Origin of the sequence: Cellulosimicrobium sp. SH8, assembly GCF_025818875.1 — a bacterium.
Lineage (GTDB): Bacteria > Actinomycetota > Actinomycetes > Actinomycetales > Cellulomonadaceae > Cellulosimicrobium > Cellulosimicrobium cellulans_D.
Genome location: NZ_JAMXMH010000017.1, coordinates 1 through 45,365, shown reverse-complemented (window position 1 = coordinate 45,365; position 45,365 = coordinate 1). Strand labels below are relative to the sequence as shown.

Sequence of the window (45,365 nt, the reverse complement as noted above, 5' to 3'; positions counted from 1 at the left end):
CTTCTTAGGCACAACGACATCCTTCCAGCAGGACCTCGTCCCGCAGATGGAGTGTCAACCGTTCCTGCAGCAGTCCCGCAGCCGCGATCTCGGACGCGGCCTGGGGCGAGCTCGCCCGCCAGCTGGCCTACAAGCAGGCATGGCACGGCGGGCACGTCCTGGTCGCGGACCGGTGGTTCGCGTCCTCGAAGACCTGCTCAGCCTGCGGCGACGTCAAGCAGGCCCTCACCCTCGGGATGCGGGTCTTCCACTGCGACGCGTGCGGGCACACCCTCGACCGCGACCTGAACGCCGCAGTCAACCTCGCCACCTGGGGCACCAAGCACCACTCCCAGGTCCTGGACCCCGAAGCACGAGGCCAGGTCACCAACGCCCACCGACGGGACGGCTCTGGCCGACGCACACGCGCCGACGAAACCAGCCCGGATGACGTGGGAACCCTCACCGCGACCGCGGCATAGGGACGTCCGAGAAGGACGCTGCCGAACCTCCTCCGGGGGTTGTTCGACAGGCTTTAGCGACCAGGGCAGAGCGGGAGCAGACCGTGAGCAGACCGCGAGCACCGCACCCGGCGTGCGAGCCACGACGCCTCGTGCCACGGTGAGTGCAGGCATACGGGGCAGTTGCGCCGTATGGCTCTTTCGTCCTCCAGAGAACGGAGACAGGGATGAGCTTCATCGGGTGGATCCTCATCGGCCTCATCATGGGCGCGATCGCACGCGCCATCCTGCCGGGCAAGGCAGCGGGGGGCTGGATCGTCACGCTGGTCGTCGGTGTGCTGGGAGCCCTCCTCGGCGGGTGGATCGGCGGCGCGCTGTTCGGCGCCGACGCGAACGACGCGTTCTTCTCGCTCACCACGTGGTTCTGGGCCTTCGTCGGCTCGCTGCTCGTGCTGCTCATCTGGGGCGCGATCGCGGGACGTTCGACGCGCAAGTAGCGCGCCGGAGGACCGCGCACGACGACATCGACGACCGCCGCGACCGGCGGCGCACCCGGCCCGGGCTCCTGCGGGAGCCCGGGCCGTCGTCGTGCCGGCCGCTGTCGGACGGGTCGTCTCGCGGCTCGGCGGTGGGTTCGACGACGCGTTCGACGACGGGTTCGACGACGGACGCCGCGCGACGCGTCGCGCGGGACTCGCCCAAAAGGCGTGGACACCCCAGAGGTGCGCGGTCACGCTGGACGGCATGAGCAGCGTCGCCCGCACCGCCCTCGAGGTGCCCCTCCCGCCGGGGTTCGCGCTCGTCGAGGCCCCGCACCCCGCGTCGCTCGACGACGCCGACGCGTGGGCGTACCGAGCCGTGGCGGACATCGGGCGCGAGCTCGAGCTGGAGGTCCACGGCTACGACGACCTCGCGCTGCGACCGCGCGACGTGCTCTCGGGGATGGACCACCAGGAGTACGCGGCCAAGCGCCGCTTCGTCGTCGTGCGTTCCGCGGCCGCCCGGGCCCTGGTCGCCGACGGCGTCCCGCCCGCGGTGCCCGACGTCGTCGCGCACCTCTTCGTGTCACGCCCGACCACGAGCAACGAGCACCTGGGCGAGGCGTACCCGTTCGTCCGCCCGGGCGAGCGCGGACGCGGCATCGGGACGGCGCTGCTCTCGCTGGGCGAGCACCTCAACCTCGACGCGGGGCGCACCGTGCTCTTCTCCGACACGGCTCACGGCGAGGAGCCCCCGCCGGGTGCGGGCGCGATCGAGGCCACGACGGGCGCGGGCCGCGTCCCGGCCGCCGCGCCCGGTCCGCGCTTCCTGCGTGCCCGCGGGTACGTCCTGGAGCAGGTCGAGCGGCACTCGGTGCTCGACCTGCCGGTGGCCTCGGAGGCCCTCGACGCGCTCCGCAGCGCGGCGCGGGAGCACGCCGGTCCCGACTACCGGGTGCACACCTGGACGGACGAGGTCCCGGACGCCTGGCTCGACCAGGTGGCCGTGCTGTTCACCCGCATGAGCACCGACGCGCCGACAGGAGGCGTCGAGTACGGCGAGGACCCGTGGGACGCCCGTCGTGTGCGCACGTGGGTCGGTGAGCAGGCCGAGAAGCGGAACGGGTTCCTCGTGAGCGCCGCCGAGCACGCGCCGACCGGGGCGCTCGCCGCGTTCACCGTCTTCGCGTACCCGCGCGACCGCGACGACTTCGCGTTCCAGGAGGACACGCTCGTGCTCCGCGAGCACCGCGGGCGCCGCCTCGGGATGCTCGTCAAGGTCGCCAACCTCGACGCGCTCGCCCGCGAGCGCCCCACGACCCGGCGTGTCCACACCTGGAACGCGCAGGAGAACGACCACATGCTCGCGATCAACGTCGCCCTCGGGTTCCGGCCCGCGGGCGTGTGGGCCGCATGGCAGCGCAGGACGACCCCGAAGGACGGCGAGTGACCGCACCGCAGGCAGGACCGACGACCCACCCCACCCTCCTGACGTCGGCCGGCGCGCGCGTGCGCGTCGAGCCCGTCGCCGTCCCGGCCCGCCTCGACGCACTGGACGCGTGGGGCGTGCACGGCACGGTCCGGGTGGGCGACGCGATCGACCGCGCGATCTACGGCCACACCGACCTGGCGCTGGACGCGGCGACCGTGGCGGGCACGATGGCGAGCGGCGGGTACCGCCGCGTGCTGCGCTGGGTCGCGGTGCTCGACGACGCCCCGCACGGCACGACGCCGCGGCCCGAGGACGTCGTCGGGCGGTCGATGGTGGCCCTCCCGCGGCAGGGCAACACGCACGTGGCGGTCGTGTACGTGGGCGTGGACCCCGACCACCGGCGTCGTGGCGTGGGCTCGGCGCTGTGGGACGCGGCGCTGGAGGTCGCGCGGGCGGAGGGACGGCGGGTCGTCATGTCCGACTCGTCGTTCGCGCCCGAGCCGCCGCCCGGCCCGGACGCGCTCGAGGCGCCGACGGGCAGCGGCCGGGTCCCGGCGCGCGACGACGCGACCGTCTTCGCGCTGCGGCGCGGGTTCACGCTCGAGCAGGTCCTGCGCCACTCCGTGCTCGACCTCCCGGTCGCGCCCGACGTGCTCGACCCGCTGCGGGCGACGGCGACGGAGCGTGCCGACGGCTACCGCGTGCACGTGTGGACGGACGAGGTCCCCGAGGAGTGGATCGACCAGTTCGCCGAGCTCGAGACGCGCATGAGCACCGACGCGCCGAGCGGCGGCCTCGACCTCGCCGAGGACCCGTGGGACGCCGAGCGCGTCCGGACGACGTCCCGGGAGATCCACGACCGCGGCCAGGGCTACGTCGTCGCGGCCGCCGAGCATGCGGCGTCGGGCACGCTCGCGGCGTTCTCGATGGTCGCGTACCCGCACGACCGCCCGGAGGTCGTGTTCCAGGAGGACACGCTCGTGCTGCGCGAGCACCGCGGCCGCAGCCTCGGGATGCTGGTCAAGGTCGCCGTGCTCGACGAGCTCGCTCGCGCACGCCCGTCCTCGCGCCGGGTGCACACGTGGAACGCGCAGGAGAACGCGCACATGCTCGCGATCAACGTCGCGCTCGGGTTCGCGCCCGCGAGCGTCGACGCCGAGTGGCAGCTCGTGCTCGACGCGGCACCCGGCACAGAGCCCGGGCAGCAGCCCGGCGCGACCTGCTGACCCCGGAGGCCGCCGCGACGTCGACCGCTCAGCGGATGCCGTCGAGGAAGCGGATCACCCGCTCGGTGACGAGCGCGGCGGCCTCCGGCTCGTACGACGGCAGGCTCGGGTCGGTGAACAGGTGCCGGTCGCCGGGGTAGACGAACAGCTCGGCGTCGGGCGTGGAGTCCACGAGCTCGCGCGCGGCGTCGAGGTCGCCCTCGCCCGCGAACGACGGGTCGCCGTCCATGCCGTGCACCTGCACGGGCACGGCGTCGGGCCACGCCGCGCCGAACTCCGACACCGGCACGCACGCCTCGAGCAGCACGGCGCCCTTCGCACCGGCGCGCGTCTGCGCGAGCATCTGCGCGGGGAGCACCCCGAGCGAGATCCCCGCGTAGACGACGCCCGCGTCGTAGCCGTCGGCGACGGCCCGCCCGCGCTCCAGGACGGTGCCGAACCCGAGCTCCTGGACGTGCGCCATGCCCTCGTCGAGGGTCGCGAACGTGCGCCCCTCGAACAGGTCCGGCGTGTGCACGACGTTCCCCGCCCCGCGCAGCGACTCCGCGATCGTCCGTACGCCCTCGGTCAGCCCCTGCACGTGGTGGAACAGCACGACCTCGGCCATGGTCCCCTCCTCCGGTGTCCGTCGGTGGCCCGGCGGCGCCGTCGCCGCACGGTGCGCGCCCCACGGCGCACGCCCACCATCGTCGCGCGGACCACCCACGCCCGCCCGCGCCGGGTCCAGGGACCGACGGCGGCCGTTCGTGAGGCCACCGGACCATGGACCGCGGGACGGTCGGGGTGGGCGCTCGCCGACGTCGGTCAGTAGTTTGGTGGCATGACCTCGCAGCCCGTGCCGCCGCCGATCGACCCCACCACCACGCCGTCCTGGACCGCGCTCACCGTCCACCGCGACACCGTCGAGCCGGACCTGCGGACCTGGTTCGCGGCCGACCCGGACCGCGCCCGCCGCCTCACGCACCAGGCCGCCGACCTCACGGTCGACCTGTCGAAGAACCTCGTCACGGACGAGACGCTCGAGCTGCTCGTGCGTCTCGCCGAGGAGGTCCGCCTCGACGACCGCCTCGAGGCCATGTTCACGGGCGAGCACATCAACGTCACCGAGGACCGCGCCGTCCTGCACACCGCCCTGCGCCGCCCGACCCCGCTGGGCTCCGACGAGCACCTCGTCGTCGACGGGCAGGACGTCGACGCGGACGTGCACGGCGAGCTCGCGAAGGTCTACGCGTTCGCCGACAAGGTCCGCTCGGGCGAGTGGACGGGCGTCACGGGCGAGCGCGTGCGCACGGTCGTGAACATCGGCATCGGCGGCTCCGACCTCGGGCCGGTCATGGCCTACGAGGCGCTGCTGCCGTACAAGCACGAGGAGATCGAGGTCCGGTTCGTCTCGAACATCGACCCGACGGACGTCGCGGAGAAGACCGCGGGCCTCGACCCGCGCACGACGCTGTTCATCGTCGCGTCGAAGACGTTCGGCACGCTCGAGACGCTGACGAACGCGCGCCTCGCGCGGGACTGGCTGTGGACGGAGCTCGCCGCGGTGGGCGCGCTCGACGACACCGACGAGTCCCGGCAGGCCGCCGTCGCGCAGCACTTCGTCGCGGTCTCGACCGCGCTCGACAAGGTCGCGGCGTTCGGCATCGACCCGGCGAACGCGTTCGGGTTCTGGGACTGGGTCGGCGGGCGCTACTCCGTCGACTCCGCGATCGGCACGTCGCTCGCGATCGCGATCGGGCCGGACCGCTTCGCCGAGCTGCTCGCGGGCTTCCACGCGATCGACGAGCACGTGCGCCGCACGCCGTTCGAGCGCAACGTCCCGGTCCTCATGGGGCTGCTCAACGTCTGGTACGTGAACTTCCTCGACGCCCACACGCACGCCGTGCTCCCGTACGCGCAGTACCTGCACCGCTTCCCGGCCTACCTCCAGCAGCTCACCATGGAGTCCAACGGCAAGCGCGTGCGCTGGGACGGCTCCCCCGTGACGACCGAGACGGGCGAGATCTTCTGGGGCGAGCCCGGTACCAACGGCCAGCACGCGTTCTACCAGCTCATCCACCAGGGCACGCGCCTCATCCCGGCGGACTTCATCGCCGTCGCGAACCCGGCGCACCCGCTCACGGACGACATCGGCGACGGCGGCGCGGTCCAGCCGGGCGCGGACGTCCACGGGCTGTTCCTCGCGAACTTCTTCGCCCAGACCAAGGCGCTCGCGTTCGGCAAGACGGCGGACGAGGTCCGTGCCGAGGGGACGGCGGAGGAGCTCGTGTCCGCGCGGACGTTCCCGGGCAACCGCCCGACGACGTCGATCCTCGCCCCCGCGCTCACGCCGTCGGTGCTGGGCCAGCTCATCGCGCTCTACGAGCACATCACGTTCGTGCAGGGCGTCGTGTGGGGCATCGACAGCTTCGACCAGTGGGGCGTCGAGCTCGGCAAGAAGCTCGCGCTCGAGATCGCGCCGGCCGTCGCGGGCGACGAGGACGCCCTCGCCGCCCAGGACCCGTCGACGGCGGCCCTCATCGACCGCTACCTCGACCTGCGCAACTGACCCACCCTTCCGCGCCGAACACGACCTTGGTGTCGTTATCCGTCGGATAACGACACCAAGGTCGTTCTCGCGGGCGCGCAGGGTCGTTCTCGGGCGGCCGCCTCGTAGGTCGCGCCCTCCACCTCATGCCCTGGTCGTGTCGCGACCTCTCGGCACCTTGCACCTCGGCCCCGTTCGCCTTCCCCGGTGCCGGGCTGCGTGCGCGCGCGCCCTGCGTACACTGACGGCGCGACAGCCGCGAGCCCGTTCGGCGTCGTTCAACCCCGGAAGGACACCGATGGCCGACGCCGCCACACCCGACACCCTTGCCCACCTCCTGACGGAGCACGCCGACGACGTGCGCAGCGCCTGGCTCGAGGCCGCCGCGCACGAGCTGCACGGCCGCACCTCGCGCGGCGAGCTCGAGCGGGAGCAGGGCGAGATCCTCGACACGCTCCTCGACGGGCTGCGCTCGGGCGGCGTCTCCCTGTCCGACCCCGCGTTCGACCAGCTCCGCGGCATCCTGGCCGACGTCTCCTCCGCGCGCGCCCGCCTCGGGTTCACCCCGCGCGAGACGGCGATCGGCGTGTTCGCGCTCAAGGAGGGCCTGTACCGGCTCTCCGCGGTGACGGACGCCGACACCGACGTCACCCCGCTCCTGCGCCTGGTCGACCAGCTCGGTCTCTTCACGTTCGAGACCTTCGCCGCGGCGCGCGAGGCGATCATCGCCGAGCAGGCCGAGCAGCTCCTCGAGCTCTCGACCCCCGTCGTGAAGCTCTGGGAGGGCATCGTCGCGGTGCCGCTGGTCGGCACGCTCGACTCGGCGCGCACCCAGGTCGTCATGGAGAAGCTGCTCAACACGCTCGTCGACACGGGCAGCGAGCACGCGATCATCGACATCACGGGCGTCCCCGCGGTCGACACCCAGGTCGCGCAGCACCTGCTCAAGACGGTCGTCGCGGCGCGCCTCATGGGCGCCGAGTGCACGATCAGCGGCATCCGTCCGCAGATCGCCCAGACGATCGTCGCGCTCGGCATCGAGTTCGGCGACATCCGCACGCGCGCGACCCTCGCGGACGCGCTCGTCGACGCGCTGCGCGCGGGCCGCGACACCCGGCGGACCGGGCTCCCGGCATGACCGACGCCGTCCCCATCCTCAAGATCGGCTCCACGCTCCTCGTCTCGATCCAGGTCGACCTCCAGGACGACACCGCCCTGCGGCTCCAGGAGGACCTCGCCCAGCGGATCACGGACACCGGGGCGCGCGGCGTGATCATCGACATCTCCGGACTGGAGATCGTCGACTCCTTCATCGGCCGCATGCTCGCGTCGGTCGCGGGGATCTCCCACGTGCTCGACGCGACGACCGTCGTCGTCGGGATGCGCCCCGCCGTCGCGATCACGATGGTCGAGCTCGGGCTGTCGCTCGGCGACGTCCGCACGGCACTCGACGTCGAGCGCGGCCTCGCGCTCCTCGCGCCCGAGGAGCGGTCCGCCGAGGACGTGCTCCTCGCGGCCGCCGAGCGCGAGGAGAGATGACGACGACGACCCCGCCGACGTCGACGGCCGAGCGCGCGCCCGTGCGCACGGACTCCGACGTCGTCCGGGTCCGCCAGCTCGTCCGGACGCTCGCGCAGCAGGCGCGTCTGTCGCTCGTCGACCAGACCAAGCTCGTCACCGCGGCCAGCGAGCTCGCTCGCAACACGCTCGTCTACGGCGGGGGCGGCGAGGCCGAGGTCCAGCTCGTCACCGAGGGTCCGCGGACCGGCGTGCGCGCCGTCTTCTCGGACGAGGGGCCGGGCATCCCGGACCTCGACCTCGCGCTCACGGACGGCTGGACCAGCGGGAGCGGGCTCGGCCTGGGTCTGTCGGGCTCGCGTCGGCTCGTCCAGCACTTCGCGATCGACACGGCACCGGGTGCGGGCACCCGCGTCGAGATCGCCACCTGGTCCCGATGAGCCCGACCCCCGCCCGTCCCGACGAACGCCGCAGCATCGTCGAGGACGGCACCTGGTACACCGTGGACCACCCGTCGGCGGTCGGGAGCGTGCGCCGCGGCGCGAGCACCGTGGCCCGGAGCCTGGGCCTCGACGACGACCGCGCGGCCGAGATCGGGCTCGTGGTCTCGGAGCTCGCGACCAACCAGTGCCGGCACGCCGGGTCCGGCTCGATGCTGGTCCGCGTGCGACGCACCGGCGACGACACCGCGCTCGAGGTGCTCGCGGTGGACTCCGGCCCGGGCATGCGGGACATCGGCGCGGCCATGCGCGACGGCGTCTCGAGCCGCGGCACGCTCGGCATCGGCCTGGGCACGCTCCCGCGGCTCGCGTCGTCGTGGGACGCGTGGACGTCGCCGGGCAGCGGGACGGTCATCGCGGCGACGTTCGCCGCGCACGGGGCGGTGGTCGGGCTCGCCGAGCCCACGGGCATCACGCGGCCGATGACGGGCCAGTCGGTGTGCGGGGACGCGCTCGCGGTACGCCACGACGACGGCGTCCCGAGCCTCCTCGTCGCCGACGGCCTGGGGCACGGGCCGCTCGCCGCCGCGGCGTCGGGCGCCGCCGTGCGCGCGTTCCTCGACGCGCCGGCCGGGTCGGCCGTCGCCCTCCTCGAGCGCGTGCACGCGGCGCTCGGCGGCACGCGCGGCGCCGCGGTCTCGGTCGCCCAGCTCGCAGGGGGCGGCGTGCTGCGGTACGCGGGCCTGGGCAACATCGCCGGGACCGTCCACGGCACCCGGACGCGCGGGCTCGTCAGCTATCCCGGCATCGCCGGCACCCGGGGGCGCCCGCTGCGCGAGACCACCTACCCGGTCGAGGCCGGGGACGTCGTCGTGCTGCACAGCGACGGGCTGACCGACCGGTGGTCCCTCGCCGACTACCCGGGTCTCGCGACCCGCTCGCCGCTCGTCGTCGCCGGCGTCGTCCTGCGCGACCACGCGGTGCGCCGGGACGACTCGTGCGTGGCGGTGCTCCCGATCGGCCGGGAGGCGGCATGAGCACGACGCTGCTCGTCACCCAGCTCCGCTCCGACTCCGACGTCATCGCGCTGCGCCGGGCAGGCCGCGAGATCTGCCACCGGCTCGGGCTCGACACCCAGGACCAGGTGCGCGTTGCCACCGCGCTGTCGGAGATCGGCCGGTCCGCCGTCGCCTCCGGCACCGCCGACGTCGTCGTCGGGGTACTGCCCGGGCTCCCCCAGGCGACCCTGCGCGCCGAGATCGTCGCGGGCACGCCGTTCCTCGTCGAGGGCGACTCGAGCGACGGCGGCATCCCCGCGGCGCGCCGGCTGGTCCGCGGCCTCGAGGTCGACCCGACCGGGACCCGCGTCCTGCTCACCAAGGCGCTCCCCGCGACCGCGCGCACCGACGAGGTGACGCTCGCGGCCGTGCGGCGGTCCACCGCGGCCGCGCACGTGGCCGACGCGGTCGACGAGCTGCGCGTCCAGAACGCGGAGCTGGTCAGGACCCTCGACGAGCTCACCCGCCAGCAGGAGGAGCAGCGGCGCCTCAACGTGGAGCTGGAGGAGACGAACCGGGGCGTCCTCGCGATGTACGACCAGCTCTCCTCGGAGCTCGAGGAGACCAACACCGGCGTCGTCGCGCTCTACGCCGAGCTCGACGAGCGGGGTCGCGAGCTCGCTGCCGCGAACGAGGCGAAGACGCGCTTCCTGCGCAACGTGAGCCACGAGCTCCGCTCGCCCGTGAACTCGATCCTCGGGCTGACCTCGCTGCTCGTCGACTCCCACCTCGACGGCGAGCAGACCCAGCAGGTGGGGTTCCTCCGGGAGAGCGCCGCGACGCTCCTCACCCTCGTCGACGAGCTGCTCGACCTCGCGCGCGCCGAGGCCGGGCACGAGGACGTCGCGCCCGGTCCGGTGGACGTGGCGGAGCTGCTCGACGAGCTGCGCGGGACGACCCTCCCCGTGGTGCGCCCCGGCGTCGCGCTGCGGACGGTCGTGGAACCCGGGCTCGTGCTCGTCACCGACCGCCGGCTCCTGTCCCGCGTGCTGCGCAACCTCCTCACGAACGCGGTGAAGTTCACGGACCACGGCGAGGTCGTGCTCCGGGCGGAGGCCGACGGGGCGGTCGTGCGGTTCGACGTCCACGACACCGGACTCGGCATCCCGGCGGACCAGCTCGACGCCGTGTTCGAGGAGTTCGTCCAGGTCCCCAACCGTCTCCAGCCGACCGTGCGGGGCACGGGCCTCGGGCTGCCCTACGCGCGCCGGACCTCCGAGGCGCTCGGGGGGACGCTCGTCGCGACGTCGCGCCCCGGGGAGGGGAGCGTGTTCACGCTCCGGCTCCCGTCGCTGCCCGTCGGCGAGCCGGACGGCGAGGCGGTCCCGACGGACCCGCGGCCCGAGCCCGACGACGCGGGCGGCGGCAGCCTCGGTCACGTGCTCGTCGTCGACGACGACCGGGCCTACGCCTCGGTCGTCTCCTCGATGCTCCGCGACGACGCGGCGCGGGTCAGCGTCGCGCACGACGCGTCCCACGCCCTGGCCCTCCTGCACGACGGCGCGGCCGACGTCGCGCTCCTGGACGTGTGCCTCCCGGGGACGGACGGGCTGGCCCTCCGGTCGACGATCCAGGGCCTCTACCCCGCGACGGCGACGGTGCTCATGTCGAGCGCGCCGGCCCCGGCGGGGATCGGCGACGCGCCGTTCCTCGCGAAGTCGGGCATCGACCGCGACCGCCTCGTCGCGACCCTGCGCCGGGAGGTGAGCGCCCGATGAGCGCCGAACGCACCGTGCTCGTGGTCGACGACACGCCCGCGCACCGCTACGTCATGGCGAGCTGGCTCCGCCGCGCCGGGTTCGACGTCGTCGAGGCCGGGACCGGGAGCGAGGCGCTGGCCCGGGCGTCGGCGCACGTCGACGCCGTCGTCCTCGACGTCAACCTCCCGGACATCCCGGGACGCGAGGTGTGCAGCCGGCTCAAGGCCGACCCGGCGACGGCCCACGTTCCCGTCCTGCACGTGTCCGCGACCGACGTCGACGCCGCGGCGCGCACCGCCGGCCTCGAGGGCGGGGCGGACGCCTACCTGCCGGAGCCGCTCGACCGCGACGAGTTCCTGGCGACCATCAGCGCCCTGTGTCGGCGCGTGGACGCACAGCGCGGCGCGGGCCGCACGGCGCGGCGGCTCGAGGCGCTCACGGACGCGCTCGTCCCGCTCCACGAGGCCCGGTCGCCGGAGGCCGTCGCCGACCACGCGGCGCGCGGCGCGTGCGCGGTCCTCGGGCGCGCGGTCGTCTCGATGGTCGTCGCCGAGGCCGGTGTCGTGCTGCGCTCCGTGTGCTCGACGGAGGGCGCCGCGCTCGTCCGTGGCCGGGGGCCGACGGCGGTCCTGCCGCCGACGGGCGCGACGTCCGCCGTGTTCGGCCCCGACGACGTACCCGCGCCGTGGCGTCCGCTCCTCGCCGAGGCCGGGGTGGGGCCGTCGGCGTGGTTCACCTTCTGGCTCGTCGACGGTACGGGCGCGCTCGTCGGCGGGCTCGGCATCGAGGTCGGTGACGAGCCGCTGTCCGACGAGGAGCACGAGGCCGCCGGTCGCTTCGCGGAGGCGGCGACGGTCGCGCTCGCGAACCTGCGGACGTTCACCGAGGAGCACCGCATCGCCCTCGCGCTCCAGAGCGCGTTCCTGCCGGCGAGCCTCCGCGTGCGGGGCGGCGTGGAGGTGGCGGCACGGTACGAGGCGTCGGACGCGCGCCTCGACGTCGGCGGCGACTTCTACGACGCCTTCGACCTCCCGGACGGGCGCGTCGCGGTGGTCATCGGCGACGTGCAGGGTCACTCCCTGCGCGCCGCGACCGTGATGGCCGAGGTGCGCATGACGCTCCGCGCCTACCTGCGCGAGGGGCACGGGGCCGCGGCGGCGCTCGACCTGCTCAACGCGGCGCTGCGCGACGACCACCCCGAGTTCGCCACGGTGTGCGTGTGCGTGCTCGACCCGGTCTCCGGCACGCTGGAGCTCACCGACGCCGGACACCTGCCCGCGTTCCTCGTCCGTACCGACGGCACCGTCGACCGGGCGAAGTCCGGCTCGCGGCTCCTCGGGGTGGCCAGCCCCGACGACCGCCCGGCCCACCACGACGTCCTGCGGCCGGGCGATCTCCTGGTGCTCGTGACCGACGGGCTCGTCGAGCGGCGCGGCGGGTCGCTCGTCGACGCCCTCGACCGGTTGGCGCGGGTCGCCTCCGAGAACGCGGGCGTCGGCCCCGCCGTCCTGTGCGACCGCCTCGTCGCCGCGTTCGACGACCCCGGCCGCGAGGACGACGTCGCCGTGGTGGCGGTCGCGCGTCAGGCGTCGCCGGACGGCACCTTGTCCGCGACGTCGTCGTAGGTGACCTCCGCCGGAGGCTCGGCGGGCGCGTAGACCAGGCGCACGACGCCCGTCGGGAACGTCTCGGACCGCAGGAGCGTGAGCGGGTAGTACGGCTCGCCCTCGTCGAAGAGCCGCTCGCCCCTGCGCGCCGCGACGGGGTGGACGAGCAGCCGCAGCTCGTCGAGCAGGCCGGCGGCGAGGAGCTGGCGCACCACCGAGATCGAGCCGGCGACGAGCACCTTGCCCAGCCCGGGATCCTCCTTGAGCGCACGGACGGCGTCGACGAGGTCGCCGTCGAGCCGCTCGACGCGCCGCCACCCGAGGTCCTGGTCGCCGCGCGTCGCGACGATCTTGCGCATGTCGCCGAGCCGCGCGGCGAACGACGCGTCCTCGCCCCCGGCGGTCTCCCGCTCGGGCCACGCGCCCGCGAAGCTGTCGTAGGTGACCCGCCCGAGGAGCAGCGCGTCGACGTCCTGGTAGTCCTCGTCGACGGCGGCCGCCATGTTGTCGTCGAAGTACGGGAAGTGCCACGCCGGGTCGACCTCGGCGACGCCGTCGAGCGAGAGGAACAGGGTGGACACGAGCGTCGCGGTCATGGGGTGGCCTTCCGGTCGAGGACGAGACGACGGGGCAGACCCTCGCGCCCGCGCGAACTCATCGTCCCGCCGAGCACGACCTCGCGCGCGGTCGAGCACGACGTTGCTGCCGTGATCCGGCGGATACCGACAGCAACGTCGTGCTCGACTGATCCCGGGGGCCGGGGGGTCAGCGGCGGAGGGCCAGCGTGAGGGTCAGGCCGACCGCGAGGTGCTCGACGGCGAGGAGCGCCACCGCGGCAGGCGTCACCGCGCCGAGCGGGCCGAGCAGCGAGACGAGCAGCACGACGGCGCACGTCACGAGCCACGCGAGCTCGCCCCGGCGGGGCCGACGGGACGCCAGCCGGCCGAGCAGGGCGCGCACGCCCCAGGCCGCGTACCCGACGACGAGCGCCGTGACGACCGCGGCCTCGACCCCGACGGTCTGGGTGCCGGTCGCGGTGCGCACCTCCGGGTCGACGCCGAGCGCCGTCCCGACGAGCAGCACCGCCGCGGCCACGACCGCGGCGACGAGCGGGACGGACCAGCGGGGGACGCGGCGCCGGGCCGGTGCGGCTCCCGCGACCTGCCGTCCGACGGCCGCGGCGGCCGGGCCGGGGTGGCGCGGGACGTTCGAGGTGCCGTTCGAGGTGGTCGGCGTCGTGGACATGACACTCCTCCTTCGTCACGCGACGGTGCCGCGTGGCTCTCGCGACCGGGGCCGCGGCCGGCGGGGTGCCGACGTCCCTACGCTCGCCGGGGCACGGCGTCGGCCGCACCGGCCGGACGTCGACGGCCGTCCCGACCCCCGTCGGTCCCCGACCCTCCCGCCGGACCGCGACCCCCGACCTTGGTCGGTGGTCGCCCGCCGCGCCGCCCCCTAGCGTCCGGAGCATGACCACACCGACCGACTGCCCCCCGCTCGCCCGGCGCCCCGTCCTCGCGACGGCCGCCGCCCGCCGGGACGGGAACCGCCCGCTCGTCCCCTGGTGGACGTTCGCCGTCGCGTGGCTCGCCGTCGCCGCGCTCACCGTGCTCGCGACCGCCGGGATCGTCGGTCAGGACGCGCCCGGCGCGGGCACCTGGCTCGACGTCCTCGTCGCGGTCCTCGCCCTCGCGGCGCTGCCGCTCCTGTGGTCGCGGGCTCCGCGCAACGCCCCCGTGCTCGGCGCCCTGATCCTCGCGTCGCTCGCCGCGTACTCGGGTGCGGCGACCCCCGCCTCGACGGTCGCGACCCTGCAGGTCGCGCGCTGGTACCCGGCGCGCACGGCGGTCCCGGTCGCCGTCGCCGGGTTCCTGGGCCACGCCGTGCAGGCGCTGTGGCGGCCGCAGGCGCTGCCGCTCGGCTGGTGGCTCCTGTGCGACCTCGCGGTGCACGCCGCCCTGCTCGGCTGGGGCCTGTACTGGCAGGCGCGGGCCCAGCTGATGTGGTCGCTGCGCGACCGGGCCCGGCGCGCCGAGCGCGAGCAGGAGCGTCGCGTCGCGGAGGCGCGGGTCGCGGAGCGCACGCGGATCGCCCGCGAGATGCACGACACCCTCGCCCACCGGCTCTCGCTCCTCGCCGCGACCGCGGGGGCGCTCGAGTACCGCCCCGACGCCGACCCGGCGCAGCTCGCCCGCGCCGCGGGCCTCGTCCGGGCCGGGGTGAGCTCCGCGCTCGGCGACCTGCGCGACGTCGTGCGGGTGCTGCGCGCCGACCCCGACGACGTCGACGGGGGCGCCCCCGCACCCCAGCCCACGCTCGACGACGTCGACCGCCTCGTCGCCGAGGCGCGCGAGGCGGGCGGCGACGTCACCTACGAGCGATCGGGGTCCGTGGACGTGCCGCGGACCGTCGAGGTCGCGGCCTACCGCGTCGCGCAGGAGGGGCTGACGAACGCCCGCCGGCACGCGCCGGGCAGCCCCGTCGCCCTGCGGGTCGCGGCCCGGGCGGGCGAGGTGCGCGTCACCGTGTCCGACGGCGGCCCGCGCCTCGTCGCGGTCGGCGGCGCCGTGGGAGGGGCCGTGGGAGGGTCCGTCGAAGATGGCACCGGCACCGGGCTCGTCGGGCTGCGCGAGCGCGTCGACCTGCTCGGCGGGACCCTCGACGCCGGGGCGCGGGACGACGGGTTCGTCCTCGATGTCCGGCTACCGTGGGACGCGTGAGCGACCAGGGTGGACGCGCCGCCGATGCGCGCGGGAACGGGCGGCACGACGACGGAGGGGACGCGCGCGGCGTGCCACGGACCCGGCTCGTGATCGTCGACGACGACGCGCTCGTCCGCGCCGGCCTGCGGCTCATGCTCGACGGCGCGCACGGCATCGAGGTGGTCGGCGAGGCCGCGGACGGGGCCGAGGTCACGGCCGTGCTCGACGCGCACCCGACCGACGTCGTGCTCATGGACCTGCGCATGCCCCGGGTCGACGGGATCGAGGCCACGCGGCGGGTGCGGGCGCGGGCGGCCGCACCCGCCGTCGTCGTGCTCACGACGTTCGACAGCGACGAGGAGGTGGTCGGCGCCCTGCACGCCGGGGCGTCGGGCTACCTGCTCAAGGACATGCCGCCCGAGCGGATCGTGTCGGCGGTCCGCGCGGCGGCGGCGGGCGAGCCGGTGCTCTCGCCGGAGATCGCGCGGCGCCTCATGACGTCGGTCGCGGACGCGGGCGGCGAGCGCGACCGTGCCCGCGCGGCGCTCGACGCGCTCACCGGCCGGGAGCGCGACGTCGCGGTCGAGCTGGGCCGCGGCGCGGCGAACGCCGAGATCGCGGCGGCCCTGTTCCTCAGCGTCCCGACGGTCAAGGCCCACGTGTCGAACGTGCTGCTCAAGCTCGGACTGGAGAACCGGACGCAGGTCGCGCTGCTCGTCCACGCCGCCGGCCTCGACTGACGGTCAGTCGCCCGGCCACTCCCCCGTCCAGCGCTCGAACGCCCGGGCGCCGCCGCGGTCGATGAGCGCCTTCACCGCGGCGAAGATCGCGCCCTGGATCAGCGCCGCGACGAGGATCTCGCGGAGCCGGTACTCGGACTCGAGCGGCTTGGGCGCGTCGCTCCGGTGCCCCGGGGTCACGCGCTTGTAGACCTGCTTGAACACCTGCCCCGCCACGAGCCCGCCCACGATCGAGCTGGCGAGCCCCACGGGGCGGTAGAGGATCTTCGCGGCCTTGCCGCCGGTCTTCTCCGGGGGATGCGTCCCCGCCGTCACGTCGTCGCTCATCACTCGACGCTAGGACGGCTGCCGCTCTCTCGCCCGTCGCACGACGGCGAGCGCCGTCCGCGAGGGCGTCAGCCCGGGACGACGGCGCAGCCCGCCGGGTCGGGCGCGACGTGCACCCGGGCACCGGGCTCGGGCCCCTCGTCGACGCCGCCCGATCCGCCGGTGCCGGCGAGCGCCACGAGGCGGGCCGGTGCGCCGGGGTCGGTGCCGGGGAGGACGACGTCGACCGTGATCTCGACCGCACCCCGCCGGAACACGCTGCCCACGACCGTCGCGACCCACGTGCCAGGGCCCGACGACGCCGAGCCGCCCTGGGCGTCGGACGCACCCGACATGCCGACCACGCGCAGCCCGCGCGGCCCGATCGCGAGCAGCTCGTCCGAGCCGTCGTACGCAGAGTTGTCGGCGCCTCGTCGGTCCAGGGAGCGACCTGCTGCTGACAGCTCGGCGGGGACGAACGCCTGGTAGCCGAGGAACTCCGCGACGCGGCGTGAGGCGGGGGCGCGCCACAGGCCCTCGGGCGGCGCGACCTGGAGGGGCCGGCCGGCGTCCATGACGGCCACGCGGTCGGCGACGGTGAACGCCTCGTCGTGGTCGTGGGTGACGAAGACCGCCGTCGTGCCGGTGGCCCGCAGCGCCTCGCGCAGGTCGAGCGCGAGGCGCTCGCGCAGCCCGCGGTCGAGCGCGGACAGCGGCTCGTCGAGCAGGAGCAGCCGGGGCCGCGGAGCGAGCGACCGCGCGAGCGCGACCCGCTGGCGCTCTCCCCCGCTGAGCGTCGCGACGGCGCGCCGCTCGTACCCGGCCAGCCCGACGACGTCGAGCAGCTCGGTCACGCGTGCGTCGCGCGCGGCGCGGGTCAGGCCCGCGATCCCGTAGGCGACGTTCCCCGCGACGTCGCGGTGCGGGAAGAGCTGGCCCTCCTGGAACATGAGGCCGAACCCGCGGCGGTGCACGGGGACGCCCGTGAGGTCGCGGCCGTCCCACGCCACGGACCCCGACGCGACCGGCTCGAGCCCCGCGACCGCGCGCAGCAGGCTCGACTTGCCGCACCCGCTCGGCCCGAGCAGGGCGAGCACTTCGCCAGGCGCGACGTCGAGCGTGACGCCCGCGACCGCCGTCGTGCCGGGGTCCGTGCGTGCGCCCCCGTCGTAGCGCACGACGACGTCGCGCACCGCGAGCCCGGCACCCTCCGCGGGCACTTGGTCGGGCACCGAGGCGGGCACCGCGGCGGGCACCGAGGCGGGCACGGCGTCGGGCGCCGCGTCGGTGCGCGAGGGCTCCGGCGCGCCCGCGCGCGCCGGGGCGGGGTCGGTCTGCACCATCAGAACTCTCCTCCGGGTCGGTCGCCGCGCAACCGCTCGGCGAGCAGCATCACGGTCGCGGTGAGCAGCGCGAGCACGACGCTCGCCGCGAGCGCCATGCCGTAGTTCTCGGCCCCGGGACGCCCGATGAGCCGGAAGATCACGACGGGCAGCGTGGCGCTGTCCGGGCGGGCGAGGAACGACGTCGCGCCGAACTCCCCGAGCGAGACGGCGAACGCGAACCCGACCGCGAGGCCGAGCGACCGTGCGGCGATCGGCCCGTCGACCGTGCGGAACACGCGCCCGGGGGCGGCGCCGAGCGTCGCCGCAGCCTCGCGCAGGCGCGGGTCGATCGCGCGCAGCGTCGGCAGGACCGTCCGCACGACGAGCGGGATCGCGACGACCGCCTGTGCGATCGGCACCAGGAGTCCCGACGTGCGCAGGTCGACGTCGAGGCCGAGCGGCCGGTCGAGCGTGAGGAGGAACCCGAAGCCGACGGTCACCGCAGACACCCCCAGCGGGAGCATGAACACCGAGTCCAGCACGGAGATCGCGCGACGGCCCCCGCGCGAGCGCGGGCGCCGCGACACGACGAGCGCCACGAGACCGCCGATCACCACCGCCAGCACGGTCGCGAGCGCCGCCGTGCGCAGCGAGTTGCCCGCCGCCTCCCACACGGTGACGGACAGCGCGTTGCGCCCGCCCGTCGTGCCGAGGTTCGCGTAGTTGTCGAACCCCCAGCCGCCGCCCGGGACGCGGAACGAGCGCACGACGAGCGTGCCGAGCGGCAGTCCGACCAGCACGACGACCACGGCCGCGGTGAGCGCCGCGGGCGCGAGGTCGCCCGTCGGGCGGCCGTCGCGCCACAGCCGCAGCGGGTGCGCCGACGATGCCGACGAGGACAGGTTCAGAGCTCGCTCGCGCCGCGCCCGCGTGCGGTTCGCGACGGTGAGCGCCGCAGCGACGACCACGAGCTGCACGACCGAGAGCACCGCCGCGGTGCGCAGGTCGAGGAACTGGGTGGTCTGGATCCAGATCTCCGTCTCGATGGTCCCGTAGCGGATCCCGCCGAGCACGAGGACGACGCCGAACGCCGTCGCGCAGAAGAGGAAGACGATCGACGCGGCGCTCGCGATGGCGGGAGTCAGCGCCGGGAGGGTCACGGTGCGGAACGCGCGCCACGGCGTCGCGCCGAGCGCCCGCGCCGCCTGCTCGGCGCGCGGGTCGAGGTGCTCCCACAGCCCGCCGACCGTGCGGACGACGACCGAGTAGTTGAAGAACACGAGCGCGACGACGATCGCCGCGAACGTCTCGTCGAGCCGCAGGAACCCGAGCGGGCCGCCCTGCACGAGCAGCGACCGGAACGCGACGCCGACGACGACGGTCGGGAGCACGAACGGCACGGTGACGAGCGCGCGCAGGACCCTCCGCCCGGGGAACCGGCACCGGTACAGCACGTACGCCCCGGGCACGCCGAGCAGCACCGAGAACGCCGTGCCGAGCACCGCCTGCCAGAGCGTCAGCCCGAGGATGCGCCACGTCCGGGGCTCGGAGAACACCTCCGCGAACCCCGACAGGTCGAGACCGCCGTCGTCCCCGACGAACCCGCGCGCCACGAGCGTGACCACCGGCCACGCGAAGAACACCCCGAGGAACACCAACGGCACCGCCGCCGCCAGACCCCACAGGGCCGCGCGCCCGACGCCGCCCCGCCGGACCGCCCGGTCCCTCACCACGGCTCTACCTCGGCCGACCAGGGCTCTACCTCGCGGAGGAGAACCCTGGTCGTTCGCGACACGGGGGTCAGTCGACGACCGTCGCCGTCCATGCCTTGATCCACTCGTCACGGTGCGCCGAGATGTCGGCGGGGGCGACCTCGAAGGGCTCGTCGGCGAGCGGGGCGAACTCGGCCCAGCCGTCGGGGAGCGCGACGGAGTCGTCGGCGGGGTACATGTACATCTGACCGGGCACGTCGGCCTGGAACGCCTCGCTCACGAGGAAGTCGACGAGCTGCTGCGCGCCCTCGGGGTTCTTCGCGTTCGCGAGCACGCCCGCGTACTCCACCTGGCGGAAGCACGTGTCGAGCAGGGCACCGGTCGTGGACGCGGAGCCGTCCTCGGTGAGCGTGAACGCGGGCGACGTCGAGTACGACAGCACGAGCGGGCGCGGCCCGGCGCCCTCGGAGCCGGAGAAGTCGACGTAGTAGGCGTCGGACCAGCCGTCGACGACCTTGACGCCGTTGGCGCGCAGGTCGGTCCAGTAGTCCTCCCATCCGTCCTCGCCGAACGCGCCGACGGTCGCGAGGAGGAACGCGAGACCGGGCGACGACGTCGCGGGGTTGGTCACGACGAGGAGGTCCTCGTACTCCGGCTTCGCGAGGTCCTCGAGCGAGACGGGCTCCGGGATCCCGGCGTCGGCGAACCATGTGTGGTCGACGTTGACGCAGACGTCGCCGAGGTCGACGGGCGTCAGCTCTCCCCCGTCCCCCACCGTGTACTGCGCGGCGGAGTCCGCGAGGTCGGCCGGCGTGTACGGGTCGAGCACGCCCTCGTCGATCGCGCGCGACGCGAACGTGTTGTCGATCCCGAACACGACGTCGCCCAGCGGGGAGTCCTTCGTGAGGATCAGCTGGTTGACGAGCGCGCCGCCGTCGCCGGGAGCGACCTGCTCGACGGTGAGCCCGCTCTGCTCCTCGAACGCGGCGAGGACCTCGTCGCTCACGGCGAAGGAGTCGTGGGTGACCAGGGTGACCGTGCCCCCGGTGCCCGACGACGCGTCGTCGCCTCCCGAGCCTGACGTGGCGTCGTCGCCGCTGCCGCACGCGGCGAGCGCGAGGAGGGCGAGGGTCGTCCCCGCGCCGGTGACGAGGGACCAGGCCCGGCGGGTGCGGGCGGTCGTGCGCTGCATGTGTCCTCCCAGGACGTTCAGGAGGGGTCCACCGGCTCGCACGGCCCGTGCTCGGGCGAGCGCGGGAGACCGCACGAGCAGGTGATCGAGATTCCCGACTTCCTCCACCGGTGCTAACCGGATCAGGTTCGAGGGTCTGCGGTGGTCCGCACTCTCAGCTCCTCCAGGAGCTCCCCTGTCGTTCACCTCGAGCCTACACCGGGCCGCCCCTCGGGAATCCCCCTGAGAGAACCCTGAGAGCGGCCCTGCGGCGACCGGGGAAGGGTCCGGGCCGGTCCCCGATGCCCGGGGGTGCACCCCCGCGGGAGGGTCGAGACGACCGGTCCGGGATCCCCGGCCGACGACGCAGGAGGAGAAGGACCGATGAGCAGCAGACCTGGGACGACGGGTGCGACGACGACCGTCGTCACGTCCGCGGAGCACGCCACGGGAACCGCAGGAGCCTCCGGGACCACGCCGGAGCGTCCCGTGATCGCCACCGCGCGGGGCCTCGTGAAGACCTACGGGCGCGGCGAGGCGACGGTGCGCGCACTGGACGGCGTCGACGTCGACCTCGAGCGGGGGCGCCTGACCGCGATCATGGGCCCGTCCGGGTCGGGCAAGTCGACCCTCATGCACTGCCTCGCCGGGCTGGACTCCCCCACGGCGGGGACCGTCGTCGTGGACGGCGAGACGGTCTCGGCGATGAGCGAGCGGCGCCTGACGCGGCTGCGGCGCACGCGCATCGGGTTCGTCTTCCAGTCGTTCAACCTCGTGCCGACGCTCACGGCGGAGGAGAACATCGTGCTCCCGCTCGCCGTCGCGCGCCGGCCCGTGGACCGGGAGTGGTTCGACCGCGTGGTCGACGCCGTCGGCCTGCGCCCGCGGCTCGGGCACCGCCCGGCGGAGCTCTCGGGCGGGCAGCAGCAGCGCGTCGCGTGCGCGCGGGCGCTCGTGTCCCGGCCGGCGGTCGTGTTCGCGGACGAGCCGACGGGCAACCTCGACTCGCGCGCCGCCGCCGAGGTGCTGGGCTTCCTGCGCGCCTCGGTGGACGACCTCGGCCAGTCCGTCGCCATGGTCACGCACGACCCGACGGCGGCGTCGTACGCGCACCGCGTGCTGTTCCTCGCGGACGGGCGGCTCGTGACCGAGCTGCGCGACCCCACGCCGCAGGCCGTCCTCGACACGCTCGGCGCCCTCACGCCGGCGGCGCCGACGGGCGCGCACGCCGCCCCGGCCGCGTCCGAACCGGCGGCCGTCCGATGATGGGCCGGATCGCGCTGCGCGGCGTGCGCGCGCACGGCGCACAGCTCGTGCTGTCCGTGCTCGCGGTGACGATCGGCGTCGCGTTCGTCACGGGCACGTTCGCGCTGCGCGCGATGCTCGCGTCGACGTTCGACGGCATCGTCGCGTCGTCGATCCAGGCCGACGCGTACGTGCGCGGCGCGTCCGCCGCCGGGTCCGCGCTCGAGGACCCGGCGCAGCTCGGCGGCTCCCGGAGCCTGGTCCCGGCCGACCTGGCCGGCACGCTCGACGAGCGGGACGACGTCGACCTCGCGCTCGCGGAGGTGAGCGGCCCCGCCGTCCTCGTGGGCGCCGACGGCACCGCCGTGCTCAGCACGCAGGCGCCGAGCATGGCGATCGGGTACGACCCGCGCGACCCCGGGCCGCGCGTGGTCGACGGCCGGGCGCCGGAGAACGGCAGCGAGGTCGCGCTCGAGTCCGCGACGCTCGAGGCGTCCGGGCTCGCCGTGGGCGACACGACCGACGTCGTGCTCGGCGACGCGGTGCACCCCGTGCGCGTGGTCGGCGAGCTCTCGCTGTCCGCGCCGATGGCGGGTGCGACGATCGTCCTGCTCGACACGACGACCGCCGCGATGACGTACGCGCCGGATGGCATGGTGCCGTCGATCGCCCTGTACGCCGCCGACGGCGTCTCGCCCGAGACGCTGCGCGACGCCGTCGCGGGGGCGCTCCCCGGCGACGCCGAGGCCGTGACGGGCGCGGAGCTGCGCGACGAGACGAGCAGCGCCATCGCCGACCAGCTCGGCTTCGTCTCGACGTTCCTGCTCGTGTTCGCCGCGCTCGCGCTGTTCGTCGGCACGTTCATCATCACCAACACGTTCGCGATGCACGTGCGCCGCCGCACGCGCGAGCTCGCGCTCCTGCGCGCCGTCGGGACGTCGCCCGCCCAGGTGTTCGCCTCGGTGCTGGGGCAGGCCGCGGTCGTCGGGGTCGTCGGGGCGGTGCTGGGCGTCGCGGCCGGGTTCGGGCTCGCCGAGCTCGCGCGGGCCGGGCTCGGCGCGGTGGGCATGGAGCTCGCCGGGTCGCTGCCCGTGACGACCGTCGGGATCGTGGTCCCGCTCGTCGTCGGGGTCGTGGTGTCCGTCGTGGCGGCGGCCCTGCCCGCGCGCCACGCGGCGCTCGTCCGGCCCGTGGAGGCGATGCGGGCCGACGTCGTGCGGCCCGCCGGTCCGGGCGTCGCCCGGGTGGTCGCGGGGACGCTGACCATGCTCGCAGGCACCGGGCTCGTGGTGGGCGCCGCGGCGGTCGGGAGCGGCGGGGCACCGCTCCTCGGCCTCGGCGCGGTCGGGGTGATCGCGGGCGTGCTGCTGCTCTCCCCGCTCGCGGTCGGCCCCGTGCTCGGGGTCCTCGCCGCGCCGTTCGTCGCGCTGGTCCGGCCGCTCGGCGGGCTCGCGCGCGGCAACGTGACGCGCCAGCCGCGCCGCACGGCCGCGACCGCCGGGGCGCTCGTCGTGGGGATGGCGCTCGTGTCGACGACGTCCGTCCTCGCGCTCTCGGCACGCGAGTCCGTGACCGGCATCGTCGACGAGGAGACGGCCGCCGACCTCGTCGTCCGGTCCGCGACCCCGTACCTGCCCGAAGGCGTCGCGGCCGACGTCCGCGCCGTGCCCGGCGTCGCGTCCGCGGACCTCACGACGTACGGCCAGGTGGTCGTCGACGATGAGCCGCAGCTCGTCGTCGGGTTCCCCGCCGAGGGCTTCGGCCGCTCGGTCCGCACGACGGCGGTCGAGGGCGACCTCGACGCGTACGCCCGCGGGGAGGCCGCCGTGATGGCGGACGCGCTCGACGAGCACGGCTGGGCCCTCGGCGACGTCGTGACGATCGCCGACCCCACCCGGCCGGACCTCCCGGCGCACGACGTCCGCATCGGCGCGGTGATCGACTCCCACGCGTTCTCCGTCGACATGCTCCTGCCGCCGGACGTCGCCGCCGCGGTGGGCGCGACGACCCCCGAGATGCTGTTCCTCGACGTCGAGCCGGGCGCCGACGTCGCGGCCGTCCGGGACGGGGTGACGGACGCCGTCGCACCGTACGTCGTGGCGAGCGTGCTCGACGCCGACGAGTTCGCGGGAGAGGTCGCGTCCCAGGTCGAGTCGATCCTCGCGATCGTCTACGCCCTGCTCGGCCTGTCCGTGCTCGTCGCGGTGCTCGGGATCGTCAACACACTGGCCCTGTCCGTCGTCGAGCGGACGCGCGAGATCGGGCTCCTGCGCGCCGTCGGGCTGGGGCGCGCCCAGCTCGCCACGACGATCGTCATCGAGTCCGTGCTGGTCGCGGTCTTCGGGACGGCCGTCGGGCTGGTCGTGGGGACGGGCCTCGCCGCCGCGCTGCCCTCGGTGCTCGCGGACGAGGGCTTCACGACCCTCGCCGTGCCGTGGGCACAGCTCGGGGCGATGCTCGCGCTCGCCGCCGTCGTCGGGGTCGTGGCGGCGGCCTGGCCCGCGACGCGCGCGGCCCGGCTGCCCGTGCTCGACGCGGTGAGCCAGGAGTAGCCCGGAGCGACGACGCGAAGGCGGTGACGAAAGGCGAGAAGTGGCCCTCCACGGGGGCGGCCAGAGGGCCACTTCTCGCGTCTCGCGACGTCGGGCCGCGAGTGCGGCGCGCGCCGGGCGGCGCGGGGGCCGACGGTTCGCACTACGGTGGGACCACGCCCGCGCCGACCGGCGCCCCGACTCACGGAGGACCCCTCGTGGCCGACACGACCGAGACCGAGCAGACCCTGGCCGTGAAGGTCGGGACCGTCGCCCTCACCTTCGCCGCGGGCTGGGCCGCGCAGAAGCTCGTCACGTTCATCTGGGCCAAGGTCACCGGTCACGACGCCCCGAAGGACCTCGACGACGACGAGGTCGGCATCGTCTCCGCGGTCACGTTCGCCGCCGTCGCCGCCGGCGTCGGCGTCCTCGCGCGCCGGTTCGCCGGCAAGGAGGCCAAGCGCGTCGTCGCCCGCCTCGCGTCGCGCGCGTCGTAGGCCCACCGCCCGAACCCGGGGTCGTTCCTCACGATCGTCACGACGTGGGGAACGACCCCGGGTTCGGTGACGCCCCGGTACCCTGGCGCGCGTGACGGCCCCACCGGCGACCCCTGAGAGCCCCGCGAGCAGGACGACGGTCCCCCAGGACCCGGTCCTGCGCTCCGGCGCGCGCGTCCTCGCCGACGCCGGCCGCCTGCTGACCCGGCACTGGCCCGCGCTCGTCGCGGTCGCGCTGCTCGCCGAGGTCGTGCACGAGCTCGCGCTGCGCGCCGCGCTCGCCGTCGCGCCGTCGTCGGGCGTGCTCGGCCTGCTCGTGCTGTGCTTCTCGCCGCTCGCGACGGTCGTCGGGATCGTCGTGATGCTGCACGTCCTGCGCCGCGAGCCGCGGACCGCGCGCGACCGGCTCGAGGTGCGGGCGCTCCTCGGCTCGATCGCGTCGGTCCTCGTCCCCTACCTCGTCATCTACGAGTTCTACGGCGGCCTGTCGTCCGACTGGCAGTCCTACATCGACTCCGCGGCGCTCGACCACGCGTTCGCGGCCGGGTCCGGGATCGAGACGGCGAGCCCCATCCCGGAGGGGTTCGGGCTCACCGTCGTGCTCGTCGTCGCGGGCGCCCTGCTCGCCCGCACGCTGCTCGAGCGCCTCGCCAAGCGCGTCGACCGCGGCATCTCCGCGGCGGGCGGCGACACGCAGCGCAGCGCGCGCTCCGCCGCGGTCCGCATCGCGGCGGGCTACTGCGAGGTCGTGTGGATCGTCGTCGGCGCGTTCACCGTCACCGCCGTCGTCGGTCGCGTGCGCGAGTGGTGGACGTCGCGCGTGGTCGTCGTCGAGACCACGACCTGGTGGGACGGCGTCGTCGCGCGCGTCGACGTGCTCAAGCCGATCGTCGACGCCCTGGGCCCGACGACGTCCCTCCTCCTCGCGGGCGTCGTGACGGGCCTCGTCGTGCCGCTCGCGTGGCTCACCCTCGGCACGATCGTCTACGGCGTCGAGGCGATCGACGTCGTCGACCCGGCGCACGCGGCGCAGGGTGGCGGCGAGCCGGCGGGCCGCGCGACGCGCGTCGTCGACCGGTTCAACCGGACGCTCGGAGAGAGCGGCGCGCGCAAGGCCTGGGAGCTCATGCTCGACCCCGGCCGACGGTTCGGCGGCCTCGTGGGCGCCGTCGGCATGCTGTGGCGCAGCAGGTGGAGCGCCGTGCTGCTCTTCTGCGTCGCGTTCGCACTCCTGACGCTCGGCGAGCAGGTCGTCTATACGGCCGCGCAGGCCGTCGTGGGCCAACCCGGGATCGTCGCCTGGCGCGCGCTCGTCGGCCCGCTCGAGATCGTCGCGACCGTCGTGGTGCAGGTGCTCACGACCGTGCTGCTCGCCGCCGCGGCGGACGCGCTGCTCGCGAGCCTCGGCCTGCCGTCGGCGCTGCGCACCCGACGCGTGGCCCGGTCGCGGACAGCGGTCGGCACAGCGGTCGGCACAGCGGTCGGCACAGCGGTCGGGGCCGAGGCCGGCGCGGAGGTCAGCACCGGGGCCGGCACGACGGCGGGCGGCGCGTCAGCCGGCTGAGACCGTCGCGGACCGGTCGTCGCCGGACCGGTCGTCGCCAGGCCGCCTGTCGACGAGCAGGGCCGCTGCGACGACGTCACGGATCTCGGTGTCCGTCAGCGCGTGGTCCCGGGCCAGGCGCACGAAGCGCGCCGCCGCGTCCGTCACCGCCGCGCGCGACAGCGTCGCGGCCGGCGCCGTCACGAGGGTCCCGACCCGGCGCCGGGTCGTCACGAGCCCCGCAGCCTCGAGGTCGCGGTAGGTGCGCGCGACCGTGCCCGGCGCGATCCCCAGGTCGTTCGCGAGGGCACGCACCGTGGGCAGGCGCTGCCCGTCGGCGAGGTCGCCCGCCGTGACGAGGGCTGCGAGCTGGGCGCGGAGCTGCTCGTAGTGCGGCGTCGGGGAGTCCAGGTCGATGCGGACGGCGAGGCTCACGCGACCGCCCCCTCGGGCTCGCGCACCGGCGCTGCCGTCGGCGCGGGGTCGCGCGCCGGCCAGACCACGACCACGACCGCCACGACCACGACGGCCAGCGCCACGAGCACCAGGGCGTTCCCGGCCTGGACGTAGCCCGGGCTGAGCCCGGGACCCATCCTGACCCCGTCGCCGCTCCCCAGCCCCAACCACCGCAGCGAGAGCCCCCCCAGCGCGACGAGCCCGCCGAGCGTCAGGCCCAGGACGACCTGGGTGGCGCGCTCGACGCGACGAGCGACCCGGCGGCGGAGCCACATGTCCCACTCCTCGTCCACGTCCTCGACCGCCGGTCGCGACACGACGAGGCGCAGCACCACCTCCGAGGCCACGACGGCGACGACGGTCGCGACCAGGAGCGGCACCGTCCACAGCCACCCGGGGAAGGGTGCGACGGTGTACGCCTCGTACCGGCCGACGACGCGGGAGATCGAGCGCGGGCCGTCGGACAGGAGGCCGAACGCCACGCTCGCGACGACTATGCCCCCGGCCCAGGTCCACGCGAGGCGGCGGGTGAGCGTCGGGACGACGTCGGCCGTCGAGCGCGCGACGAGCCGCGCCTCGCGCTGCCGGTGCGTCGGGCGCGGCCACGTGAGCTCGCCCACCGCGTGGACCGCCAGGGCGCCGACGAGCGCGACGAGCGGCAGCACCGCCGTCGTCCTCGCTCCGAGCGGGACGAGCCCGAGGTAGAGGTACGAGGGCGGCAGCAGGATCCCCGTGGCGACGAGCATCCCCGCGCCGGCGCTCGTCCCCGCCGCGTGCCGCACCGCGCGCCGCCCCGCCGAGCTCGGGACGACGGCACGCCGCCCGTCCCACCACAGCAGCGCCGCGACGACGACCGCAGCCAGCAGGGCGAGGTCGGCCGCGAGGGCGACCGGGAACGGCAACGGGTTCCCCAGCATCCACGACACCCAGCTCATGTCCACCTCCGTCAGAGAGCATTGATCATGAACTATGCTCATTCGTTGCAGCCGTGTCAACCGTCTCGTCGGGGCCACGGGCCGTCAGGCCGCGTCGGGGACGGGCAGCGACCAGTAGGCGGGGAGCAGCTCCGGCTCGACCAGGCGCACCTCGGCGGGCACGGCGTCGTCCGGCGTGAGGAAGTACTGCGTGCTGCGGCTCGAGACGGCGCCCGTGCAGAACGGCGCCTCGGGGAACGGCATGCCCGGGAGCGCGGACGCCCCCGCCGTGAACTCGCGCCCGGCGGCGTCGAGCAGCACGACCGCGCACGACGAGTACGTCTCCTCCTCGCTGGCCGGGGCGTCGGGCGCGTCCGACCGCAGCGACACGTCGGCGGCCCAGAGCGTGTAGCCCTCCGGCGCCTCGATGCGGTCCCCGTACCCGTCGTCGAGCCAGTCGACCTCCTCGAGCCCGGCGAGACGCGCCCGGACGTCGCCGACCTGCGCCCAGCCCTCGGCGTCGGCCGTGTGCGCGCGGTGCGGCTCCGACGCCCACCACCCCTGCACGGCGTCCGAACGCCAGGTGAGCGTGCCGAGGGCCGCGAGCGCTCCCGCCAGCACGACCAGCCACCACCGGTTCGCGCGCCACCACCCCACGCTCGGTCCCCCGCCAGACCTCCCGCTCATCCTTCCCACCCCCCGGGGACGAGCGCGGGCGACAGCACCTCGACGACCGCGTCCGCCGCCGGGACGTCGAGCCGACCGAGATCGATCTCGGCGACCGCCTGCGGGCGGTCGATGTCCGCGTCGTCGTGCTCCGTGAGCACGCGCAGCACGACGTCCCCGTCGAGCGCCCGCGCCGGCACCTCGACGACGACCGTCCCGGCCTCGGGGACGTCCGGGTCCACGAACGTGCTCATCATCGAGTTGCTCACGCGGTGCGACGCCTCGTGGTCGCGCCCCTCGGCGTCGCGCAGCTCGAGCGCCTCGATCCCCGCCTCCTTCGTGGTGCCGGACACCGCGAGGTCGACGGCGACCCAGACGCCGTCGGTCGTCAGGGTGTCGAACCCGTCCTCGAGCACCGTGCCGGTGCGCACGTCGTCGACGCGGACGCGCAACGGGCCGGCGGTGACGACCTCGCCCACGCCGCCACGCGTCGTCGTCGACGTGAGCGTGGGCCACCAGGTGTCGACACGCGCCACGGCGGCCCCGACGCCCACGGCGAGGACCAGCAGGACGACGGTCACGACGACGTCGGCACGGCGCGGACGCACGGCCGCGGCGGGGTCACCGGCAGTCGCGGCGGGGTCGCCGGCGGTCGCGGCATCGTCGGCAGACGCCGTGGCGGTCACCTCGGACGTCGTCGCCCCGGTCGGCTCGGTCACCACGCCTCCTCGTCCTCAGGCGGGTCCACGATCTCCGGCGGGACGTCGCCGGGCGGGACGTCCACGAGCACCACCGTGCCCGTCTCGGCCCACCGGCGTCCGCCGCCGACCGTCATGTCCCGGTAGCGGAACGTTGGGACGGTGACGGTGAGCGGCTCGTCCGGGGCGGCGGACGTGGCCCCGCCCTCCGGGACCGTCACCGGCCACAGCAGCGCGACGTCCTCCGGCAGGCCCGGCTGGAGGACGGGGTAGACCGAGGCGTCGCGCACGAGCAGCGTCGGGTCCGGGCGGTCGGGCTCCGCGTCGCCCGCGAGGGCCAGGCCGCCAGGAAGCTCGGCCGGGAGCGTCACGGCGGTGCGGTCCAGACGGCGGGACTCGCGGTCGGTGTCGAGCGCGCCCACGACCACGACCAGCCACGCGTCGGCGCCGGAGTCCTCGAGCGCGGAGACCTGCACGGCGTCCGTCACGGACCACGACCGCACCGTCAGGTCGAACGGTCCGGTCGGCACCGGCTCCCCCGCGGCGGCGTGGGCCGGCCCCGCCTCGGCGGCGACGTGCTGCGCGAACCCGCCGGCCGCCGCCGTCCCCGCCACGAGGCCGAGCACGACCGCCAGGGCGATGCGGCGCGGCCACGTCCCGACGACCGCGCGGAGCAGCGGGACGCTGCGGGCGGCCCTCGGCGCGGTCGACGTCACGGCGCGCATCTTACGGGGCGGACGACGCCGTCGTCAGGCCCCACGGACCAGGAGGGTCGTCACGGGACCCATGACGATCGCGTACATGAACGCGAAGAACAGCGTGTGCAGCAGCACGAACAGCAGGGCGTTGCGCACGGCGCCCCGCGCCCGGAAGTGCGTGACGAGCTTGCGCACGAACTCGACCGGGTGGGCCAGGTCCCAGCTGTTGAAGCGCACGTACCGGCCCAGGTAGATGCCCACCGACACCAGGGCGAGGACGACGAGCACGGCGATCCACGACGCCGGCCGGTGGAACGGGTCGTCGTCGTTCGGGTACAGCACGATGACGAACAGCGCCTGCGCGAGGAAGACGTTCACGACCGTGTTCATGACGCCCGACATCGCGAGCGTGAGCACGGCGACGATGTCGTACCAGAGCGGGACGTCCTCGCCCTCCTGCCGGTGGCTGTAGTTGAGCTCCGTGACGAGGTACCCGGCGTTCGGCAGGAGCAGCAGCCACACGAGGAAGCCGGCCACGGCGACCGTGAGGACCACCCACGGCGGGGCGCCGCCCGCGATGAGCACGGCGTCCACGAGGACGACCAGACCCAGCACCAGGACCGGCGCGATCGACAGCCCGATGTTGAGCAGCATCGGCCGGTAGAGGCGCGTGCGGTAGAGCGGGGCGCGCAGCACCACGAGGGCGAGCGCGTACACGTTGAGCAGGGCCACGCCCCCGAAGAGCCAGTCGAGCACGCCCCCACGGTACGGGTGGTTCGCCGCGCGGGGCGCGACGAGCGTCGTTAGCGTGGAGTCGCTCGACGCAACGACCTCCCCGTGCCCGCCGGCGGGCACCTCCCACCAGGAGTCGCCATGGCGCAGCAGGACGCGAGCGGGGCCGCCGGCCCCGCCCCGACGACGACGTCTCCGTCCCCCTCCCCGACCCTCATGCTCGTCCTCGCGACGATCGGGTTCGCCGTGAACTTCTGGGCGTGGGCGCTCATCAGCCCGCTGGGCGCGGCGTACGGGCAGCTCTACCACCTCACCGACGTCCAGGTGTCCGTCCTCGTCGCCGTGCCGGTCGTCGTCGGGTCCCTCGGGCGCATCCCCGTGGGCGCGCTCACCGACCGCTACGGCGCGCGCGTCATGTTCCCCCTGGTCAGCGCGCTGACCATCCTTCCGGTCCTCTTCGTCGGGCTCGTCGCGGACAGCTTCGTCGCGCTGCTCGTCGGCGGCTTCTTCCTCGGCCTCGGCGGCACCGCGTTCGCCGTCGGGGTGCCGTTCGTCAACGCCTGGTACCCGCCCGCCCGCCGCGGCACCGCCGTCGGGATCTTCGGCATGGGCATGGGCGGCACCGCGATCTCCGCGTTCACCACGGTACGCATCCGCGACGCGTGGGGCGACGCCGCGCCGTTCCTCCTCGTCGCCGCCGTCCTCGCCGTGTTCGCCGTCGTGTCGTGGCTCCTGCTGCGCGTCCCCCCGGGCCGCGCGGCGGCCCCCGCCGGCGGGTTCTGGTCCCGCACGTGGGCGACGTTCCGCCTCCCCGCCACCCTGCAGCTCTCCTGGCTGTACGCCGTCGGGTTCGGCGGGTTCGTCGCGTTCTCCGTCTACCTGCCCACGTTCCTCGTCAACGCCTACGACCTCACCGCCTCTGACGCCGCCGCCCGGACCGCCGGGTTCGTCGTCCTCGCGGTCCTCATGCGCCCCGTCGGCGGCGCCCTCTCCGACCGGTTCGGCGGGGTCCCCGTCTCGGTGGTGTGCTTCGCCGTCGTGACGGTGCTCGCCGCGGTCGTCGCGTTCCAGCCGTCGCTCGTCCCGGTGGGGACCGTCGCGTTCCTCGGCCTCGCCGCCGCGCTCGGCGCGTCGTCGGGCGCGACGTTCGCGCTCGTCTCGAAGGTCGCGCCGGTCGAGAAGGTCGGCGCCGTCACCGGCCTCGTCGGCGCGGCGGGCGGCCTCGGCGGCTTCATCCCGCCGCTGCTCATGGGTGTCGTCTACCAGCTCAACGGCACCTACGGCCTCGGCTTCGCGCTCCTCGCCCTGACCGCCCTCGTCACCCTGCTGTTCACACTGGGCCCCGTCCGCCGCGATGTCCAGGCCCGCGCCGCCGCGAGGTAGCGACCCCCGGGCCGAGATAGCGATCGGCGGTCGCTCTCTCGGTCGGGGGTCGCTATCTCGGCGGGGGGCTCACACCCGGAGCGCCTCGCTCGGCTGGATGCGGCGGGCGCGCAGCGAGGCCGCGACGCCACCGAGGACGCCTACGGCGACGCCACCCGCCACCGCGACCGGGACGTGCCCCACGTCGAGGACTGGCGTCCAGCGTCGGGCGATGGTGATCGCCAGCAGGGCGGCGACCCCTGTGGCCGCGCCAGCGACGCCGCCAACGACGCCGACGAGCGCGGCCTCCGTCATGACGAGCCGGCTCACGTGGCGCGCCTGGGCGCCGATCGCGCGCCGCATCCCAATCTCCCGGGAGCGTTCGAGCACGGACATCGTCATCGCGCTCGTCAGCGAGACGACCGAGGCGAGTATCGCGACCCCGGTGAGGACGAGGAGGATGGTCCGGACGTCGTTCTCGATCTCGCCGCGCAGGCCGCGCGGGTCGGGCGGCGCGACGACCTCGAACACCTCGGGGGTGCTGGGCCTCAGCACGAGCGGGGCCTGCGACGCGACCTGCTGGGCGGCGCCGGTGGCGGTGACGACGTAGACCTCGTGCTCCGACGCGGGTCGCAGCGCCGCTGCGACGTCGACGGGCGTGATGACCGCCTGGATGACGTTCGTGACGCGATAGCCCTCGTCGACGATGCCGCGCACCACGAACGACCGCCCGTCGAGCACGACCTGCGGGCGAGCGCTGAGCGGCCCGAGGCCGAGCCGGTCGGCGATCGCCCGCCCGAGCAGCACCTCGCCCTCGGAGAGCGGACCCGGCGTCCCGCCTGCCCAGTCGACGCCGAGCTCCGCGGCCTGGTCGATGCCGTCGCCGACGCCGAGCAGGAAGGCGTCCGGCACGCTGGCGGCCTCGCCCGGCAGGGCGACCGTCATCATCCCGTTCCGGGACACGAGCGCCGCGGCGTCCACACCGGGCAGGTCCGCGAGGCGGGCGACGGCCTCCCCGGACACGCCTGGCTCGGTCCCGTCGACGACGACGGGCAGCCCCGCCTCGGCAGCGGCGAGGGGCACCGTCAGGGTCACGGCCCGGTTGAGACGTGCGTCGAACCGCTCGGAGACCTGGGCCTGCGCCGACGCCGAGAGCCCGACCGTCGTCAGGGCCAGGGCCACCCCGACCGCGACGGAGGCCGCGAGCGTGGCGGTGCGCCCGCGGCGAGAGGCGACGGACGCCGCCGCGTCACGCACCACCGTGCGGAACCCGACCCGGGGTCGTGCCCGACGTCGGCCCATACCACCGCCCGATCCCGTCACCTCCGGCGGCGGGCCGGTGAGCAGGAGGTCGAGGCGCGCGGCGGACGTGCTCGTGGGGGCGGTACCCGCGCCCGCGCCCGCACCCGCGCCGCTGCCGGCGACGACGCCCGTGACGACGCTGTCGGGTTCGATGCCGCCGGTGCCGCCCGTGTCCGTGACGATGAGGCCGTCGCGCACGACGAGGCGCCGCTGCGCGCGAGCCGCGATCTCCGGTGAGTGGGTGACCAGCACGACCGTCGTGCCGGTGCGGTGCAGGTCGGTGAGGAGCTCCAGCACGGACTCCGACGTCGCGGTGTCGAGGTTGCCGGTCGGCTCGTCGGCCACGATCGTCCCGGACCCGACCGAGAGGGCACGCGCGATCGCGACGCGCTGCCGCTGCCCGCCCGACAGGTCGATGGCGCGGCGGTGCGCGGTCTCCGAGAGCCCGACGCGGTCGAGCGCTTCCAGCGCCCTGTGCCGACGCTCGTCCGCGGGCACGCCGGCGTAGAGCATGCCGAGCTCGACGTTGTCCACGACCGTCCGATGGTCCATGAGGTGGAACCCCTGGAATACGAACCCGAACGTCTCCCCGCGCAGGCGCGCTCGCTCACGCTCGCCCAGGGTCGCGACGTCCCGGCCGTCGAGCCGGTACGTCCCGGCCGTCGGCGCGTCGAGGAGGGCGAGGATGTTGAGGAGCGTCGACTTGCCGCTCCCGGACGGGCCCTCGACGGCGAGGAACTCCCCCGGACCGATCCGCAGGTCGACGCCACGCAGCGCCTCGACCGGCTGCGCGCCCGGGTACGTCTTGGTGATCCCCGCGAGGTCGAACGTCGTCACTCGACCTTCACCTCGTCGCCCGCCGACAGTGCGCCGGCGGCGACGGGTTCGACGGCGCTGGTCCCGCCCAGGCGCCCGAGCTCGCGGACCTCGACCTCGCGGAACGAGCCGTCGGACTCGCGCCGCTGGACGACGGCGGTGCCGTCGGAGTGCACGGCGACGGCACGGGCCGGGACGCGCAGGGCCTCGCCGGCCACGGCCGTCACCGTGATCGTCGTGAGCACGTTCGCCCCCAGCCACGCACCGTCGATCGGCTGTGCCGTCACCAACGGCACCCCGACCTCGACCGGAGCCGCCTCGTCCCCCGTCGCCGTCGGCGGAGCGGGGATCGCGCCGAGCGTCGCCTCGAGCACCGTGCCGTCGGGGCCGGTGAGCGTCGCCGTCATCCCCTCGCCGAGGACGGGAAGGACCGAGACCGCCACCTTCGCCTGCGCGACGATTGCGCCCTGCCCGAGGGTGATCGTCGCGTTCTCGGCCGTGAGCACGTCCCCCACGTTCGGCGTCGCGCCGACGACGGCGGGCAGCGAGCCCGTGACGACGAGCTCGCCGCGCGGCACGACGACGAGCTCGACGGGCGCGGAAGGTGTGGCCCCCGTCATGGTGGCCCCGGACGCGGGTGTTCCGGCGCCAGGGGTGTCGCCCTGGGGGGCCGCGCCATCCGAGACGGTGACGTCACCGGACGCGGGTTCGGGTGCCGGCTGCGCACCCTGGTCCGGGTTCTCCTCGGGGGGCGCCTCACGGGTCGTCGGCTCGTACCCGATGTCGCGGTACAGGCGGCGCACGGCCTGCGCGGTCTGCGGGCCGAACTCGCCCAGGCCGCCCACTCGGTAGCCGAGGTCCCGAAGGAAGCGCTGGAGCTGCTCGACGTCGGGGCCGGTCGCTCCTTCGACGAGGTCGCGGTAGTACGGGAACGCCCCGGTGGTGGCGATGACGGGACGGCCGCTGACCTCCAGCACGACTGCGCCCGCCCGCAGCTCGGAACCCGCCGAGACCCCGACGGCCGTCACCACGGACTGGTCACCGCTCCCGGCGGCGACCTGGACGCTCGCCGCCGACTCGCGCACGACGTCCGACCGCGCAGTGATCTGCTCCGACAGCGCACCGAAGGTCACCTCCGCCACGATGTCACCGGGCGGCGGGGGCGCGGCGTTCGCCGCGACCTGGACGGAGGACTGGAAGCTCGCCGCCGCGAACCACCCGCCCACGAGCCCCCCGACGAGCAAGACGGTCACGACAGCCCCGACGACGACGCGGCGGCGAGGGCTCACCCGACCCCCGCCCCGTCCAGGATCTCCCGGGCCTGCTTCTCGTAGGCGGCCTTGTCCTCGAGCAGCGTGGCCAGCGCGTCCTCGTTCTCGGCAACGACCGTCGCCTGACGCTCCCACTCCGCGTCGTACAGCGCCTGCGCGTACCCGGAGCTCTCCCGGCACTCGGCGTCGAACGTCGCGAGCCGGATCTCCTCCGCCTCCTGCTCCGGGGTCTGCTCGTTCGTCTTGCCGTCGTAGATCTCTCCGAACGACGCGGACATCGACATCGTCGGCATCCCCCCGTCCTCGCCGTGCGGGCTCGACGGGAGGTCGGTGAAACCGAGCGGCTGCATGCACGCCACCCACTTCTCTGCCGCCGCCACGACCGCAGGGTCGCGCGTGGCGTCGATCCCGGTCGACATCCCCATGCCGCTCAGCGTGTTGTCGATCCGCATGGCCTCCGTCGGCAGCTCCTTCCGCGCCTCGTCGAGGCACGACCAGTACTGCTCGTCCTGCTCCGCCGGCCAGGACATCGCCGCCTCGCTCGCCGCCCTGATGATGGCGGCGTTCGGGTCGGGCGCTCCGGAGTAACCCCACTGCGCGGCCGTCTCGACGTTGAACAGGTGCTGCTGACCGGCGAGCTTGGTCTCCGAGCGCACCGAGACATCGACCATGGGGCGGCGGTAGTCGAACCCGTTGTCCCGCATGCATTCCTCGACCAGCACGGCCTCGGCCGCGCTGCCGAGAGCCTGGTCGACCCAGTACGTGTCCAGGGGCAGCGCCCACCGCATCCGGTTCTTCTCACCCTCGACCGGTCCGGCCGCCTCGACCTGCCCTGCGGCCGTTCCCTGAGGCTCCACGGACCCGTCCGGTGCGCTCGGAGCACACCCCGCGACCAGCAGGCAGACGGCCGCCCCACCGACGAGCCCTGACAATCCCCGACGTACCATTCGACGCTCGACTCCTCTGCTCGACCGGGCAGTCGAACGTCGCCACCGTGGCTGGCCGCAAGGCCGCCGGTGCCGCGGCGCGCCAGCAGACCCGCGATGACCAGGCCCCTGATCTTCGCCTCATCGCGTTCCCCTGCCCTCGCCCCCTTCCTGAGGGCGGACGCGGCACATCCTGGCAGACCGCCACGACGTCTCACAAAACGGACCCATCGGGCTCGCTCCGTCTCGGAACGCCCGCCCTCCTCCGCGCAGGACCCGTGGCACACGCGTCCTCGGCTCGTGCCCGCGGCGTCTCAGGGGGCGGCCGTGGCGTCGCGGGCGACGAGGCGCGGGAGGACGAACCAGAGACCGACGAGCAGGACGAGCGCGCAGCCGCTCGACCACAGGGCCGCGGTGCGGTTCACGACGACGTCGACCACGAGCAGGACCGTTCCGGTGACGACGAACGCGAGGACGAGCACGCCGACGCGGGCGATGCGGTCGCTCAGGGTGACCAGCGCCGTCTTGCGGTGCTTGCGGAACAGCGCGCGGTGCAGGCTCACGGGCGTGACGAACAGGCCGGTGGACAGCACGGCGAGCGCCACCAGGGTGAGGTAGACGCCGGTCTGGAACGCGTCGAGGTCGCCGAAGCGCTGCTGGAACGGCAGCGTGAGCAGGAACCCCGTGAGGATCTGCACGCCCATCTGCATGACGCGCAGCTCCTGGAGCAGCTCGGCCCAGTTCCGGTCCGACCGTTCGTCGGCCGACTCGTCACGCCCGTCGCTGACCTGCGGGGTCATGAGTCCTCCCTGTCGTCGCCGCTGGGATAATCTTCCTCCTGCTGGGGTCAGGAATCGGCTCCGTCCTGATCGATCTCCGGGGACCCCCATCGATGGACGCTGCCCTGCCCTCCGACGTCGCGGAACCCGACGACGTCGTCCCTCCGGCTCTCGCCGACCTCCTCGCCGCGCTCGGCCCGGGTGACCCCCAGCCGGTCGGACGCTTCCGCGTCGACGTCGCCACGGACACGTGGTGGTGGTCGGACGAGGTGTACGAGATGCACGGCTTCGCGCCCGGCGAGGTCGTCCCGACGACGGCTCTCGTCCTCTCCCACAAGCACCCCGAAGACCGTGAGCGCGTCGCGAGCGAGCTCGCGCAGGCGGCGCGTACCGGTGAGCCGTTCGGGTCCATGCACCGCATCGTGGACGCGACGGGGCGGACTCGCACGCTCGCCGTCGCCGCGCAGGGTCGCCGCCTCGACGGCGGGGTCACGTGGTCGGCCGTGGTCGGGTACTTCGTCGACCTGACGACCGCGCACCAGGAGGCGGCGCGTCGGGAGGCGACGGCGTCGATCCGCGCGGCGGACGCGTCCCGCTCGGTGATCGAGCAGGCGAAGGGCGTCCTCATGACGACGCTCGCGATCGGGCCGGACGACGCGTTCGAGGTGCTGCGCCGCCGCTCGAACGACGCGAACGTGCCGGTGCGCGAGCTCGCCCGGCGGCTCGTCGCGGGTGTCGTCGACGGCGCGGCCGGCGGGCACGGAGCCGCGGACGAGGCGACCCGGCGCCGCGTCGACCGGCTCCTCGGCGAGGTGGACGACGCCCGGCCCCGGTCACCCCTCGGTTGACCGGGCCGGCCCGTCCGACGCCCGGCCGGGCTCGAACCGTCGGCGCCGGGACGCGAGCGACCCGCCTCAGTCCGTCCCGACCCCGGGGATGCGCCGCGTCTCGACGATCTGGCGCGCGATGTCGACGAGCCGGATGTTCGCGTCCTGGGACACCCGGCTCATCACCGCGAACGCGCGCCCTGCTGTGAGCGAGTAGCGCTCCATGATGATGCCCTGCGCCTGCCCGATGAGGGTGCGCGTCTGGACGGCGGACTGGAGCTGCTCCTCGGTCCGCGCGGCCGAGATCGCGGCCGCCGCGACGGCGGCGAACGTGGACGCGAGGTGGTGGTCGTCGGCTCCGAACGCGTCGGGCGACGTCGAGTACATGTTGAGCGCGCCGTGCGCGTTCTCCGACGTGTAGAGCTGCACGCACAGCATCGACCGGACCCCGAGCTCGCGCGCGACGGTCGGCGCCCACAGCGGCCACCGCGCGTCGGTCTCGATGTCGCCCGACTCGACGAGCGCGTGGTCGTGCACCGCGTCCAGGCAGGGTCCCTCGCGGAGCTCGTACTGGAGCGCGTCGCCGCGCGCGACGAGCGGGTCGGACACGGCGGGGCTTTCGATGCGCCCCCGGGTGACGAGCGAGATGCCCGCGGACTCGCACCCGTCCACCATCGAGACGGCGAGCTCGACGACGCGGTCGAGCGTCTGCTGGAGGGTCGGCTCGTCGGCCAGGGCCCGCGCGGCGTCCGCGACGAGCCCGGCGATGCTCTGCTCCTCGGCGCCGCCCAGGATCTCCGGCACCCCGGCGACGGTCTCCGCCTGCGGCGTGGGAACGGTGGCGCCGGGGCCCGCGGGCATCCCGACCGTGCCCTGCTCGACGCTCTGCTCGATGCTCGTCATCCCGGCCTCCCTCACGGCTCCGGGCCCCAGCGTAGTTCGCGCACGCGGCGCCCGGTACCCGGCGAGGCGGGCCGCGACGCAGTGCGCGGCCCGCCTCACCGGTCGTGCCGGAGGCCCCGCCCGGGCAGGGGGCCCGGGCGGGTCGGGGGCGGTGGCCGTCTCGCCCGCACAGGGCGTGGCGGCTGGTGTCCCACGGGCACCGTCGCTCTCGCGACGGACCCGCCCCCGGGCGGGCGCGAACGCCCGCCCTCCGACCCTCCCGGGCGGGTCGCGGCCCTCGGCCGATCCGTCCGTGGCCCGCGCGGGGAGGTCTCTTCCAGGCCTAGAACACGGGCTTGCCTCCCGTCACCCCGAGGACGGTGCCGGAGACGTAGCTCGCGTCCGTCGGCGAGGCGAGGAAGACGAACGCCGGCGCGACCTCCGCGGGCTGTCCGGCCCGCCCCAGCGGCGTGTCCTGACCGAACTTCTCGATCTTCTCCTCGGGCTGGGTCGCCGGCTGGAGCGGCGTCCAGATGGGTCCGGGAGCGACCGCGTTGACCCGGATGCCCCGCGGCCCGAGCTCGGCGGCGAGGTTCACCGTGAGGTTGTTGATCGCGGCCTTGGTCGACGCGTAGTCGAGCAGCGACGTGGAGGGCTGGTAGGCCTGGATCGACGAGTTGTTGACGATCGCCGACCCCTCCCCCAGGTGCTCGAGCGCCGACTGGGTGATCCAGAGCAGCGCGTAGAGGTTCGTCTTGAGGACGCGGTCGATCTCCTCGGTCGTGACGTCCTCGATGGACTCGCGTCGCGCCATCTGGAACCCGGCGTTGTTGACGAGGACGTCGAGCCCGCCGAGCTCCTCGACGGCGCGCCGGGGCAGCCCGCGGGCGGTCGCCTCGTCGGTCAGGTCGCCGGGCAGGAGCGCGCACGTGCGGCCCGCCTCGCGAACCCAGCGCGCGGTCTCCTCGGCGTCCTCCTGCTCCTCGGGCAGGTAACCGACGGCGACGTCGGCGCCCTCGCGCGCGTAGGCGATCGCGACGGCGCGGCCGATGCCCGAGTCGCCGCCGGTCACGAGCGCGCGCAGGCCCTCGAGCCTCCCGCTCCCCCGGTACGACTCCTCGCCGTGGTCCGGCGCCGGGTCCATCGGCCTCGTGAGGCCGGGCGGCTCCTGCTGCTGGGCCGGGAAGGCGGTCTCCTCCGTCATGTCGTGCCTCCGTTCCGTCGAGGTCCTGGCCTTCTGCTCACGAGCGTGCGGGCTCGCGACGTCGGGCGAGCTGGGCGTCGTGCGCGCGGGGCCGGGCGACCGGGCGCACGGCGGCGAGCGCCCCCGCGACCGTCGCCTCGGCCGTCGGGCCCACCCCGCCGGCCTTGCTCAGCGCGCGCATGACCTGCGCCGCCGTCTCCTGGACCGGGACGCCGGCCTCGCCCGCGGCCTCGGCGAGGAGCTGGCCGGCCGCGACGTCGCCGACGCCGTGCACGGCCATGAGCACGCCCTTGACCTGCTCGACGGCGGCCTGGCTGACGAACGCCCGCGTCACGGCGCGCTGCGACTCGCGCTCCAGCGCTTCCTTGTGGGTCGGGCTGACGTCGACGACGTAGCCCGCGATCTCGACGACGCGGCCGCGGGCGTCCCGGCGGCCCTGGCCCGTCACGACGACCGAGCGGGCCTTGCCGTGCCCGTCGACGATGCGGTGCGCGCACGAGAAGGGGCGGCCGGAGCGGATCGCGTCCGTCGCGGCGCGGACGACGCGGGCACGGTCGTCCGGGTGCTTGCGCGAGCGCAGCGCGTCCAGGCTCGGCTCGACGTCCCCCGGCGTCCAGCCGTGCATCGTGTACACCTCGTCCGACCACCACCACGTCCCCGTGCCGAGCTCGACGCGGTACTGCCCCACGAGCAGGTGCGTGCCCACGGCGAGCACCTCGGCGAGGGCTGCGGGGCGCACGGGCGCGGTCTGCTCAGGGCTGAGGGTGGTGGTCACGGAGATCGAGGCCATGGTGTCCTCCCAAGGTTCGGGGGGCTGCGGGCCGCTTCATGACTCCGGTCCCCAACCTAGCCCACCCATCGGCGGACGGCACCCGGGCTCGGCTACGGTGCGGGGCATGACCCGCGAGCCGCGCCGGACGATCGCCCAGCACGCCGACGACGCGCTCGCGCTCGTCCGCCCGACGCCCCCGACGGACGTGCGGCTCGAGGACGCGGTCGGGGCGGTCCTCGCCGCCGACGTCGTCTCGACGCTCGACGCGCCCGCGTTCGACGCGTCCGCGATGGACGGGTACGCGGTGCGGTCGGCCGACGTGGCCGGGGCCACGACCGGCTCGCCCGTCGCGCTGCGCGTGGTCGGCGACGTCGCGGCCGGGGCGCCGGGGCTCGACGCCCTCCTCGGGGTCGGCGAGGCGGTCCGGATCATGACCGGGGCACCGGTGCCGCGCGGCGCCGACGTCGTGGTCCCGGTCGAGCGCACGTCGACCGGGCGGTTCACGCCCGGGGCACCGGGGAGCGGCCCCGCGACGATCGAGGTCCACGACGCGTCGCGCAGCAACGTGCGGGCGCAGGGCGAGGACGTGCGCCGCGGCGACGTGGTCGTCGGGGCGGGGGCCGTGCTGACGGCGCGGCACGTCTCGGTGGCGGCGTCCGCGGGGCACGCGACCGTGCGGGTGCACCGCGCGCCGCGCGTCGCCGTGCTCTCCACGGGGAGCGAGCTCGTCGCGCCGGGAACCGCGCCGGGTCCGGGTCGGATCCCCGACTCCAACTCGGTCCTGCTCGCCGCGTCGGCGCGCGCGGCCGGGGCGCGCGTCGTGCGGCGGGGCGCGGTCGGCGACACGGCCACCGCGCTCGTCGCGGCCCTCGACGACCTGCTGGGCGCGTTCGACGGCGCCCCGCCCGACCTCCTCGTCAGCACGGGCGGCGTGAGCGCGGGCGCGTTCGACGTCGTGCGCGAGGTCCTGGACCCCGGGACCCGGCACGGCACGGCCTGGGCGGACGCGGTCGACGACGCGCGGCTCGTCGCCGTCGGGATGCAGCCCGGCAAGCCGCAGGGCCTCGCGCGGTGGCGCGGCGTCCCGTGGCTCGCGCTGCCCGGCAACCCGGTGAGCGCGTTCGTGTCGTTCGAGCTGTTCGTCCGGCCGGTCCTCGACCGCCTCCGGGGCGTCCCCGGCACGGGCCGCGCGCTCGTGGAGCGCGTCGCCGCGGAGGGCTGGTCGTCGCCGTCCGGGCGCGAGCAGCTCGTGCTCGTGCGGCACACCGTGCCCGACGGCGGTCAGGTCGTCCCCGCGGGCCGGCACCGCGACCGGGGGCCGGACCCGGCGGAGGCGCGGGGCTCCGGCTCGCACCGCGTGAGCGCGCTCGCGCACGCCGACGCGCTCGCCGTCGTCGGCGCGGACGTCACGTCGGTCGAGCCCGGCGACGCCGTCCGGGTCCTGCTCCTGGGCTGACCGCCGGGGTCACTTCTGCGCGGGCGGCGGGTGGCCCTCCGACGCCTGCACGACGACGATCCCCTGCCCCGCGAGCGCGAGCTGGTACGCCTCGCCCGACCCGCGGCCGATCGCGGCGGCGAGCTTCGCCGTCTTGCGGATCGACGACTGCAGTGACGTGGACCACAGGACGGCGGCCTGCATGTCGACGTACGTCGGCACGTCGACGTCGAGCACGACGGGCGTGCCGAACGCCGTCACGGCGAGCGCGCCGGTGCCGGTGAACGTCGTGTTGAACAGCCCGCCGCTGAGCATCGACGCGCCCTCGACGCGGTTGATGTCCCACGTCAGCGAGCTCTCGAACGCGAGCACGTTGGCGCCGTTGACGGTCACGCCCTCGTCCTCCAGGTGCAGCACGAAGACCTGGTCGGCCTCCTGCGCGAGGAAGACGTCGCCGCTGCCGGACACCTTCATGAGCGACATGCCCTCGCCGGTGAACGCCTTCTTGAACATCTTGCCGAGGCCGCCGCTGCCCTCGTACGCGAAGTCGACGTCGCCCTGGTAGGCGACCATCGAGCCCTGCCTGGCGAAGAAGAACCCGCCCGTGCCGCGGAGGTCCACCTTGAGCATGCGGTCGTTCTGGAGCTGGAAGGAGCCGGGCTCGACGGAGCGCTCGGCATGGTCGAGGAGTGAGCTGCGCATGCACCGATCCTCGCGGGTGCGGACGGCCGGCGCACGCGCGGGTCCTCCGGCCCGTCCGCGCGGCGGGTCGCGCGTGCGAGAGTGGCGCCATGAGCCCCACGCACGACTTCACGCACCTGGACGAGCGCGGGCACGCGCGCATGGTCGACGTCACCGCCAAGCAGCCCACCGTCCGTTCCGCGACGGCGACCGGCGTCGTGCGGTGCTCGCCGGAGATCGTCGCGGCGCTGCGCGACGGCACCGTCCCCAAGGGCGACGTGCTCGCCGTCGCACGCATCGCGGGCATCGCGGGCGCCAAGCGGACGGCCGAGCTGCTGCCGCTCGCGCACGTCATCGGCGTGCACGGCGCGGTCGTCGACCTCGTCGTGGGCGACCACGGCGTCGACGTCACCGCGACCGTGCGCACCGCCGACCGCACGGGCGTCGAGATGGAGGCGCTCACCGCCGTGGCGGTCGCGGGGCTCGCGGTCGTCGACATGGTCAAGGGGCTCGACAAGTCCGTCGAGCTCACGGACGTGCGCCTCGTCGCCAAGACCGGCGGAAAGTCCGGCGACTGGCACCGCGAGCCGTGACGGAGCCCCGCCCGGCGTTCGTCTTCGACGCCGTCGTGCTGGCCGGGGGCCGTGCGGAGCGGCTCGGGACGCCCAAGCCGGGCGTCGTCGTCGGGGGTCGTCCCCTGCTGGAGCACGCGCTCGCGGCGACCGCCGGCGCGGTGCGGACCGTCGTCGTCGGGCCGGACGAGCTCGCCGACCCCGCCCGCTACGCCCTGACGCGCGAGGACCCGCCGTTCGGGGGGCCTGTCGCCGGCATCGCGGCCGGGCTGGGCGCTCTGCCCGGGCCCGACGACGGCGGCGCGCCCTGGGTGCTCGTCCTCGCGTGCGACGTCCCCCGGGCCGCGGAGGCGGTGCCCGCGCTGCTCGCCGCGGCGCGCCACCGGACCCACGAGGTGGCCGTGCACGGCGTGCGCGACGGGCGCGACCAGTGGCTCGTGGGGCTCTACGAGCGCGCGGCGCTCCAGGGCGCGCTCGGCGCCCTGCCCGCGGTGCACGGCGCGTCGGTGCGCCGCCTGGTCGCCGGGCTGCCCGCGCTCGCCGTCCCCGACGAGGACGGCGCCACCGACGACGTCGACACGTGGGAAGATGCCCGCGAGCAGGACCGCCGCCTGGGCGCGGGTGCGGCACCGGAGCCCGACGACACCCCGGACGACAGCAGGAGGGCACGATGACGAACCTCGAGCGCTGGGTCGACGCGCTGGCGAGCGACCTCGACCTCGACCCCCAGGTGGTCGACATCGGCGCGATCCTCGACCTCGCGCGCGACGCCGCGCACGGCATCGAGCGTCCCGCCGCACCCCTCACGACGTTCGTCGCGGGCTACGTCGCCGGCCTCGCCGCGCACGACGGGTCGGGCCGCACCGTGCAGGACGTCCTCGACCGCGCCGCCGCGCTCGCGCTCGCGTGGACACCGGAGCCCGAGCTGCCCGGCACCGCGCCGCAGACCGAGACGCAGGGCTGAGCGATGGCGACCGTCCGCTACTTCGCCGGGGCGCGCGAGGCCGCCGGCACCGAGACGGAGAGCGTCGACGCGACGACGGTCGGCGAGCTGTACGCCGCGCTCGTCGCGCGGCACGCCGCCCTGGCGGACGTGCTCCCCCGCTGCTCGCTGCTGGTCGGCGGCGTGCGGGCGTCGAGCGACGACACCCCGCTCGTCCCGGACCAGCCGGTCGACGTGCTCCCACCCTTCGCGGGCGGCTGACGCCCGCTCGTCAGTGGTCGCCGCCGTCGAGCTGCGCGAGCACGTGCGGCAGGAGCGGCTCGAGCACCGCCCAGCCGTCGCGCACGCCGCCCGTCGAGCCGGGCAGGTTCACGACGAGCACCCGGCCCTGCGGGCCTGACGTGATCCCCGCGAGCCCGCGCGACAGCACGGCCGCCGGGACGTGCGCGGCGCCGCGCCGGCGCAGCTCCTCGGCGATCCCGGGAACCTCCTGCTCCACGATCTCGCGCGTCCCCTCGGGCGTGAGGTCGCGCGGGCCGACGCCGGTCCCGCCGGTCGTGAGCACGACGCGTGCTCCCCCGGCCACGGCGCGGGCGACGGCGTCGCGGACCGAGTCGACGCCGTCGGGCACGAGGTCCGTGACGACCGCCCAGCCCGCCGCCCCGAGGAGCCCCGCCAGGAGCGGGCCCGAGCGGTCCTCCGCCTCACCGCGCGAGCAGCGGTCGGACACGGTGACGACGACGACGGTCGCGTCCGCGGCCGGTCCGGTGGGTGCGCTCATGGCGCCACGGTAGCGACCCGCGTGGCCGGACCGGGCGTGGCGTCGGGCGGGATGTCGGACGGCGCGTCGGACGGGGGCGCGCTCGGCGCGCGCGATCCGCCCGTTCTGGGCATAGTGGCTGTGGACCGACCCCCGCCGTCCCTGCTCGCCCCAGGAGGCCCGCATGTCGTACGTGTCCGTGCCGTCAGCGTCGCCGGTGCGCGGACCCTCGCGGCCGCTGAGTTCCCGGCCCTCCGCGACGGTCGGCGGCGGGAGCGCGGCATGACGACGACGGCGGACGGCCCGGTCGAGGACGCGCTGCTGCGGCTCGGCAAGCACCTGCGGCGCGGGAAGGTGTCGGACGACCTGCGGCAGGTGTTCCTGACCGGCGGGCGCCAGGGCGACGTGTTCTACCGCGACCGCTGGTCCCACGACAAGGTCGTGCGCTCCACCCACGGCGTGAACTGCAC

The 45,365-nt window shown here is 75.2% G+C and carries 47 protein-coding genes and 1 riboswitch; of the genes, 25 read left to right on the top strand and 22 right to left on the bottom strand.

What is annotated here, in order from left to right:
- The first annotated feature begins 86 nt into the window (after positions 1–86).
- The 4 genes from NF338_RS21070 to NF338_RS20705 all read left to right on the top strand — a co-directional run bounded on the left by NF338_RS21070 (position 87) and on the right by NF338_RS20705 (position 3,577).
- Positions 87–461 (top strand): RNA-guided endonuclease InsQ/TnpB family protein, encoded by a 375-nt coding sequence (locus tag NF338_RS21070; protein ID WP_412847394.1) that lies wholly within the window; start codon positions 87–89, stop codon positions 459–461.
- Positions 462–667: 206 nt separating this feature from the next.
- Positions 668–937: a GlsB/YeaQ/YmgE family stress response membrane protein gene (locus NF338_RS20715; protein ID WP_264032478.1), complete on the top strand. Its 270-nt coding sequence runs from the start codon at positions 668–670 to the stop codon at positions 935–937.
- A gap of 247 nt (positions 938–1,184) precedes the next feature.
- Positions 1,185–2,369: a GNAT family N-acetyltransferase gene (locus tag NF338_RS20710; protein WP_264032477.1), complete on the top strand. Its 1,185-nt coding sequence runs from the start codon at positions 1,185–1,187 to the stop codon at positions 2,367–2,369.
- Positions 2,366–3,577 carry a GNAT family N-acetyltransferase gene (locus tag NF338_RS20705; RefSeq protein ID WP_264032476.1) on the top strand — a complete coding sequence of 404 codons (1,212 nt, stop codon included), beginning with the start codon at positions 2,366–2,368 and terminating at the stop codon, positions 3,575–3,577. The genes NF338_RS20710 and NF338_RS20705 overlap by 4 nt, the downstream gene beginning before the upstream one ends.
- Positions 3,578–3,605: 28 nt before the next feature.
- Here the strand turns inward: NF338_RS20705 and NF338_RS20700 are convergent, their stop codons facing one another.
- Positions 3,606–4,283, bottom strand: coding sequence for a dienelactone hydrolase family protein (locus NF338_RS20700; RefSeq protein WP_264032475.1), 678 nt, complete (start codon positions 4,281–4,283; stop codon positions 3,606–3,608).
- A 114-nt stretch (positions 4,284–4,397) separates the two neighbouring features.
- Between NF338_RS20700 and pgi the strand changes: the two genes are divergently transcribed.
- From pgi to NF338_RS20665, 7 genes are all read left to right on the top strand, one after another.
- Complete coding sequence (gene pgi / locus NF338_RS20695) at positions 4,398–6,125, top strand: glucose-6-phosphate isomerase (protein ID WP_264032474.1); 1,728 nt, start codon at positions 4,398–4,400, stop codon at positions 6,123–6,125.
- A gap of 277 nt (positions 6,126–6,402) precedes the next feature.
- On the top strand, positions 6,403–7,242 hold the full coding sequence (locus tag NF338_RS20690) for an STAS domain-containing protein (RefSeq protein WP_264032473.1): 840 nt from the start codon (positions 6,403–6,405) through the stop codon (positions 7,240–7,242).
- On the top strand, positions 7,239–7,643 hold the full coding sequence (locus NF338_RS20685; protein WP_047233648.1) for an STAS domain-containing protein: 405 nt from the start codon (positions 7,239–7,241) through the stop codon (positions 7,641–7,643). The genes NF338_RS20690 and NF338_RS20685 overlap by 4 nt, the downstream gene beginning before the upstream one ends.
- Positions 7,640–8,062, top strand: coding sequence for an ATP-binding protein (locus NF338_RS20680; RefSeq protein WP_264032472.1), 423 nt, complete (start codon positions 7,640–7,642; stop codon positions 8,060–8,062). The genes NF338_RS20685 and NF338_RS20680 overlap by 4 nt, the downstream gene beginning before the upstream one ends.
- Positions 8,059–9,099, top strand: a complete 1,041-nt coding sequence (locus tag NF338_RS20675; protein WP_264032471.1) for an ATP-binding SpoIIE family protein phosphatase — start codon at positions 8,059–8,061, stop codon at positions 9,097–9,099. Before NF338_RS20680 ends, NF338_RS20675 begins: the two co-directional genes overlap by 4 nt.
- Positions 9,096–10,838, top strand: coding sequence for an ATP-binding protein (locus tag NF338_RS20670; protein ID WP_264032470.1), 1,743 nt, complete (start codon positions 9,096–9,098; stop codon positions 10,836–10,838). Before NF338_RS20675 ends, NF338_RS20670 begins: the two co-directional genes overlap by 4 nt.
- Positions 10,835–12,445 carry a SpoIIE family protein phosphatase gene (locus NF338_RS20665; RefSeq protein WP_264032469.1) on the top strand — a complete coding sequence of 537 codons (1,611 nt, stop codon included), beginning with the start codon at positions 10,835–10,837 and terminating at the stop codon, positions 12,443–12,445. The genes NF338_RS20670 and NF338_RS20665 overlap by 4 nt, the downstream gene beginning before the upstream one ends.
- Here NF338_RS20665 and NF338_RS20660 read toward each other — a convergent pair.
- Positions 12,403–13,023 carry a dihydrofolate reductase family protein gene (locus NF338_RS20660; protein WP_264032468.1) on the bottom strand — a complete coding sequence of 207 codons (621 nt, stop codon included), beginning with the start codon at positions 13,021–13,023 and terminating at the stop codon, positions 12,403–12,405. The genes NF338_RS20665 and NF338_RS20660 overlap by 43 nt on opposite strands.
- A 169-nt stretch (positions 13,024–13,192) precedes the next feature.
- Complete coding sequence (locus NF338_RS20655) at positions 13,193–13,672, bottom strand: DUF6069 family protein (protein ID WP_264032467.1); 480 nt, start codon at positions 13,670–13,672, stop codon at positions 13,193–13,195.
- A gap of 224 nt (positions 13,673–13,896) precedes the next feature.
- On the opposite strand from NF338_RS20655, the gene NF338_RS20650 reads away from it, so the two are divergent.
- Both NF338_RS20650 and NF338_RS20645 read left to right on the top strand, forming a co-directional pair.
- The gene (locus NF338_RS20650; RefSeq protein WP_264032466.1) at positions 13,897–15,147 is read left to right on the top strand and encodes a sensor histidine kinase; all 1,251 of its coding nucleotides are present in this window, start codon (positions 13,897–13,899) and stop codon (positions 15,145–15,147) included.
- An 89-nt stretch (positions 15,148–15,236) separates the two neighbouring features.
- Positions 15,237–15,869 carry a response regulator transcription factor gene (locus tag NF338_RS20645; RefSeq protein ID WP_264032479.1) on the top strand — a complete coding sequence of 211 codons (633 nt, stop codon included), beginning with the start codon at positions 15,237–15,239 and terminating at the stop codon, positions 15,867–15,869.
- Between the two features lie 3 nt (positions 15,870–15,872).
- Here NF338_RS20645 and NF338_RS20640 read toward each other — a convergent pair whose 3' ends face one another.
- From NF338_RS20640 to NF338_RS20625, 4 genes are all read right to left on the bottom strand, one after another.
- Positions 15,873–16,196, bottom strand: coding sequence for a DUF4235 domain-containing protein (locus NF338_RS20640; protein WP_264032465.1), 324 nt, complete (start codon positions 16,194–16,196; stop codon positions 15,873–15,875).
- A gap of 68 nt (positions 16,197–16,264) precedes the next feature.
- A complete protein-coding gene (locus NF338_RS20635; protein WP_264032464.1) occupies positions 16,265–17,518 on the bottom strand; it encodes an ABC transporter ATP-binding protein in 1,254 nt (417 codons plus the stop codon).
- Positions 17,518–19,233, bottom strand: a complete 1,716-nt coding sequence (locus NF338_RS20630; protein WP_264032463.1) for an ABC transporter permease — start codon at positions 19,231–19,233, stop codon at positions 17,518–17,520. The genes NF338_RS20635 and NF338_RS20630 overlap by 1 nt, the downstream gene beginning before the upstream one ends.
- A 67-nt stretch (positions 19,234–19,300) precedes the next feature.
- Positions 19,301–20,404 carry a thiamine ABC transporter substrate binding subunit gene (locus NF338_RS20625; RefSeq protein WP_264032462.1) on the bottom strand — a complete coding sequence of 368 codons (1,104 nt, stop codon included), beginning with the start codon at positions 20,402–20,404 and terminating at the stop codon, positions 19,301–19,303.
- Positions 20,405–20,486: 82 nt separating this feature from the next.
- Positions 20,487–20,591: riboswitch (TPP riboswitch) on the bottom strand.
- Between the two features lie 176 nt (positions 20,592–20,767).
- Here NF338_RS20625 and NF338_RS20620 point away from each other — a divergent pair.
- The 4 genes from NF338_RS20620 to NF338_RS20605 all read left to right on the top strand — a co-directional run bounded on the left by NF338_RS20620 (position 20,768) and on the right by NF338_RS20605 (position 26,220).
- Positions 20,768–21,649 carry an ABC transporter ATP-binding protein gene (locus NF338_RS20620; RefSeq protein WP_264032461.1) on the top strand — a complete coding sequence of 294 codons (882 nt, stop codon included), beginning with the start codon at positions 20,768–20,770 and terminating at the stop codon, positions 21,647–21,649.
- On the top strand, positions 21,649–24,180 hold the full coding sequence (locus NF338_RS20615) for an ABC transporter permease (protein WP_264032460.1): 2,532 nt from the start codon (positions 21,649–21,651) through the stop codon (positions 24,178–24,180). Before NF338_RS20620 ends, NF338_RS20615 begins: the two co-directional genes overlap by 1 nt.
- Before the next feature lie 197 nt (positions 24,181–24,377).
- A complete protein-coding gene (locus NF338_RS20610; RefSeq protein ID WP_087470065.1) occupies positions 24,378–24,656 on the top strand; it encodes a DUF4235 domain-containing protein in 279 nt (92 codons plus the stop codon).
- Between the two features lie 91 nt (positions 24,657–24,747).
- Positions 24,748–26,220, top strand: coding sequence for a hypothetical protein (locus tag NF338_RS20605; protein ID WP_264032459.1), 1,473 nt, complete (start codon positions 24,748–24,750; stop codon positions 26,218–26,220).
- Here NF338_RS20605 and NF338_RS20600 read toward each other — a convergent pair.
- From NF338_RS20600 to NF338_RS20575, 6 genes are all read right to left on the bottom strand, one after another.
- Positions 26,209–26,634, bottom strand: a complete 426-nt coding sequence (locus NF338_RS20600; RefSeq protein WP_264032458.1) for a GntR family transcriptional regulator — start codon at positions 26,632–26,634, stop codon at positions 26,209–26,211. The genes NF338_RS20605 and NF338_RS20600 overlap by 12 nt on opposite strands.
- Entirely contained in the window at positions 26,631–27,590 is a 960-nt protein-coding gene (locus NF338_RS20595; protein WP_264032457.1) for a hypothetical protein, read from the bottom strand. The genes NF338_RS20600 and NF338_RS20595 overlap by 4 nt, the downstream gene beginning before the upstream one ends.
- Positions 27,591–27,674: 84 nt before the next feature.
- Positions 27,675–28,256: a hypothetical protein gene (locus NF338_RS20590; protein ID WP_264032456.1), complete on the bottom strand. Its 582-nt coding sequence runs from the start codon at positions 28,254–28,256 to the stop codon at positions 27,675–27,677.
- Positions 28,253–28,954 carry a DUF4352 domain-containing protein gene (locus tag NF338_RS20585; RefSeq protein WP_264032455.1) on the bottom strand — a complete coding sequence of 234 codons (702 nt, stop codon included), beginning with the start codon at positions 28,952–28,954 and terminating at the stop codon, positions 28,253–28,255. The genes NF338_RS20590 and NF338_RS20585 overlap by 4 nt, the downstream gene beginning before the upstream one ends.
- Positions 28,951–29,649, bottom strand: a complete 699-nt coding sequence (locus NF338_RS20580) for a hypothetical protein (protein WP_264032453.1) — start codon at positions 29,647–29,649, stop codon at positions 28,951–28,953. Before NF338_RS20580 ends, NF338_RS20585 begins: the two co-directional genes overlap by 4 nt.
- 33 nt (positions 29,650–29,682) lie before the next feature.
- Positions 29,683–30,387, bottom strand: coding sequence for a DUF1361 domain-containing protein (locus NF338_RS20575; RefSeq protein ID WP_264032452.1), 705 nt, complete (start codon positions 30,385–30,387; stop codon positions 29,683–29,685).
- A 117-nt stretch (positions 30,388–30,504) separates the two neighbouring features.
- Between NF338_RS20575 and NF338_RS20570 the strand changes: the two genes are divergently transcribed.
- Positions 30,505–31,746 carry an MFS transporter gene (locus NF338_RS20570; RefSeq protein WP_264032451.1) on the top strand — a complete coding sequence of 414 codons (1,242 nt, stop codon included), beginning with the start codon at positions 30,505–30,507 and terminating at the stop codon, positions 31,744–31,746.
- Positions 31,747–31,815: 69 nt separating this feature from the next.
- On the opposite strand, the gene NF338_RS20565 is transcribed toward NF338_RS20570, so the two are convergent.
- The 4 genes from NF338_RS20565 to NF338_RS20550 form a co-directional block, all read right to left on the bottom strand.
- On the bottom strand, positions 31,816–33,864 hold the full coding sequence (locus NF338_RS20565; protein WP_264032450.1) for an ABC transporter ATP-binding protein/permease: 2,049 nt from the start codon (positions 33,862–33,864) through the stop codon (positions 31,816–31,818).
- Positions 33,861–35,096: a peptidoglycan-binding domain-containing protein gene (locus tag NF338_RS20560; protein ID WP_264032449.1), complete on the bottom strand. Its 1,236-nt coding sequence runs from the start codon at positions 35,094–35,096 to the stop codon at positions 33,861–33,863. The genes NF338_RS20565 and NF338_RS20560 overlap by 4 nt, the downstream gene beginning before the upstream one ends.
- 32 nt (positions 35,097–35,128) lie before the next feature.
- A complete protein-coding gene (locus NF338_RS20555; RefSeq protein ID WP_264032448.1) occupies positions 35,129–35,971 on the bottom strand; it encodes a hypothetical protein in 843 nt (280 codons plus the stop codon).
- 383 nt (positions 35,972–36,354) lie between these two features.
- Positions 36,355–36,840 carry a DUF6328 family protein gene (locus NF338_RS20550; protein ID WP_264032447.1) on the bottom strand — a complete coding sequence of 162 codons (486 nt, stop codon included), beginning with the start codon at positions 36,838–36,840 and terminating at the stop codon, positions 36,355–36,357.
- 92 nt (positions 36,841–36,932) lie between these two features.
- Here NF338_RS20550 and NF338_RS20545 point away from each other — a divergent pair, with 92 nt between their 5' ends.
- On the top strand, positions 36,933–37,667 hold the full coding sequence (locus NF338_RS20545; RefSeq protein WP_264032446.1) for a PAS and ANTAR domain-containing protein: 735 nt from the start codon (positions 36,933–36,935) through the stop codon (positions 37,665–37,667).
- Positions 37,668–37,733: 66 nt separating this feature from the next.
- On the opposite strand, the gene NF338_RS20540 is transcribed toward NF338_RS20545, so the two are convergent.
- The 3 genes from NF338_RS20540 to NF338_RS20530 all read right to left on the bottom strand — a co-directional run bounded on the left by NF338_RS20540 (position 37,734) and on the right by NF338_RS20530 (position 40,522).
- Positions 37,734–38,549, bottom strand: a complete 816-nt coding sequence (locus tag NF338_RS20540) for a GAF and ANTAR domain-containing protein (protein ID WP_264032445.1) — start codon at positions 38,547–38,549, stop codon at positions 37,734–37,736.
- Positions 38,550–38,871: 322 nt separating this feature from the next.
- The gene (locus NF338_RS20535) at positions 38,872–39,732 is read right to left on the bottom strand and encodes an SDR family oxidoreductase (RefSeq protein WP_264032444.1); all 861 of its coding nucleotides are present in this window, start codon (positions 39,730–39,732) and stop codon (positions 38,872–38,874) included.
- A gap of 37 nt (positions 39,733–39,769) precedes the next feature.
- The gene (locus NF338_RS20530) at positions 39,770–40,522 is read right to left on the bottom strand and encodes a PAS and ANTAR domain-containing protein (RefSeq protein ID WP_264032443.1); all 753 of its coding nucleotides are present in this window, start codon (positions 40,520–40,522) and stop codon (positions 39,770–39,772) included.
- 106 nt (positions 40,523–40,628) lie between these two features.
- On the opposite strand from NF338_RS20530, the gene glp reads away from it, so the two are divergent.
- On the top strand, positions 40,629–41,960 hold the full coding sequence (gene glp, locus NF338_RS20525; protein WP_264032442.1) for a gephyrin-like molybdotransferase Glp: 1,332 nt from the start codon (positions 40,629–40,631) through the stop codon (positions 41,958–41,960).
- A 9-nt stretch (positions 41,961–41,969) separates the two neighbouring features.
- On the opposite strand, the gene NF338_RS20520 is transcribed toward glp, so the two are convergent.
- A complete protein-coding gene (locus NF338_RS20520) occupies positions 41,970–42,641 on the bottom strand; it encodes an AIM24 family protein (RefSeq protein WP_264032441.1) in 672 nt (223 codons plus the stop codon).
- Between the two features lie 89 nt (positions 42,642–42,730).
- On the opposite strand from NF338_RS20520, the gene moaC reads away from it, so the two are divergent.
- The 4 genes from moaC to NF338_RS20500 are packed head-to-tail and all read left to right on the top strand — an operon-like array spanning position 42,731 to position 44,396.
- Positions 42,731–43,213 (top strand): cyclic pyranopterin monophosphate synthase MoaC, encoded by a 483-nt coding sequence (gene moaC / locus NF338_RS20515; RefSeq protein ID WP_047233669.1) that lies wholly within the window; start codon positions 42,731–42,733, stop codon positions 43,211–43,213.
- Positions 43,210–43,866, top strand: coding sequence for a molybdenum cofactor guanylyltransferase (locus tag NF338_RS20510; RefSeq protein WP_264032440.1), 657 nt, complete (start codon positions 43,210–43,212; stop codon positions 43,864–43,866). Before moaC ends, NF338_RS20510 begins: the two co-directional genes overlap by 4 nt.
- On the top strand, positions 43,863–44,156 hold the full coding sequence (locus NF338_RS20505) for a DUF6457 domain-containing protein (protein WP_264032439.1): 294 nt from the start codon (positions 43,863–43,865) through the stop codon (positions 44,154–44,156). The genes NF338_RS20510 and NF338_RS20505 overlap by 4 nt, the downstream gene beginning before the upstream one ends.
- A gap of 3 nt (positions 44,157–44,159) precedes the next feature.
- The gene (locus tag NF338_RS20500; protein ID WP_264032438.1) at positions 44,160–44,396 is read left to right on the top strand and encodes a MoaD/ThiS family protein; all 237 of its coding nucleotides are present in this window, start codon (positions 44,160–44,162) and stop codon (positions 44,394–44,396) included.
- Between the two features lie 10 nt (positions 44,397–44,406).
- Here NF338_RS20500 and NF338_RS20495 read toward each other — a convergent pair whose 3' ends face one another.
- The gene (locus NF338_RS20495; protein WP_264032437.1) at positions 44,407–44,916 is read right to left on the bottom strand and encodes a molybdenum cofactor biosynthesis protein B; all 510 of its coding nucleotides are present in this window, start codon (positions 44,914–44,916) and stop codon (positions 44,407–44,409) included.
- A gap of 261 nt (positions 44,917–45,177) precedes the next feature.
- On the opposite strand from NF338_RS20495, the gene NF338_RS20490 reads away from it, so the two are divergent.
- A partial coding sequence (locus NF338_RS20490; RefSeq protein ID WP_264032436.1) for a hypothetical protein occupies positions 45,178–45,365 on the top strand: 188 nt, incomplete at its 3' end.

Coding starts and splice junctions, on each gene's coding strand:
- NF338_RS20715 (WP_264032478.1), top strand. CDS start 668: ATGAGCTTCATCGGGTGGATCCTCATCGGCCTCATCATGGGCGCGATC.
- NF338_RS20710 (WP_264032477.1), top strand. CDS start 1,185: ATGAGCAGCGTCGCCCGCACCGCCCTCGAGGTGCCCCTCCCGCCGGGG.
- pgi (WP_264032474.1), top strand. CDS start 4,398: ATGACCTCGCAGCCCGTGCCGCCGCCGATCGACCCCACCACCACGCCG.
- NF338_RS20690 (WP_264032473.1), top strand. CDS start 6,403: ATGGCCGACGCCGCCACACCCGACACCCTTGCCCACCTCCTGACGGAG.
- NF338_RS20685 (WP_047233648.1), top strand. CDS start 7,239: ATGACCGACGCCGTCCCCATCCTCAAGATCGGCTCCACGCTCCTCGTC.
- NF338_RS20680 (WP_264032472.1), top strand. CDS start 7,640: ATGACGACGACGACCCCGCCGACGTCGACGGCCGAGCGCGCGCCCGTG.
- NF338_RS20675 (WP_264032471.1), top strand. CDS start 8,059: ATGAGCCCGACCCCCGCCCGTCCCGACGAACGCCGCAGCATCGTCGAG.
- NF338_RS20670 (WP_264032470.1), top strand. CDS start 9,096: ATGAGCACGACGCTGCTCGTCACCCAGCTCCGCTCCGACTCCGACGTC.
- NF338_RS20665 (WP_264032469.1), top strand. CDS start 10,835: ATGAGCGCCGAACGCACCGTGCTCGTGGTCGACGACACGCCCGCGCAC.
- NF338_RS20660 (WP_264032468.1), bottom strand. CDS start 13,023: ATGACCGCGACGCTCGTGTCCACCCTGTTCCTCTCGCTCGACGGCGTC.
- NF338_RS20655 (WP_264032467.1), bottom strand. CDS start 13,672: ATGTCCACGACGCCGACCACCTCGAACGGCACCTCGAACGTCCCGCGC.
- NF338_RS20650 (WP_264032466.1), top strand. CDS start 13,897: ATGACCACACCGACCGACTGCCCCCCGCTCGCCCGGCGCCCCGTCCTC.
- NF338_RS20640 (WP_264032465.1), bottom strand. CDS start 16,196: ATGAGCGACGACGTGACGGCGGGGACGCATCCCCCGGAGAAGACCGGC.
- NF338_RS20635 (WP_264032464.1), bottom strand. CDS start 17,518: ATGGTGCAGACCGACCCCGCCCCGGCGCGCGCGGGCGCGCCGGAGCCC.
- NF338_RS20625 (WP_264032462.1), bottom strand. CDS start 20,404: ATGCAGCGCACGACCGCCCGCACCCGCCGGGCCTGGTCCCTCGTCACC.
- NF338_RS20620 (WP_264032461.1), top strand. CDS start 20,768: ATGAGCAGCAGACCTGGGACGACGGGTGCGACGACGACCGTCGTCACG.
- NF338_RS20615 (WP_264032460.1), top strand. CDS start 21,649: ATGGGCCGGATCGCGCTGCGCGGCGTGCGCGCGCACGGCGCACAGCTC.
- NF338_RS20595 (WP_264032457.1), bottom strand. CDS start 27,590: ATGAGCTGGGTGTCGTGGATGCTGGGGAACCCGTTGCCGTTCCCGGTC.
- NF338_RS20590 (WP_264032456.1), bottom strand. CDS start 28,256: ATGAGCGGGAGGTCTGGCGGGGGACCGAGCGTGGGGTGGTGGCGCGCG.
- NF338_RS20570 (WP_264032451.1), top strand. CDS start 30,505: ATGGCGCAGCAGGACGCGAGCGGGGCCGCCGGCCCCGCCCCGACGACG.
- NF338_RS20550 (WP_264032447.1), bottom strand. CDS start 36,840: ATGACCCCGCAGGTCAGCGACGGGCGTGACGAGTCGGCCGACGAACGG.
- NF338_RS20545 (WP_264032446.1), top strand. CDS start 36,933: ATGGACGCTGCCCTGCCCTCCGACGTCGCGGAACCCGACGACGTCGTC.
- NF338_RS20540 (WP_264032445.1), bottom strand. CDS start 38,549: ATGACGAGCATCGAGCAGAGCGTCGAGCAGGGCACGGTCGGGATGCCC.
- NF338_RS20535 (WP_264032444.1), bottom strand. CDS start 39,732: ATGACGGAGGAGACCGCCTTCCCGGCCCAGCAGCAGGAGCCGCCCGGC.
- NF338_RS20530 (WP_264032443.1), bottom strand. CDS start 40,522: ATGGCCTCGATCTCCGTGACCACCACCCTCAGCCCTGAGCAGACCGCG.
- glp (WP_264032442.1), top strand. CDS start 40,629: ATGACCCGCGAGCCGCGCCGGACGATCGCCCAGCACGCCGACGACGCG.
- NF338_RS20520 (WP_264032441.1), bottom strand. CDS start 42,641: ATGCGCAGCTCACTCCTCGACCATGCCGAGCGCTCCGTCGAGCCCGGC.
- moaC (WP_047233669.1), top strand. CDS start 42,731: ATGAGCCCCACGCACGACTTCACGCACCTGGACGAGCGCGGGCACGCG.
- NF338_RS20505 (WP_264032439.1), top strand. CDS start 43,863: ATGACGAACCTCGAGCGCTGGGTCGACGCGCTGGCGAGCGACCTCGAC.
- NF338_RS20500 (WP_264032438.1), top strand. CDS start 44,160: ATGGCGACCGTCCGCTACTTCGCCGGGGCGCGCGAGGCCGCCGGCACC.
- NF338_RS20495 (WP_264032437.1), bottom strand. CDS start 44,916: ATGAGCGCACCCACCGGACCGGCCGCGGACGCGACCGTCGTCGTCGTC.